This is a genomic window from Ruegeria arenilitoris (assembly GCF_013035425.1).
GTDB classification, from domain to species: Bacteria; Pseudomonadota; Alphaproteobacteria; order Rhodobacterales; family Rhodobacteraceae; genus Ruegeria; species Ruegeria arenilitoris_A.
Genome location: NZ_WQHX01000004.1, coordinates 1 through 57,671, shown reverse-complemented (window position 1 = coordinate 57,671; position 57,671 = coordinate 1). Strand labels below are relative to the sequence as shown.

Below are 57,671 nucleotides of genomic sequence, written 5' to 3'. Positions count from 1 at the left end.
TATCGCCGCAGAATATTGTGCCAGCTGATCAATGCTTTCGAACACCCGACGGCGGTTTATGTCCAGCTCGTCAAATGCACCCGCTCGGGCCAGCATCTCCAGTGGGCGCTTGCCAACTTTCTTAAGGTCGACGCGTCGAGCGAAATCGAAAAGGTTTACAAATGGTTTATCTCCTCTTCCATCGGTGACTAGGTTCATCGCCTCTACACCCACGTTTTTGAGTGCGCCCAGCGCATAAACCAAGTGACCATTCGCGACGTCAAAAGTAGATTGCGAGCGGTTTACGCATGGAGGCACGTAAGGCAGATCCAGCCCCTTGCGAACTTCTTCAAAATAAACCGCCAGTTTGTCGGTCAGGTGGATATCGCAGTTCATGACGCCCGCCATGAACTCGACTGGGTGGTTCGCCTTTAACCAGCCGGTTTGATAGCTGACCACAGCGTAGGCGGCAGCGTGGGATTTGTTGAAACCGTAGTTCGCGAATTTCTCGAGCAAATCGAAGACTTCGCTGGCCTTTTTGGCGTCCACGCCATTTTCGCCCGCGCCCTTTTCGAATTTCGGACGCTCGGCGTCCATCGCCTCTTTTATCTTCTTACCCATTGCCCTTCGCAACAGGTCTGCCCCTCCTAACGAGTACCCGGCCATAACCTGCGCGATCTGCATCACCTGCTCCTGATAAACAATGATGCCTTGCGTTTCCTCGAGTATGTTATCGATCAAAGGATGCACGGATTCGATCGGACGGAGCCCGTTCTTAACCTCACAATAAGTCGGAATGTTCTCCATCGGGCCGGGTCGGTAGAGCGCCACAAGGGCAACAATATCCTCGATGCAAGTGGGTTTCATGCGCTTTAGCGCATCCATCATTCCGGTAGATTCCACCTGGAAAACCGCAACCGTCCTGGCCGCTGAGTACAGCTTGTAAGTGGCCTCGTCATCCAGTGGAATAGCGTTGATCTGGTTCTCTGCGCCTTCGGCTGGTTCATACAGTCGAGTACCGTCTGCAGCTATATGAAGGTCCCGCCCGGATTTGAATATCAGCTCCATCGCATTCTGAATCACTGTCAGGGTCTTCAGCCCAAGAAAGTCGAACTTTACCAGCCCGGCTTGTTCAACCCATTTCATGTTGAATTGAGTTGCTGGCATATCCGACCTTGGATCTTGATAAAGCGGGACCAGAGCGTCCAATGGACGGTCTCCGATCACAACACCTGCGGCGTGCGTCGAAGCATTCCGCAAAAGCCCCTCGACCTGCTGGCCATAGTTGAGCAGTCGCTCTACGACCTCCTCACTTCGCGCCTCTTCGCGAAGGCGCGGCTCATCTTTCAATGCCTTTTCGATGGAAACTGGCTTAACGCCTTCAACCGGGATCATTTTTGATAATCGGTCCACCTGGCCATATGGCATCTGCAGGACTCGGCCGATGTCACGCACCGCGGCCTTGGATAGCAACGCACCAAATGTGATGATCTGTCCGACTTTGTCGCGTCCATATTTCTCTTGCACGTACCGGATCACCTCTTCGCGCCGGTCCATACAGAAATCGATATCGAAGTCGGGCATCGAAACCCGTTCAGGGTTCAGAAACCGTTCGAACAGCAGAGAATACCGTAGCGGATCCAAGTCCGTAATGGTCAGCGCATAAGCAACTAAAGAACCCGCGCCTGAGCCCCGTCCCGGCCCTACCGGAATGTCCTGATCCTTGGCCCATTGGATGAAGTCCGCAACAATCAGAAAATAACCCGGGAATCCCATGCCTTCAATGATGCCCAGTTCGAAATCCAGCCGCTCTTGGTATTCTTCGGGGGTCACGGCATGCGGAATCACGGCCAGCCGTTTTTGCAAGCCCTCATTGGCAATTCGGCGCAGCTCTGACACTTCGTCATCTGCGAATTTCGGCAGGATCGGGTCGCGGCGATATGCCATGAAAGCGCACCGTTTTGCGATCTCAACCGTGTTTTCGATGGCTTCTGGCAAATCTGCGAACAGAGTCACCATCTCTTGCGGGGACTTGAAATAATGTTGTGCAGTAAGGCGACGACGGCCATCCTGCTGATCGACATAAGCGCCTTCGGCGATGCAGATTAGCGCGTCATGCGCCTCGTACATATCCGAAGTCGGAAAATAAACGTCGTTAGTGGCGACAAGCGGCAGGTTTTTGGCATACGCCATCTCGACATGGCCGCGCTCGGTCAGGCGTTCTGCTTCGGGTTGTCCACCTTCTCCCGGATGGCGCTGAAGTTCGATATACAGACGGTCGGGAAACATTGCCGCCAACCGATCGATCAAAACCTCTGCTACAGCACGTTGACCTTGTTGCAACAGCTTCCCAACCGGGCCGTCGGGTCCACCTGACAAACAAATCAAACCTGCCGAATGCGCGGCAAGTTCATCTATGGTCACCTGCGGTAGTTGCCCGCCCTTGTCGACATAAAGACATGAGCTGAGCTTCATCAGGTTTTCATACCCGGCCTCTGATTGCGCCAACAAAATTAACGGCGCTGGTCCCTTTGGCTTTTCTCCCGGCTGAGCCTTAACGTATTCCAAGTCAACCTGGCATCCCATGATGGGCTGCACGCCTGCACCGCTGGCGGTGACCGAAAATTCCAGTGCTGAAAACATGCTGTTGGTGTCCGTCACTGCGACGGCTGGCATGTCCATCTGCTCGCAAAGGGCCGGCAGTTTTTTCAGGCGAACGGCACCTTCAAGCAGGGAATATTCGGTATGTACTCGAAGATGAATGAATCGGGGATTGCTGCTCATGACTGCCAAGCTATCGCAGCCGAGCCTTGGGCAAAAGCGAGAACAGAGGCATTTGAATGCCTAATAATGCGTCGACAATTCTTCGGCTTTTTCAGAAGGTGTTTCGATAATCAATCAGTGATCCCAGAAAAATTGTTTATTTTTAGACATTTAAATGAGTTTCGCTCGCCGATCAAATTTTTTGCTGCGCACAATGGTACACATATTAGGCAGTTTTTCTTGCAAGCTAATAGGTGCTGTTTCTAACATCTGACAGCATACTATACGCCCGCCGCTCTTTCTACGTCGCATCGAAGGAGGGCACCAATGGGCGCAACTGGGTAAGGCGACAGGTTTCACGTATGAATATCACGTTTCTTCTAAACGGGGAGACAGTGGCGTTGAAGGACGTTGATCCGACCGCGACCTTGTTGGACTGGCTGCGTGACGATTGCGGCCTTACCGGAACAAAAGAAGGCTGCAACGAAGGCGACTGCGGCGCATGTACCGTTATGGTTACTGACGAGGACGGCGCCAGGGCGTTGAATTCCTGTATCCTGTTCTTGCCGCAACTGCATGGCAAAGCGGTACGTACGGTCGAAGGCGCGACCGGACCAAATGGCGAGATGCATCCGGCACAGCAGGCGATGGTTGACTTTCACGGTTCGCAATGCGGTTTCTGTACGCCTGGCTTCGTGATGTCGATGGTGGCAAGCCATGCCAATGGCGCAACTGATCACGACACGCAGCTTGCCGGCAACTTATGCAGGTGTACCGGATACGCCCCTATCGTTCGTGCGGCAGAGTCCGTCGAAGATCAACCGGTTCCTGTCTGGGTAAGGGATGCACCGATTGCAACAGAGGCGGCGTCACCAAATTTACCTGAGTCATCGGATGAATTAGCCGCAATTTACGAAAGGCACCCTAGTGCCACACTGATTGCAGGTGCAACAGACGTTGGTCTTTGGGTAACTAAACAGCTACGTGAATTGGACCCAGTGATATTTCTGAACCGTTGCGATGACCTGAAAGAGATTCTCGTCACAGATGATGAGGTACACTTCGGCGCGATGGTCGACATGAATCGAATGAGCGAAGCGTTGACCGAGCTCCACCCGTCCTATGCCGAGATGATCCGCCGCTACGCCAGCGTTCAGGTTCGACACGCGGCAACGATCGGCGGCAATATCGCCAACGGCTCACCCATCGGGGACAATCCGCCCGCACTAATTGCGCTTGGCGCAACACTACACTTGCGGAAAGGCAATACACGCCGCTCTGTTGTGCTGGAGGATTTCTTTATCGACTACGGCAAACAGGATCGCGCACTTGGTGAATTTGTTGAAGCTGTCAGCTTTCCACGTCAGGCGGACCGATTGAAATGCTACAAACTCAGCAAGCGGTTTGATCAGGATATTTCTGCTGTTTGCGGGTGTTTCAACGTCGTTGTTGAAAATGGAACGGTCACGCAAGCACGCATAGCATTCGGTGGTATGGCGGGCATTCCGAAAAGAGCGGGAACGGTCGAAGCAGAATTGGTTGACCAACCATGGTCACAGAAAACGATCGAGAAAGCGAAGCTTGCTTTCGACAAGGATTTCACGCCAATGACCGACATGCGGGCCTCGGCGTCTTACCGACTGGACTCGGCCAAAGCGATGCTGGAAAGGTATTTTCGAGAAGATCATGGCGAATTGACCAACGTGTTGGAGGTTTCAGCATGAGTGTCGCAAGCCCTATGCCTCATGACGCCGCACCTCTGCATGTTACTGGTACCGCCCGGTATGTGGACGATATTCCAACACCTAAGGGAACGTTGCATTTGGCCTTTGGTCTTAGCTCGATTCCAAAGGGCAGGATCACATCTATGGATCTAACTGACGTGAAGGCAGCCGATGGGGTGGTCATGGTGTTGGCTGCCGACGATTTGCCATTTGCCAACGATGTCTCACCCTCAATCCATGATGAGCCGCTGCTGTCGGACGGTGTGATCAACTACATCGGACAGCCGATTTTTCTTGTAGTCGCATCTAGCCATCAGGCGGCGCGCAAGGCCGCACGTTTGGGCAATGTTCACTACGCTGAGGAAACGCCGATCCTTACTGTAGAAGAGGCCTTGGCGGCCGACAGCCGGTTTGAAGAAGGTCCGCGCATTTATGCTAAGGGTGATGCGGAAACAGCAATCGCAAATGCACACTGTTTGGTAGAAGACACTTTCGAAATTGGCGGTCAGGAGCATTTCTATCTGGAAGGTCAGGCCGCGTTGGCCTTACCCAACGAAGGCGACATGCTGGTGCATTCCTCAACCCAGCACCCCACAGAAATCCAGCATAAGGTCGCAGATGCTCTGGGCGTCCCGATGAATGCCGTCCGCGTAGAAACCCGCCGCATGGGCGGAGGGTTCGGAGGAAAGGAAAGTCAGGGAAACGCCTTGGCCGTAGCATGCGCCGTGGCGGCCAAGGCGACCGGCAAGGCCTGCAAGATGCGATATGACCGCGATGATGACATGATCATCACCGGCAAACGCCACGCTTTTCGCATTTCTTATCGTGCTGGATTTGATAAGGATGGACACATTCAGGGCGTCTTATTCCTGCATTACGCGATGTGCGGTTGGGCACAAGATCTGTCCCTGCCCGTCGCGGACCGTGCAATGCTTCATTCAGACAATGCTTATCTGTTGCCCCACGCACGGATCGAAAGCCATCGGTTGAAAACCAACACACAGTCCGCGACTGCCTTTCGCGGCTTCGGTGGTCCGCAAGGTATGGTCGGGATCGAGCGCGTAATGGATCACGCGGCATTTGAGTTGGGAATCGACCCGGTGGAACTGCGCCGTCGGAACTATTACGAGCCTGCGCACAGGACCGAAGATCGCGAACCTGACGAAGAACCTCTGAACCATCCGGACCCGCACGAGGATCTAACGAGTCGAGGTGCAGTTGAAACCGGTGCAAACCCTACGAGACCTTTACCCTCGGGCGGGAACACCACGCCTTATGGCATGGAAGTCAGTGACTTTGTTTTGCACGAGATGACTGATGCTCTGTTGAAGTCCAGCGACTATTTCGCCCGCAAAGCCGCCATAGCGAAATGGAATGCCGAAAACAACGTGATCAAAAAGGGTATCGCCTTTTCACCAGTCAAATTTGGGATTTCTTTTACACTGACTCACCTTAACCAGGCGGGTGCGCTGGTACATGTATATCAGGACGGCTCGGTTCACCTGAACCACGGCGGTACCGAAATGGGTCAGGGCTTGTTTCAAAAAGTGGCGCAGGTTGCGGCCTCACGCTTTGGAATCCCACTGGAAATGGTGAAGATTACGGCTACCGACACGGCGAAAGTGCCGAACACATCGGCGACCGCTGCATCCTCGGGCAGCGACCTGAATGGAATGGCGGTGAAGGCGGCTTGCGATACAATCCGCGATCGTATGGCGATTTATTTAGCCGAGCGCCATCAGGCCGATCCGACAAGTGTCATATTTGCAGATGGTCACGTAGAGATTGGTAAGAACCGTTACAGTTTCGCCGAAGCTGCGGCGATGGTTTATCAGGGGCGCGTTAGTCTTTCGGCAACGGGGTACTATAAAACGCCCAAGATTGAATGGGATCGGATCAAGGGCCAGGGCCGACCGTTTTACTACTTTGCTTACGGAGCAGCCGTCACCGAAGTGGCAATTGACACATTGACCGGAGAAAACCGCATATTGCGCACCGACATCTTGCATGATGCTGGCGCATCGCTGAACCCGGCGATTGATATCGGGCAAGTTGAAGGCGGTTATGTTCAGGGCGCAGGGTGGTTGACGACCGAGGAACTGGTCTGGGATGACAGGGGCAACTTGCGCACTCACGCACCGTCAACGTATAAGATCCCCGCCTGTTCTGATCGGCCTGACATATTCAATGTGGCCCTTTGGAACGGCAAAAACCGCGAGGAAACGATTTATCGCTCAAAAGCAGTAGGCGAACCACCCTTTATGTTGGGAATATCCGCGTGGCTTGCGCTGTCGAATGCAGTTGGAGCCTGTGGGGATAAATATCCTGCATTAAATGCCCCTGCTACGGCCGAAGAAGTCTGGCGCGGCATCAAATTTACAAGGGGCAACCCAGATGGGATTTGATCTGCAAGCTCTTGAACAGGCAGTAAAAGCACACGGAAAAGTGGTCCGTGTTGTTATCGCTGCAATCAAAGGATCCTCGCCACGTGACGTCGGCACAGCGATGCTCGTATGGGACGACGGACAATCCGGCACCATCGGAGGCGGAACACTGGAGTTTCAGGCGGCGCAGTCGGCCAGATTGCAAACCGTTCCTTCCCGCCTAACGCAACACGCGCTCGGACCTGATCTTGGCCAATGCTGCGGTGGCGCTGTGACGCTACTTAGCGAAGTATACGACTTAGCCACGCTTCGGACACTTGAAGACAATATTATCGCCCGGTCCACCAAGAGCGATGAAATGCCTATGTCTGTGAAGCGGTTAATGGCCACGGCACGAGGTCAAGGCGTAACGCCAGAACCGCAAATCGTCGATGGCTGGATGATCGAACCGGTGCACAATCCCACCCGCAATATCTGGATTTGGGGCGCAGGGCATGTGGGGCGTGCTCTTGTTGATGTCTTGTCGCCTATTCCTGAAATCGCAATTACCTGGGTAGACACAAATGTGGAGCGCTTTCCCGAAAATGTGCCCGAGAAAGTCACAGCCGTGACCGCATCGAAACCAGCAAATTTGGTGCGTCACGCTCCGCGCGATGCCGAGCATTTGGTGCTGACATATTCACATAACTTGGATTTCGAGTTGTGCAATCAGCTGTTGCTCAGTGGTTTTTGCTTTGCTGGCCTGATCGGCTCAGCTACGAAATGGGCGCGATTCCGTTCGCGGTTGGCGGCGCTGGGACACCCTCCTGAGCGGATCAGCCGGATCACCTGCCCAATTGGTGATCCGTCATTGGGTAAGCACCCTCAGATGATCGCCATTGGTGTAGCAGCCGATCTGCTGCGTCCGGCTCGGCAAAGCGCATTGAAAGAGGACCTGAGAGCATGACCATGCCTTTACTTAGCCTGCAGGATTTGACCAAAGCCTATCCTGGAGTCGTGGCCAATGATCATGTGACATTTAATATCGATGAGGGCGAGGTTCATGCCCTTCTGGGTGAAAATGGTGCCGGCAAATCGACTTTGGTTAAGATGATCTATGGGTTGGTTAAGCCGGACTCCGGCAAAATGATGCTGCGCGGACAACCCTTTATGCCACAAGAACCTCGTGCTGCGCGCGCTGACGGCATTGCGATGGTGTTCCAGCATTTCTCGTTGTTTGACGCGCTGAACGTGGCAGAAAATATTGCGTTGGGCATGGAAAACCCTCCGGCAATGAGTGATCTGGCATCACGTATTCGGGGCGTGTCCGAGACCTATGGCTTGCCGTTGGATCCTTACAGAACGGTTGGCGACCTTTCAGCAGGTGAACGGCAAAGGGTCGAGATCATCCGCTGCCTTTTGCAGGATCCCAAGTTGCTGATAATGGATGAACCGACCTCGGTTTTGACGCCACAAGAGGTCGAAATCTTGTTCGAAACGCTGAAGAAACTTCGATCGGAAGGAACCTCGATCTTGTACATCTCGCACAAACTCGAGGAAATTCGCGCGCTTTGTGACAATGCCACGATCCTTCGTTTGGGCAAGAATGTCGGTGAATGTGTGCCTGCTGAAACTTCTGCCAGGGAAATGGCCGAAATGATGGTTGGCGCGACGTTGCAAACGCCCCAACGAGCAGGGCGTGATTTCGGTGAGGTCGCACTGGATGTAAGCGGACTAACGGTTCCTTCGCCTTCAGATTTCGGAACGGCGCTGCAAAACGTCCATATGACGGTTCGCAAGGGCGAGATTTTGGGGATCGGCGGTGTTGCCGGCAATGGTCAGGACGAGTTGCTGGGCGTTTTGTCCGGCGAAATCCTTACAACCTCTGACGCGATCAAATTTAACGGACAGGCGATTGGCAAACTGGGGCCAACAGCGCGGCGCAAACTTGGTGTTTTGACTGCACCCGAGGAAAGATTGGGCCACGCGGCCGCGCCAGATATGAGCCTGATCGAAAACGCACTATTGACCGGATCCGTGCGCGAGAAGCTAGAAAATAATGGGTTTCTGAAGTGGACTGAGACCAAGGGCTTTGCCGAGAAAATAATCCAAGCCTTTGACGTTCGTACTCCCGGACCTGAGAACGCCGCCCGGTCGCTTTCTGGTGGGAACCTGCAGAAATTCGTTATAGGCCGCGAGGTCCTGCAGGATCCTGACGTCCTGGTCGTAAACCAGCCGACCTGGGGAGTGGACGCGGCGGCTGCCGCAGCCATCAGACAGGCAATTCTTGATCTGGCCGCCAAAGGCACCGCAGTGATTTGCATAAGCCAGGATTTGGACGAGTTGATGGAAATCGCCGACAGCTTTGCTGCACTAAACGAAGGACGGCTTAGCGCCCCGCGCCCCACTACAGGTCTGACGGTGGACGAGATTGGATTGATGATGGGTGGTGCTCATGGAATGGAGGTGGCCCATGTATGAAATATCGGTCCGCCTACGGCAGAGGCATCTAAAAAATAATAAGGACTATTGGGGGGTATATCTTTGATTGTTTTGGAGAAACGGCCACAGCCATCCAGGGCGTGGTCTTTTGCTACCCCCCTGGTCGCAGTTCTGGCTACGATGGTGTTTGGCGGTGTTCTGTTCGCGGTTCTGGGCAAGAATCCCGTTGAGGCTATCGGAACCATTTTTTGGGAACCTCTTTTCGGCGAGTTTGCGTTTTATTACCGCCCGCAACTTTTGGTAAAGGGCGCACCACTGGTCCTGATTGCCATTGGTTTGTCGCTGGGCTTTCGTGCTGGTATCTGGAACATCGGCGCCGAAGGCCAATACATCATGGGCGCAATCTTTGGCGCAGCCGCAGGATTGGCGTTTTACCCACTGGAAGCGTGGTACATCTTTCCGGTTATGGTCTTTGCAGGGGCCTTGGGCGGTTGGGTTTGGGCAATGATCCCAGCCATTTTGAAAGTGCGTTTTGGAACCAACGAAATTCTGGTCTCACTTATGCTCGTCTATGTTGCAGAACAAATTCTGGCATCTGTATCTCTGGGCCTGTTGAAGAACCCTGAGGGGTTCGGTTTTCCCGGTTCCCGCAACCTTCAATCCTATCCCAGCGCCTACAACTCGGAATTGATCACAGGTTCAGGTATGCACTGGGGTGTAGTAGCCGCCTTTGTCGCCGTGATATTCGCTTATGTTTTGCTTAACAGGCATCTACTTGGCTTTCATATCCGACTGACCGGAGAAGCCCCCCGCGCGGCCCGTTTTGCGGGTGTGAACCCCGCCCGTCTGATCCTTTTCTGCCTGGGAACTTCAGGAGTTCTTGCCGGGCTTGCGGGGATGTTCGAAGTTTCCGGCCCATCAGGCGTGGTCAGTATAGACTTTAACGTCGGATACGGCTTTACCGCGATCATCGTCGCCTTTTTGGGCCGCCTGCATCCACTGGGGATAATGCTGGCCGGGTTCTTGATGGCATTAACCTATATTGGTGGTGAAATCGCCCAGTCTCAACTCGGCCTCCCCGCCGCAGCAATTCAAGTATTTCAGGGGATGCTGCTGTTCTTCTTGTTGGCCTTCGATCTTTTGACCAACTACCGCATCCGTGCGGCCCGCAGCGAGGTGGCGTAAACCATGGACCTTGGAGAAATAAATCCCGTTCTTCTGGTTGCCTCGCTGATGGTCGCGGCGACCCCATTGCTGCTTGCCGCGATAGGAGAGCTTGTCGTTGAAAAGGCTGGCGTGTTGAACCTGGGCGTGGAGGGCATGATGATCGTTGGCGCGATCAGTGGTTTTGCCATCTCGGTCGAATCCGGTTCGCCATGGCTGGGTTTCATTGCGGCAGCTATCGGTGGTGCACTGCTTTCACTCTTGTTTGTTCTTCTGACGCAGATTGCATTGGCTAACCAGGTTGCAAGCGGTCTGGCGTTAACCCTTTTCGGGCTGGGCTTCAGCGCGCTTATGGGGCAGAGTTATGTTGGTGTTAAGCCGCCCGACATGAGCGAAATCCACATTCCAGTTATTAGCGATATTCCTGTAATCGGTCCGATATTGTTCCAGCATGATCCCATCCTGTATGTCGGCATAGCCTTAACAGCCGCAGTGTGGGCCACGCTGAAATACACTCGCGTCGGACTGGTCTTGCGTGCTGTTGGTGAAAACCATGATGCGGCGCATGCACTGGGCTATAAAGTTATCAAGATCCGCATTTTGGCTATTATGTTCGGCGGTGCTTGCGCCGGTTTGGGTGGCGCTTACATCAGTCTGATCCGGGTTCCGCAATGGACCGAAGGAATGACTGCGGGTGTCGGATGGATTGCGCTAGCCCTCGTAGTATTCGCCAGCTGGAAACCGTGGCGCGCGTTGCTGGGTGCCTATTTGTTCGGCGGTATCACCGTATTGCAGCTAAATTTGCAGGCAGCGGGCGTTGCCATACCTGTCGAGTATCTGGCAATGTCGCCCTATATCATCACAATCCTTGTGCTTGTAATCCTTTCGGCCGACAAGAGCAGCGCACCAGCTTCACTGGGCCGAACCTTCCATGCCTCACACTAGGGGCCAACTGAATCAACTTGGGGAGTAACCATATGAAATTCACTTCACTTTTGGCGAGCGCAGCCATTGCGCTGGGTCTTGCGACCAGCGCCTTTGCACAAGACAAAACCAAGGTTGGTTTTGTCTATGTCGGACCGGTCGGAGACGGCGGTTGGACATATGAACATGATAAGGGCCGCCAAGCGGTCGAACAGCACTTTGGCGACAAAGTCGAAACTGTTTTCGTTGAATCCGTTCCGGAAGGGCCGGATGCCGAGCGCGTAATGACGCAGATGGCGCTGGAAGGCGCGGATTTGATATTTACGACCTCGTTTGGCTACATGGACCCGACCATTAACGTGGCCAAGAAATTCCCGGACGTGAAATTCGAACACGCAACTGGATACAAAACTGCAGACAACGTATCAGTCTATTCAGCCCGGTTCTATGAGGGTCGCGCAGTACAGGGTCACATCGCCGGAAAGATGACCGAGTCGAACATCATTGGTTACATCGGCTCGTACCCGATCCCCGAAGTGATCCGCGGCATCAACTCTGCCTATGTTCACGCCAAGAAAGTTAATCCGGACGTCGAATTCAAAATCGTTTGGGCTTACACTTGGTTCGACCCGGCGAAAGAGGCGGATGCTGCCACTGTTCTTATTGAACAAGGCGCGGACGTGATCCTGCAACATACTGACTCGACCGCGCCGCAGGCAGCAGCGCAAGAGGCGGGCAACGTAATCACGTTTGGACAGGCTTCGGATATGAGTGAATACGCGCCTATGCCGCGCGTTTCCTCGATCATCGACAACTGGGCGCCATATTATATCGCGCGCACTCAGGCTGTAATGGATGGGTCCTGGTCCACTACGAACACCTGGGACGGTATCGGACCAGGCATGGTCGAGATCGGCGAGATTTCTGACGCTGTTCCGGCCGACGTAAAGGAAGAAGCCCTTGCGATGAAGGACGCGATTGCAGATGGCAGCTATCACCCATTCACTGGCCCGCTGAAAAAGCAGGACGGGAGCGATTGGCTGGCTGACGGCGAAACAGCTGATGATGGCACTCTTGCCGGGATGAACTTCTACGTCGAAGGCCTCGAAGGTGAAATCCCTCAATAAACCCGGTACGTTAACCTAAAGAAAAAGCCCGCATTTTCTATGCGGGCTTTTTTGCGGCCATCGCAATCTCCGCTTGGATACAAACAAATGCAGACAGAAGCTCCTGCCCTAACTCAGAGTGATAACGGTGCTTGTGAGTACCGCCACGAAAGTCAAACAAATACAAATTCTGCTCGTTTTTGGGTCAGGCAGGGTGATTGATTGTTTGGCAATCGGGAGCGAATCTGCAGAGCTCACCCTTAATATTCGTCCTTCAATTTTGTAGTGCTTGGGTGGGTTGAATTGCAAATTCAAGGCCGCTTAAATTCTGCGTATCGTTAGATCTGGTAGATGGATTTCCCAAATAAATAATGCTCAAATAGCGTCTGCTAATAAGAAGCTCTAACGGAACCCCTGAACATGATTGACTTTCTGGTTATTGGCGGTGGGATAGCTGGGTTGAGCGCGGGTGCGCGATTATCCGAGCATGGGGCTGTGGCGGTTCTCGAAGCGGAAGATGCACTTGGCTATCACGCTTCAGGGCGATCTGCCGCTATGTTCGAACAAAACTATGGGCCGCCTTCTGTGGTGGCTTTGAACATGGCCGGGGCGCGTTTTCTTGAGTCAGAAAATGGCGGCTATCTGACGCCGCGTGGCCTGATGCTGTTGGGTGGATCGGCTCAAGAGGATCAATTTTTGCTGGATAGGCAAGCCCTGGGCATGCAGACCATCTCAGTTTCTGAGGCGAATGCGAAAGTACCAATCATCGACCCGAACGCAGTGGCGTTTGCCGCCATAAGCACGAACGCTTTTGACATCGATACGGACCGCCTGCTTCAGGATTTTGCCAGAACTATTCGTGCCAATAATGGTTCGATTTTAACCCGCCGAAAAGTGACAGGGATTCGCAAAGCCGGTCATTGGATTGTCGAGGCAGGTGACCAGTTTGAAGCACGCGTGCTTGTAAACGCCGCTGGAGCTTGGGTGGATGAAATCGCCGCGTTGGCAGGTATCACCCCAATCGGTATTAACCCGCTGCGCAGATCGATGGCACGGTTACCCGCGCCGGGCGGGTATGATGTTACTGGATGGCCAATGCTGTTCGGAGCCGGAGAAAGTTGGTACGCCAAACCCGACGCCGGGAAGCTGCTAGTTTCTCCGTCCGAGGCTGATCCAATACCACCTCAGGATGCCTTTGCGGATGACATGGTGTTGGCAGAAGGTTTGGCGCGCTACGAAGCGATGGTTACCGAGCCAGTCACCAGGGTCGAGACAAACTGGGCTGGCTTGCGAAGCTTCGCCCCTGACGGCACTCTGGTTCTGGGGCCAGACCCATCAGATCCAAGCTTTGTTTGGTCGGCTGGTCAAGGTGGATACGGGTTCCAAACCTCCCCGGCCGCCTCGCAGTTGGTGGCGGATTTGACCGTCGGAAACCGCCCAGAGATGAACTCGACTGAAATCACCGCGTTGAAACCAGACAGGTTGCGGAATTTATGAAACGAACACTTCCATCAAACGCGAGTGTAGCGTTCAAATCCGACGGCGGACGCCTTGTTGCTCCAGCCGCCAGTCGTAATTCTGCAGTACTTTGCGAATTGCTTGAACGCGTCGCGCCTGCTTCGGGTCACGCGCTGGAACTGGCAAGCGGTACCGGGCAACATGCCGCGGCATTTGCCCAGCGCCTGCCTGATTTAGTTTGGCAACCCAGCGAAGTGGATCCCGAGCGCCGTATTAGCATCGACGCCTATACCAAGGGTTTGGCGAATGTGAACTTAGCCGTTGATCTGGACGCAACAGCGAAGGATTGGCACAAATCTTTTGGCGGTCAAGATCTTATTGTCTTGGTTAACCTTCTCCATTTAATCAGCTGGTGGGAAGTGAAAACGCTCGTATTTGAGGCAGCGCAAGCTTTGAACATTGATGGGCAGTTTGTTGTCTACGGCCCTTTCATGCGTGAAGGCCGCCTAACAAGCAAAGGGGACAAACAGTTTCACGAAGCACTTGTTCAGCAAGATCCAGAGATAGGTTACAAAAACGACATGGACATGCTGACCCTATTCCAAAGATGCCGCTTGGAAGTGACTGAAACCATAGAAATGCCTGCAAATAATCTGGCGTTTGTCACGAAAAAAGCCCGCCAAGGCGAGCTTTGATCGATTGGTGACGCAGTCAGTATTTTATCGCCCACCTAGCCATCTTTGCGGATAACTGCGTTCTTTGGGTCATAGGGGCTGTCGCAGGTAACAATCGCGTCCCACAGCTTGTCCTGCATTTTGACCTTTAGCTTTGTTCCTTCGACCGCGAGTTCGGGCGACACATAGCCCATCCCGATTGATTTTTCGAAGGCCACCGAATAACCGCCTGATGTAAGGCGGCCAACGCGCTCGCCTTCTGGGGTATAAAGCGCCTCGCGGCCCCACGGGTCTGCATCGTCTGGGCCGTCGATCAGCAGCGTGCAACATTTTACGCGTACGCCTGTTTCTTCCAATTTGACCTTACCGTGAAAGTCTTTGGACAGGTCAACAAAGCGTGGCAGATCAGCCTCCAAAGGCGTCGCGTCCCTGCCTAATTCGGTACCGAAAGCGCGATAGGATTTTTCCTGGCGCAACCAGTTTTGCGCGCGGGCACCGACAAGTTTCATTCCATGCTTCTCACCAGCTTGCTCCAGCAGATCAAACAGGTAGTTCTGCATCTCGATCGGGTGGTGCAGTTCCCAGCCCAATTCGCCTGTATAGGCCACGCGGATCGCGTTGACCGGACACATGCCCAGTTCGATCTGACGCGCCGACAGCCACGGGAAGCGCTTGTTGGACAACGCAGTTTCCGGATCGGCGTCTTTGATAACTTCTTTCAAAACGTCGCGTGACTTGGGTCCGGCGATTGCAAAGACACCCCATTGGCTTGTCACATCCTGGATTTCGATGTAGCCGAATTCGTCCAACTTGTCTTCGGCCGCCTTGCGTAAAAAGTCTGCATCGTACTCGGTCCATGCACCAGCGGAGACAATGTAGTAGTTGTTCTCGCCGTTACGGACGATCGTGTATTCGGTACGCGTAGTGCCATGTGCTGTCAGCGCGTAGGTCAAGTTTATACGACCGACCTTGGGCAACTTGTTGCAGGTGAACCAGTCCAGGAATTGGGTCGCTCCGGGGCCTTTCACGACATGCTTCGTGAAAGCAGTCGCGTCGATCAGCCCAACGCCATTACGTATCGCTTTGGCTTCTTCAACTGCGTACTGCCACCAACCACCACGGCGAAAGGAACGGCTTTCTTCGTCGAAATTTGACGGTGCGTTTAGTGGGCCAAAGTAGTTGGGGCGTTCCCATCCGTTGACCCAGCCGAACTGTGCACCGCGCGCTTTCTGTCGGTCATAGGCAGGTGCCGTCCGCAGGGGGCGGCAAGCCGGGCGTTCTTCGTCAGGGTGGTGCAAGATGTAGACGTGGTCGTAGCATTCTTCGTTCTTGCGGGCTGCGAATTCGGTAGTCATCCAATTGCTGGAATAACGCTTGGGATCCAACGAGGCCATGTCGATCTCGGCCTCACCGTCGACCATCATCTGCGCCAGATAGTAACCGGTGCCGCCCGCAGCAGTAATGCCAAAGCTGAATCCTTCAGCCAACCACATGTTTCGCAGACCCGGCGCAGGACCAACCAGTGGGTTGCCGTCCGGGGTGTAGCAAATTGGACCGTTGAAATCGTCTTTCAGACCGCTTTCTTCGCAAGATGGAATACGATGGATCATGGCCATGTACTGGCTTTCGATCCTCTCCAGATCAAGCGGGAACAGGTCAGCGCGGAAGCTGTCCGGCACGCCATATTCAAAGCAAGCTGGCGCATTCTTTTCGTAAACACCCAAAATCCATCCACCGCGTTCTTCGCGCACATAGGATTGAGCATCTGCGTCGCGAACAACAGGATGCTCTGCCCCGCCGCTGGCACGGTAATCCACCAAAGCAGGGTCTTTGTCCATTACGATGAACTGGTGTTCAACAGGGATTGCCGGGATTTTGATACCCAGCATCCTTGCAGTACGTTGGGCATGGTTACCCGACGCAGTTACGACATGTTCGGCAGTTATTACCACTTGCTCGTCACCGGGTACAAGATTTCCGCCTTGTTCGATCATCTTAGTGCAAGTGACTTCCCAATGGGCGCCGGTCCAGTGGAAAGCATCTGCCTGCATCTTTCGTACAATCTCGACACCACGCTGGCGTGCGCCCTTGGCCATTGCCTGCGTAACATCGGCCGGGTTAATGTACCCATCTGTGTTGTGATACAAAGCGCCCTTGAGATCCTCGGTACGGATTAACGGCCAACGCGCCTTGATTTCGTCGGGGGTCAGCCATTCATAAGGAACACCGCAGGTCTCAGCAGTCGAGGCATAAAGCATGTATTCGTCCATGCGCTCGTCCGTCTGGGCCATACGAAGATTTCCCACAACGGCAAAGCCAGCATTCAGGCCGGTTTCTTCTTCGAGCGTTTTGTAAAAATCGACTGAATACTTGTGAATATGAGTTGTCGCGTATGACATGTTAAAAAGCGGCAACAGACCGGCGGCGTGCCAGGTAGAGCCCGAGGTCAACTCGTCACGCTCAATCAGCATAACGTCATCCCAACCGGCCTTGGCCAGATGATAGGCGATCGAGGTTCCGATGGCGCCACCGCCAACGACCAGTGCTTTGACTTGGGTTTTCATTAGCCCGCTCTCCGGATTAAATCTGTTTGGCAAGGTTTATGCCGAACAGAACGCCGAACCGCCAAGTCCATCCGACGCTATTGCGCACAAAACCGACTTTCTGGGAATCGTTCGCATAGCAGTGCCAACGCTCAGCTTGTTCCGGCGACCTCAAATGATCTTACCGGGATTCATAATGTTGTCTGGGTCCAACGCGGTTTTGATCGCTGACATGAAGTCTATTGCCGGGCCAAGTTCTTTGACAAGATAGGGTTTCTTTCCCTGCCCTATCCCATGCTCTCCGGTACATGTACCGTCCATCGATATTGCGAGATCATTTAACCACCCGACAAACTCTTCGGCTTTTGTAACTTCGTTGTCGTTTTCCATGTCGAGCAAAACCAGCGTATGGAAGTTTCCATCGCCAACATGTCCTACTATTGGCGCCATCAAGCCAAGCTGCGCTGCCTTGCGCTGAGTTTCAGTCACGCATTCAGCCAGACGAGATATCGGCACGCAGACATCCGTAGATATCCCCCTTGCGCCAGGCCGTAACTGCAGGCTTGCCCAATACATATCATGTCGGGCTTGCCAGAGCTTGTTGCGTTCTTCGGTAGTCGATGTTGCTGCAAAATCGGTTCCACCGAATTCTTCGGCTATTTGGCCAAAGGTTTCGGCTTGCTCTGCTGCTCCGCTGTCAGATCCGTGGAATTCCAGCAGAAGCAGTGGCGTTTCAGGCAAGGTCAACCCGGAATAGGCATTTGCCGCGCGTACTGACATGTCATCAAGAAGCTCGATCCGCGCAACCGGGATTCCATATTGAATAGTCATTATCACCGCCTGACAGGCCGCATCAACCGATGGAAAGGAACACCTGGCTGAAGTTATGGCCTCAGGAATACCCTGCAATCGAAGTGTGAGTTCGGTGATAATGCCCAGCGTACCCTCGGCTCCAATCAAGAGACGAGTCAGATCATATCCCGCCGACGACTTTTTCGCGCGATGGCCCGTCCGAATGATCTGGCCGTTTGGCATAACTGCTTCAATGCTAAGGACATTATCCTTCATCGTGCCATAGCGTACCGCGTTGGTACCTGACGCCCGGGTCGCAGCCATTCCGCCCAACGACGCATTGGCGCCCGGATCAATTGGAAAGAACAATCCCTGGTCCCGCAACTGCATATTCAAGTCTTCTCGGGTGACGCCCGGCTGCACAACACAGTCGAGATCACCTGCATTAACCGACAAAACCTTGTCCATCTGGCCCAAGTCTACCGATATTCCACCTGCCGGAGCATTCACGTGACCTTCCAGCGAAGTTCCCGTTCCAAACGCGATAACCGGCACCTTATGCGCAGCGCAAGTTTTGACAATTTCCGAAACTTCCTCTGTCGAATGCGGGTAAACCACAGCATCCGGGCTTTGGTTGTCGATCCAGGTTGTGGTGTGACCGTGCTGTTCGCGGATTGCTGCGCCGGTTTGCAGCCGATCTGCGAAACGCTGTTTAAGTATGCCAATGACAGTTTCTATACCGGTTTCGTTGCGCGGAAGCGCTCGGGCGTGCACCATCCTGTTCCTCCCCAGATTACAAGTCGGCGTTACAGCATTGCGGGAACGACCTGATCCGGCGGGCGGTGGCCATCCTCGAAAGTTTTGATATTGATGATCACCTTTTCGCCCATCTCGATCCGGCCTTCCAGCGTAGCCGATCCCATGTGAGGCAAAAGAACCACGTTTGGCAGCTGTCGGAGTCGCGGGTTCACATCGGTGCCATGTTCATAGACATCCAAGCCAGCACCAGCGATCTCATTTGCACGTATCATGCGGGTAAGAGCGTTTTCGTCGATAACCTCCCCGCGTGAAGTGTTCACGATCACCGCTGAAGGCTTCATCAGCTTCAGGCGCCTTGCGTTCATCAAATGGAATGTTGACGGAGTTGAAGGACAATGGATCGAAATAACATCCATCCGCGCCACCATTTGATCAAGGCTATCCCAATACGTTGCCTCCAGCGCTTCTTCGATTTCAGCCCGAAGCCTTCGACGGTTGTGATAATGCACCTGCATACCAAACGCGCTGGCCCGCTTTGCGACGGCCTGCCCGATTCTGCCCATCCCCAGTATTCCCAAGCGGCGACCGCCAACCCGACCGCCCAACAAAGCAGTTGGCGCCCAGCCTGCCCAATCACCCTTTTGCATTACGCTCTGTCCCTCGGGGATCCGACGGGTGACGGCGAGGATCAAAGCCATGGTCATATCCGCGGTGTCGTCGGTCAAAACACCCGGCGTGTTGGACACAAGAATGCCGCGCTGACGGGCAGTCGATACGTCGATATTATCAACACCCGCGCCGTAATTGGCGATCAGGCGCAACTTTTCTCCAGCCTGCCCCAGAATACCTGCGTCGATCGTGTCAGTAATTGTCGGAACAAGCACATCTGCTTCTTTGACAGCAGCAATAAGTTCTTCACGCGTCATTGGCGCATCAGTGTCCCGCAACTGAACATCGAACAGCTCACTTAATCTTGTTTCAACTGCCTCAGGCAACCGTCGCGTTACAACAACACTCAGACGTTCTCTTGGCACCTCGGATCTCCTACCGCTTTGCAATCAGTTGCGCGCCATGGCATCGTGGCGCAGGATCACACGGGGCACAAGAACCCCATGTCCTTAGATGCGACCTTTTTTCGAAGCACCACAAACAGGCTTAAGAGCAGGCAGGCAGTGATTGCTAATTTTTCGATTAAACGCCTCGTTCCGGCGGTTATTTGTATATTGATTGTCGCGTTGAGCGTATCTGCCGCCAACGCACAGGACAGGCGCGGCCAAGTAACCAATTTACCACTGCCGCGCTACGTCTCGATGAAAGCAGCCGAGGGCAACGTGCGCCGCGGTCCATCACTGACACATCGAATCGACTGGGTATTCAAACGTCGCGGGATGCCACTGCAGATAACAGCGGAGTATGGCAACTGGCGTAAGGTTCAGGATCGTGACGGCGCTGGGGGCTGGGTGCATTATGCGCTGCTTTCAGGAGTGCGAACCGTATTGATCGAACCGGACTTGCTGCCGATTTACGCCACGCCAGACCCTAATTCACAGGTCAACGCGCATTTTGAGTCAGGAGTGGTGGCAAGGCTAGGCTCTTGCACGATTGATTGGTGCCGCATCTCCGCCGGGGGATATCGGGGCTGGACACTCAAAGCCAATCTTTGGGGTGTGGAACAATCCGAAGTTAGGGAATAGTGGGTATTTCTTAGAAACCGCGTTCAATTCCAATCCGTATCCCGTGATTTATTCGATATCATCAAACCGAAGGTCTTAAGTTTCGACATACGCAATAGTTGCCGTCAGAAAACGCCTACCATACGGCTCGCTCGATCCTTTGCGTGGAAATTTGAAGACTGACACCTTGCCCGTATCTGATGAAAGGTTGAGGGCTTGAAAATATTTCTTTAGCGGTATCGATTTTTACTGAAAACCTCTTGAACCTGATAAACATCAGTCGTAGATAGCCGCTCACCGTTGGGGTGTAGCCAAGTGGTAAGGCAGCGGTTTTTGGTACCGTGTATCGTAGGTTCGAATCCTACCACCCCAGCCACCACCTCCTAAGTTATTGATATAATGCAGATTTCTGCTTTTCAGCCCGTAGTTTCGGGTAGCTTCAGAGGTATAAAAATACCCCAGACCGACAGAACTACGATATCGTGCCCGTTTCCCCGAAAAGTCTGGAATCGCCATTTCCGCGGTAGCAGTTTGGGCAAATGTGATGGAGATAGCATCGCCCCTTATCGGGTAACAAATGCGACACGGGGCGGCTCAACGCACAAGTATCCGTTGGCCGGATACTGATTAGGATAACTGATTGATTATGGGAAGTATTACAGCGCCTCGAAGACTTGTCGCTGCTCTGTCCAGATCGGAGAGAAGGCATATCGTTTGAGCCAGTCGGATGTCATACCAACGGGCTGCCGGCCTTCACGAACTGCTCTGATCACGTCCGGCGCCAGAAACGCCAGCTCGATCAGTTGCTGAACGCGGCGTTTCGAGACACCTTCGGCCTCGGCGATCTCAGCAAAGGTTTTCCCCGATCGGACCAGATCGAAGTACCGATGCGCGCGGGCAATGTTGCGTAGCAGGGTTGCATCGATTTCCGGCTGCGTATCGCCGATGATAAGTTTGGTTTCCACGCCGCGCTTGCGATGTTGGAACGCTGAGGTGACGGTCAGCAGATCTCCCACGATGCGCGTCGCATTTACATCAAGACAATGTGCGAGATGTTCGCCTGACAAGGTGATGCGAATGTCGCCGGGCGCGATATCGATGCGGGCGACCAAATCAAGGCAGTGGCGCATCGTATCTTTGTCTGCGGCGGCGTCGCCCCTAAAAAATTCGGACAGGTGGGCTCCAATCCCGACAGTTTCTTCGGCGGTCGCGTCGCACAAGATATTCGCGAGGACCTCTGGTTGACTGAGGTGTCGCCGGATCAGATCAGCGACCTTGTCTTCCAATTCCGGTGCTGGCAACCGCCACCCCGATGGATCACGTGGCGCCGTACCCCGTACCAGCCGATGTGAGACGTAGTATCTGAGTTTGCGACCTTTGGCGGTTTTCGAATGGCTGGGCGTCAGGCGATCCCCAGTCTGATCGTAGATCCTGCCGGCCAGCGGCGATGCCGATGCTTTGGCGCCCTTGCGGTTCCGTTTCGAGAATGTCCGATCCTTCAACGCATCGGATCTGAGTTGATCCTGGATGCTGTCCCAGACCTCGGGTTCGATCAGCGGTGGGTGCTGGCCGGGATAGACTTTCGCGTGGTGCCGGATGCGACCGGCATAGACCGGGTTGGTCAGGATATAGTGTATATGGCCATAGCTAAATTGCGCGCCCCCTTTCACCCTACCCGAGATAAGTTTGCGCACCGGTGTCTTGAGACCGAGGGCATCAACCGCTTCCTTGACGACACGCGTGTTCCGATTCTCGAGATACAGATCATAGATCGTGCGGATCACCTCGGCGTCCTTCTCGGCAATCTTCAGCGATCGTCCATCAGCGGCGTAGCCCAGCGGCACCGTCGCACCCATCCACAACCCTTTTTTCTTAGAAGCTGCGATCTTGTCGCGGATGCGCTCGGCCGTCACTTCGCGTTCAAACTGGGCAAAGGACAGCAGCATGTTTAGCGTCAGCCGCCCCATGCTGGTGGCAGTATTGAAGGACTGCGTAACCGAGACAAAAGACGTGCCCGCCGCATCCAGCCGCTCGACCATCTTGGCAAAATCCGCCAGCGAGCGCGTGAGACGGTCGATCTTGTAGACGAGGATCTGATCCACAGCACCACGGTCGATATCGGTCAGCAGGCGCTGCAAACCCGGGCGCTCCATACTGCCGCCGGAAAGACCGCCGTCATCATAACGCTCCGGCGACAGCACCCAACCTTCCGCCTTCTGGCTGGCGATATAGGCGGCACAGGCTTCGTACTGCGCATCGAGAGAATTGAACTCCTGCTCCAAGCCATCCTCTGAGCTCTTGCGGGTATATATGGCACAGCGGATCTTATTCATGTGTTAGCCCCTGCCCTGCCGTTGAGGCCAAAGAACCGGGGGCCCGACCAGCTTGTCCCGGTAATCTGAAGCGCGATGGCCGACAGGGATTTGAAGTGGTCGCCGTTCATCACGAACCCGTCTTCACTTACCTCGACCTGATACCGCCTGCCGTTCCACTCCCGCACAAGCTGCGTGCCGGGTTTGATGACGGGTGTCGGAGTTCTGACCTGCTTGCCGCCTGCAGCGGATTTCAAAGCGCGCTTCACCTCTGTCGTCAGGCCCCCGAAGGCGTGGCATTGCGCGTGCCAGATCAGCGCCTTGCGCATGAAGATCGTCGACAGGAAGTGTGGCGGGGCGTCGCCAAACGCCTCCGCCCAGGCCACGCGCAGGGCCGCCCGGTCCATTTGACCAAGTTCTCCCCAGCGCGCGGCGATGTGATCATTGCCCGTCATCAGGCGGCATCCGCCGGCTGTGCCGTGATGCGGTAACAGGATGCTTTCCCATTCGCAGGTTTTTCCGCAACGATCTCGAACCCTGCCTTGCGCAGGCCCGTCAGCGCCGCTCGCGTCGTATGCGACTGCCAGCCGAGTTTTTCGCTGATCGTGGCAACATCCGCCCCGGCTTTGCGGGTCAGCATCTGGATGAGCCGCGCTTTCTTGGTTTTTGGTTTCGGTGATTTTGTCATAGGTCTTCTCCATATTGTTCAGACAGGTCGGAAATGATCCTGCTACTGACCAGAGCCCGGAGGCCCGGGCGGAGAAGGCGGCACACAGCGCCAGGTGCGTCGCGACACAGACAGTACCGCTCTATTTGGCGCACAAGTCCAGTGGAATTACGGCCGCTTAGCGCAGAAAAGCCGTCATCTGACAAAAATCGTCAAATGACCGCGTCGAGCCCGTTGCGGACTGTTGTTGCCGAAAGCATTAGAACAGGTTTTGGCCTTCTCATTCTTTCCTTGACGGACATCTATAAAACTAACCAATTGGAAACCTAAATCTGGTCTTCCATTGATAATCATGGCTAGTACATGAGATGAAAATTCGTCTACACATCGGCGTCGCGACGGTATTCACGCTACTTACATTGTGCGTAACCACGATGCTTGTAGCCATTCTGTATTTCGGTAACAAGCAACTTGCCGTTCATACGGCACAAAAACAGATGGCAGCGGCCAGAGCGCGGTCAGTTGAAGATATGCTGACTGTCATTCGCGGTGCCGGAAATGTCGTGTCTTCCGCGTCCGTATTTCTGTCGAATTTTCCTGAACAAGCAAACTCGCTTGTTGGTTTGGATGTTCTATACTCGCAGATCCAAGGTAAGGAGCACTATTACGGATTGTATTTTGCGGAAGAGCAATCTGGAGACTTCTATCAGAATATCAATATTCCGAGTGACTGGCGCGTTTTCGGCCCTGATCAAAGGCCGGTGCCCGAGGGTGTCAACCGCGTGCAGCGCATTATTTCGGACCAAGCGGACACTCGTTTGGAGACATATTACTGGTCAGAGAAACACGAACCCCCAAAACCATTTCTCAGCCGAGGCACCAAATATGACCCACGTTCGCGTCCTTGGTATCGCGGGGCGATAGAGCATTCCGAAATATACATAACGCCGCTCTACCTGTTTGAAAGTACAGGCAATGCGGGCGTTACCTTCTCTAAGAGCGTGTTTGACAACACAGGCAAACTGATGGGCGTGGTTGCGCTCGACATGACAATGTCGGCTCTTTCGCAAATTCTAAACGATATTCGGATTGGAGATCACGGCCTCGCCTTCATGATGGACCGAGAGGGCCGGCTACTCGCCTATACAAGCACACGTTCCGACGATGGGATGGCGCGTTTTGTGAGTGCCAATCCAAATGAGCAAATCGAAATGGACAACAGGGTTGTTGCCAGTGCTGTGAGCCAATGGCAGGCCAACCAACAAGAATTCTTCAACTTCGTTTCCCCCTCAGATGCGCGTAAGCACATAGCCTCTGTTGCGCCTATTCCAGAGATTTTCGGGGCCCAGCCGACGCTTGGGTTAACAGTGCCAGAGGAAGAGCTTGTTGGGGGCATACAACGAACGACAACGCGTGCTTTGCAATTCGGCGGGCTGGCAATGGTAGTGGCGGTAGCTTTCACTTTCTTTGTGGCTCGTGTTCTAAGCAAGAGCCTGGGTAGAGTTACAACAGAAGCTCGAAAGGTCAGCAATTTCGAACTAGGCGATGATCTGAACTTAAAGTCGAATATTCAGGAGGTTGCAGAGCTGGAAGCCGCGATTGCGAGCATGAAGGCCGGTCTGTCCAGTTTTGGCGCTTACGTCCCGAAAGAGTTGGTTCGTTCCATCGTTTCAAAAGCGGAGAGAATTGGGGTCGGGGGTAACTCGCAGGAAGTGACGCTCATGTTCACTGATCTTCAGGGATTCACCTCTCAAACAGAAGGGCTTGAACCGGAAATCCTTATGCCCGCGTTATCTGAATATTTCGAGGCTATGGAGGAAGAAATTTCTTCAAATTTTGGTACCGTCGATAAGTACATCGGAGACGCCATCATGGCGCTTTGGAATGCTCCAATTGATGACCCTGATCATCCAAATCATGCGTGCCGGGCGGCGCTGGCTTGTTTGCGCGCCGAAGAGCACCTCAACTCTGAACAAGGAACCTCACCTTTGCGTCCGCTCCATACGCGTTTCGGACTGCATACTGGTCCTGTGGTCGTTGGAAACGTTGGCTCACAATCAAGGCTGCAATATACGGCGCTGGGGGCAGCCGTGAACTTTGCTTCGAGGTTGGAAGGCTTAAATAAAGTCTATGGAACCAGAATACTTGTCTCGGAAGCCGTTGCTTGTCATGTCGAGAGCGAGTTCTTGTTGCGTGAAATTGACATTGTCATACCTTTGGGAACCAGCAACCCCAGCCGCATCTATGAACTCGTATGTGAAAACGGGGCCAATGTGAGTGACGCGCTGAAACGCGAAGTTGACAGTTGGGAGACGTGTTATTCTTTGTACCGGTCGGCAGCTTGGCAAGATGCATTGAACGCATTTGAAAAGCATAGACAGTTGGAAAAAAACGAGCTTCTCGTCGACACATTTATTGATCGATGCAATGGCTTCATCTCGCAACCTCCGGACTCAGACTGGGACGGCGTGTACAGATTTCAAAGTAAATGAACGAACGATTTGAAAACTTTTTGATTATTTCGGATCTGTTGCTCCATTGACCGACCGATTTATCCGCGAAGCGGTCGTTCATGCAGGTCAAAGGTGCTGCGGTGCGGCTAACGGCGGCTTCGTCCGCAACTCGGTCATTCCGTTAGTTGTCGCGAGTGTCTGCTCTCAATAGAAACAGCCTTTTCGGGACGCATTTTGTTCGACGGATCGCAGCAAAGCACTCTACTGTGGTTGTCGCGCCCAACAATCAATAAGACCACTCCATGCCTTTCCCCGAACATGTTTTTCAGCATACTCCTGCGCTTCGCGGTTTAATTACTCCTCCAGACTGCTCTGAGATGCGTTTCGGCCTTGAACGCTTCGCTGAACTGGACCAGCAAGCCGAGGAAGAGGGATGGCCTGCAGGATGGCGCATGGATCACGACGACAGGGAAGCCAATAGGCAAGCTGTGCTAGCTGGTCGATGGGATCAAGACCTTTGGGTTTTCGCCTATGGCTCTTTGATATGGGACCCAGCCGTTTATGTCGAAGAATACAGGCGCGGTGTTTTGTCCGGCTGGCGTCGCAGTTTTTGCATGCTTCTGGAAGGCGGACGCGGCAGCCACGATTGACCCGGGCTTATGGCTGCTCTTGATGAAGGTGGACACTGTGACGGCGTCGTCTTCAGGATCCGTGAAGGTCATCTGCGCTTGTTGGAAATCCATCAGAGAGATGTAGGTATCCGGGTCGAGCGCATCGCCGCAAATCAGACGGTGATCCCCAATAGCCCAAACGTCGCCAGCGCGGCTTGTCGCCGGGCGGTCATGTTCTGGTGCCGGAACCGTTTCGCCACCTTCTACGTCGCCGATCCCGAGGTGGATGTCGATTTCACCGGTATCAAAACCGGTGAGTTCAAGATCAAAATTGACGTCCAGATCAAGGATGCCGTTCAACTCGATCGTCAGCAGGTCTGCATCCCATGTGGCGTTCTCAGCGATCTTGTTGTCCGCGAGGCGATAAGCCCGCACTTGCGCTTCGGTCAAATGCTTCACGCGAGTGACAGGCACCGCTTTCAACCCAAGTTTTTTTGCTGCCCTATACCGTCCGTGTCCGGCAATTATGACGTTTTTGTCGTCAACGACGATGGGGACAATGAAACCATTAGCCTCAATGCTCGACGCTATTTGTCGGATCTGCTGTTTGCTGTGCCTTTTCGGATTGCGGCTGTAGGGCCGCAGATCGGATATCGGCAGCGGCTCTACCTTCAGGAGTTCGGGCTCAACTGCTAGAGTTTTTTCGACAGAAGCTGACTGGCAGTCAGTTCCCTGTTTCAGCCTATCTTTCATGGGACCTCCCAAGAAGAATTAAATTTACAGGCGCCTTCACAGCGCCCAAACTTTTTTCTCCTTGATCAGTGAAACACAACATACAGTGTTCATTAGTATTTTCAAATACTATATTTTCCAAATGCTGAGCCAGCTTACGCGGAATGAATTGGGTGTTTTTGGATTGCTCCCTGCTCAGCCAGCAAAATTCCCTGATTGCAGTTTTTTATTCCCTGCTAGACCGGAAAAATTCCCTGTTTTTGCCTTTAGGGAATTTTGTTCTTACGCATTGATATTATTGACCGAATTCACGGCCTCATATCGAAATTGCGCCGAAAACTTAACATTTTCCCTGTTAATTCCCTGTTAGCAGGGAAAATTGGCGAGACTGGATAGCTCAGGACTGCAAGCACAGCCATGATTTTTCCTAAAACCACGCACTGAATAATTGACCGCCGATTGTGGCTAATTTTCAGCAGCTTAGATTTTAGCGCTTTGAGCTGAGACCCGAACGTGAGCGCAACTATGGTCGATTTCCGGCCGCAGTCTCAGCTCGCGATTCCGACGGTACGAGTTTGGTGGCTCTGGAAGAGTCTGTAGATCAGATAGCAGAGAATTGCTTGTGCTGATCTGACCAGATCGCCGGGAATCCCGACTTGATCAAGTAGTCCGTTGTCAGGCCATCAGGTTGCTCGCCCGCAGCGACGGCATCCAGAATATCAGGCGCCAGCATTGCCAGATCGACTACATCCTGCACCCGGCGTTTGGAGGTGCCTTCCGTTTCAGCGATTTCAGAGAACGTTCTGCCATCCACAATCATCGCCAACCAATGACGCGCCTTGATGATGTTACGCGCTAATGTTTGATCGATCTCAGGCGGTGCATCGCCAAGATGCAGTTTCAGCTCCACACCTCTACGGCGCATCCGGAATGGCGCTTCGATCGATAGCTCCATTGCATCGACCTGATCCGCCCTGCAATCGACCATTCGGGCCAGTGCCAGGAGATCCAGTTGCATGGTCAGAGACCCCTGTCGTATGTCTGCCCGCGCAATCAGGCCCAGGCAATTCCCGACAGACCGATTATCTCCGAGATGCTCCGCTGCTGAAGCAATATCGGCCGCTGACATGCCCCGTGCCATTGATGCCACGGCGTCTGGTTGGCTCAAATGTTGTCTAACTACTTCGGCCAGAAGGTATTCGAGCTGGTCTGCTGGCAACCGCCACGCATCCGGATGCTTCTGGCTGCGGTCAGTCACCAGGCGTCTGGAGATGTAGTAACGCAGACGTTTACCATTCTTTCGGCTATGACTGGGTGTCAACCGATCTCCAGTCTCATCAAAGAGCTTTCCTGCCAGCAATGATCGCTTCGCCTTCTGCTTAGTGCCCCTCTCCTTGGCCGCCCCATCCATCAAAAGTTGTTGTACGCGGCTCCAGGTTTCCGGGTCAATGATTGCAGGATGCTGCCCCTCGTAGGTCTGAGCCTTATGTCGGATGCGACCAGCATAGATTGGATTACTGAGCAGGTGATGGATGTGACCGCGGTCAAAAAACGTACCGCCCGTCACACGCCCGCCCGGGCTTTCCCGGTGGCGTGAACGGAGCCCAAGTGCCTCGGCCTGTTCTTTCACATCACGAATGGATTGATGTTCCAGATAGAGATCGTAGAGCGCCCTGATGACCTCAGCTTCTTCATTATCGATTTTCAACGTTCGCCCATCTGCCTGATACCCAAGCGGAACATTCCCGCCCATCCACAGGCCTTTGCGTTTTGAGGCTGCGATCTTGTCCCGGATACGTTCAGCAGTGACTTCGCGTTCGAACTGAGCGAAGCTGAGCAAAACGTTGAGTGTAAGGCGCCCCATACTGGTAGACGTATTGAAGGACTGAGTAACGGACACGAAAGACGCGTCCGCCGCATCAAGGCGCTCGACCAGTTTGGCGAAGTCCGCCAGTGAACGCGTGAGCCGGTCGATCTTGTAGACAACAATCTGATCCACGTGTTTCTCGTCGACGGCCCTCATCAGCCGCTGCAACGCCGGGCGGTCAAGATGACCACCCGAGATGCCGCCATCATCAAAGTGATCCGGCAGAAGCTCCCAACCCTCGTGCTTCTGGCTGGTGACATAAGCTTCGCAGGCTTCCCGCTGGGCATCGAGTGAGTTGAAATCCTGTTCCAACCCCTCCTCCGAACTCTTACGAGTGTAAATGGCGCAGCGGATACGACGCATCACTGAACCCCGAAGAAGCGCGGGCCTGACCAGTGCGCTCCGGTAATGTGCTTTGCGATGGCTGACAGGGAGCGCCACATCTTACCGTCCATAAGGAAACCACCATCGACCACTTCAACCTGATAGGTACGCCCATTCCACTCCCGCACCAGATGTGATCCCGGTTTCAGAGCAGTTGGTGGTGCTTTTCCCAACGCGATGTTCTGCAGTCGACGTTCTGTCCTCACAGACAACCCACCCAGTTCCCGGTTCTGATGCTCCCAGATCAGTACCCGTTTCATAAATTGTGGGGACACGTATTTTGGCGGAGGTCGACCAAACACTTCCCGCCACTGATCAAGGCAGCCGGGGCGGTCCAGATGTTCAATGTCACAAAATACCTTCGCAAGGTCACTCTCCGCGTGCGTAGCATCCATGGCGATCACACCCTCTTCACGATCTGGTAGACCGTATTTTTGGCAGATCCTGATCGCTCGACAATATGTCCCGCCTTGCGCATCATCGAAATCGCTGCGCGCGCAGAATGCGGTTGCCAGCCAAAGGCGTTCTGAATCTGCGCAATCGTGGCACCAGACTTGCGGGAAAGCAGTTTCTGCAGCTGTTGATGACGCGTCAAATTGTTGCCGGACGGTTTGGTTGATGGCGATTCGATTCCTGATTCAGATGAAGTCGTCATAGATGTCTCCACTTAACGGACACAGGCTGTTCCTGCGCCCTGTACTGAGTGGAGCCCGGCTATTCCGGGCGAATCTTGACCGTCGTCAGTACCGCTTCCGAACAGCCCAAAGTCCAGTTGTTTACGGTAAAATGGACATATTTCGTTGAAAAACTCTGGTTTGATCGAGTTGTAAGTCGCTGATTCAATGCTGCCAACAAAGGGGAGGGTCAGACATTATGAGTAGATTCAACATAGTTTACCTTGCGGCTCTAAATCGCTCACAAGTTCATTCTGAATCCTGTTCGAAAACTATTCAACAGGAATAAACTTCAGATTACGCATGCCCATCAATTAGACCCGAAAGTTTGCGATACAAACCCTTCGTAGATATCCAATAATTAGCCATCGAACTTAAGAACGGCACGTGCGACGAGGCTGTAGTTGGAAACCACTATCGCTGCACCATCATAGAAAGAAACATCACTAAGCCGTTCTTGAGCGTTTAGCTCACCTTCGATCCAAAACGCGTCAAAAATTGATCTGAACTCGACACCCTTAGAATAAGCGACATGAATGATCTGATTTGGCGGCGGTGACGGCGTGTGAACGCAAGATCCGGCAACCGGCACCAGAAGAAACTCGGTAACCATACCGCCTTCGAGCGTGAGCGGAACAATGTAACCTGGGATCAGTATCGTCTTGCCCAGAATATGATGGTTTGGGCCACGACCACTTGTATTGTTTTGGGCAATGATCTTTCGGCGCTCTCGCATGAGGTTTTCCACATCAATCTTGTGTTTTGCGAGAAGGGCGGTTGCTGCATCGTGTTCCGCAATAAAGCTCTCATCTGAGCGCTTATGTGCGCTGGACGTCTTCCAGCGCACATGTGTTCGCATAGCTTCCAATTGTGGTGCAGACAGTGATGCAAACGGAGTTTCAAGCGATGTAAGCGGAGGCAAAAGTTCTTTCCAACTTACGACCAAGTGTTTCTGATTAGTCCCCCTTAAGCCGGAAACACCCGAGAATGCCGAGGCATCAATTGCGCGTGCGTCAAGATTGATCCTTGGTGCCCCTGAAGGGGCGCGTCCAACTGAAGATTCAGGCGTATTCTGAACAGCATCCGCAAAGCTGGTATGAGGGCATGTAATGATCGAAAGGCATGCAAACAGGGCAAGTACATTGCGTGTCATATCAGCGTTCCGGTTACATCCAGTCATTGTAGCTTCACCATGCTTTGATTGCGAGTCGGCCCTGCATATTTTCAAGCACACCACACATTGCAGCTTTTTCCGCTTCATCGCTTTGGAATCTGATCCGTTTTTAAATCCAGTGTTTTGTTGCCAATCAGAAAAAGAATGAGAGGCCAATTTTAACTTGTCTGTCAGGACCGCCTTCAGGTCTACGCTCTAAGAAATAGTACCCCAGGCTCACATCCATGGCAATTCCCTTGGCCTCGTTGATGATTGACGTCTTGCCCGCGGTCAAACCCAGCGGAACGGCCCACGCCTCGTCATTTCCCGGGGAATTCCAGTTGTAGGAGATGACGTTATTGTACCCAATGTACCAACCCTCGCCCAGCCCATAGTTCAGAATGGGCTGAAGGATACTTACGCTGAAATCGTCTTCGCCCCACATGTGGGCTACAACTGCACCCCATGAAAGTTCGCCTGCCTGCCCGAATACCACGAACGCGGGTCCCGCACCCCAGCCTGCACCTGCCAGTGCGTCATCCGTGTGGGTCGGCATGGACACCTGCACCCCATATCCCAATGCAATCCCGCTTGCACCGGGCGTCGGCGCATAAAATGCCTGTACCGTTGAATCGCCAATGCCCCAGGTCAGATCGTCGTCGGGAGATGGATCGACTATACCGGGCGGTAGCACCGCACCTGGTTGAACGCCCTGAATGGGAATGATCCCGCGCAGCACCAACGAGGCATTCTCTAGTGGAACCGAATATACCGGCTGCAGCTGAAAGTTATAACTGTCATCGTCATTTGTGCCGGTCCTGAATGCGATTGTGTTGTCCGTTATCAGCGCCTTTGTATCCGCAAGCGGATTTGCTGCCTTACGGGCTGCCTGACATGCTGCGTCACAGGCGAATACATGATCCGGATGCGTAAGCAGAACTCCGGTCAGGAACGCGGCGACGATGAAAACCCGATTTGTCATGAGCTATCCCTTTTGGTTTATCTTGGCGTTTGACTGATCTAGGTGCTTAAGCTTCGGGCTATTGGAGGCGGTCCTGGGCAACCCCTGCAATTGGTTGGCCAATCTCTGCGCCGATGCTTTCAAAGAGAGCTTGATGGTCACTGGAAAGCTGTGAAAGGGTGATGATTTGTTCAAACTGCGCCAGTTCGATCAGCTTAGGTAAATACGGCTCAATAAGTGTCTCGTGCCGTGCGTGGGCCGCGGCATCAATGTAGCGCTCATAGCCATAAACCGTCTCGCCAACCCGGGCGAACTCATAAACCAAAAGCCCGTCATCTGTGGCAGACGCCGCGACCATTTCCTTGGCAAGGGTATCGAAGGCCTGTGTGTTTTCATCAGGCACCTTAAGGATCGCAATAATGGCTACTTCTTCTGCGTTCGTAGCAGTTGCTGCCGCCAGAGCTACGACCATTCCCAAAGCAGTAATGTGGGGTCTTAAGTTCAATGCGGCCTCCATTCAATAGCAGCTGTTGTTCCCGATGAGTTGAATTCCGCACGGCGCACCCTGAGACCTCAGGATTGCGCTAAAGCAACTATCGGATTCCAATTCGGAAACCCGGTGGAGAGGTCAGCGCTACAATGACACGCTGACCACCATCACTTTGTCAGATCCCATCGCGATGAGTGAACCGACCGTCCATCAGCGTGCCCAGCACCTTGATGTTCGAGATTTCACGCGGTTCGACGGTGGTAATGTCCTGATCGAGAACGACGAGGTCAGCATACTTGCCCACTTCGATGGACCCTATCTTGTCCTCCATTGCTTGCTGCGCGGCAGGGTAGATCGTGACCGCTTTCAAAGACTCTTCCAATGAGGCCGGTTTGCGCGACAATGGGAACGGTTTGCTGTCCGGATTTAGTGGGTCCTGCAACGTCATCGCGATCTCAACATTTAGCAGCGGGCCAATCAGATCAATCGGCGCGGATGGCACATCCGAGGAGATTGATACGTTGTGTCCAAGCGCCATCAGCGAGGAATAGCGGGCAAAAATTGCTTCGACCTTTGCGCGCCCCAATAGGTCCAACGCGTTAACGTCCTGTGCTTCCCAGTCAACGTGGAAAAGCGGGGTCGTGTTCACCATGATTTCGTTTTCGATAACGGTCTCGTGGTCCTGATCGGATACCCAGAAATAGTGGTGCAAAAGGTTGTTCGGAACATCGTACCCCGCGCCGCGTGCCGTCATAATTGCGTCCACCGTGTTGCGCACTGTTTGTGATCCATCGACGTGAGTGCCTACCGGAAGTCCGTTCTGATTGGCCTGCAGGTAGACCGAAGTTATCATTGGGCCTTCAATGGCAGCCGCACCGCGCGTTGCAGACCCATCGGCGTAATCGTCCAGCATCCAGGCGGTTTTTGAACTCCAGTTCCCTTCCGGATGGATTTTAATGCCCCAGATGCGCAGCATGTCGCTGTTGTATTGCTCTCGTAATTCGAGTGTGTGTTCCACGATTTCGTCAGCAGTGGCGGTCGGGTCCTTGAACCCCGTCGCAACAAAGGTGCGGATCGTTAGCTCACCGTTCTTTTCCAGTTCGTGTAGGTGGGCCAGCGCGAGTTTCTCGTCATCTTTCACGAGGGACAGATCGGTAACTGTCGGCATAGCCATCAGAGGCACGTGAACGGCTGTAATTCCGGTTTTGACAGCCTGATCGTAGAGGTTTTTCTGGATGTCAGGAATTTCACCTGCCGGGTCCCAAGCACCTGCATTCCGAAAGGCCGCAGCCCACTGGAACTCAATGCCGATTCCCGTCTGATTTCCTTCAGCGTCACGCTGCCAGAACATAACGCCCGGCACCTGATCCTCTTCGTCAGGGCTGACTTGACCCGCTTCAAAGGCTTTGGAGTTCATCCAAACATCGTGGATTGTGAAGTCGAGGATAAAGGCCGGACGGTCAGAAACCACCGAATCCAGATCTTCTTTTGTGGGCCACCCGCCATAAGCCACTTGATTGAACCCATAGCCAAGGATCAACTCTTCGTCGGGGTTTGCATCGGCATACTCCTTGATGGCCGCCAAGGCCTCTTCAAGCGTTTCAATTCCAAACAGACTGACACCGCGCGATGTCCATCCTGACGCAACGATGTGATCGTGTCCCGACACAAACCCCGGCAACAGGGTATCCCCGCCCAAGTCGAGAACTTCGGTGTTATCACCTATCAGCGCCTCCGCCCCTGCGGCATCGCCAACGTAGCTTATCTGGTTCCCCGTGACCGCAACGGCCTGCGCGGTCGGCGCATCGTCGTTCATGGTAAGAACAGAGGCATTGGTAAAGACCAGATCGGCGGCCTGCGCATAGAGAGACGTTGATGATACCAATAGCGCAGCAAGGGAAAGTGTTAGCTTCTTCATGAGGCACTCCGAGGACATTGACAGGTTTCTGTGTTCGAGATCGATAGTGTAACCTGAGTTTAGGACTGGCTATCCGATTTGTGCAAACTATTATGAATAATAGAATTCATCTCGCAGGAATGGGATGAACACTCAGGGGTGTCATGTACCAGAAGGCCGAGATCCGCTCGATTGAAGAGTTGCCCGTCTATAATGACGTGGAGTTCAACGCGACCGCGCTTTGCCCCGCGGGACCACGAATGACCTGGCAAAGCGCAATGTTTGCAGAAGTGGGCATACATATTGAGACTATTTTCACACGCATGCGGTACCAAGAAATTCAGTACCGCGGCACAATCTACTATGGTCTTGTTCTCCCGCACGGTGATCCAGTCCGTTTTCAGGGGCTTTTGTACCAAACCCCATTTATTGTTTGCTGGCAGGGCCTGAGGCCAACAGAATTTGATTACGTGGTCGAGGCTGGGACGCAAATCTATGTGTTGGAGGTACCTCGGGCAGTTGCCGAACACCGAGGGTGGACAGAATTTGGTGCGCCCATTCGGCTGACAAAATCTGACGCCCTGAACAGCTATATACGCTCTTTGGAAACTTGCTTGATCCTGGGTCAGTCGAAATCCGCAACCAATCCAAATCCTGTGTTCAATGCACTTGCCCAAGAGCTTGAACGCCTGATGGGCGATGCCCTTTTCTGTTCGGGTCGTGAAGAGGTTTTCAGCAAATCGGATCATGGCCATTGGAAAATCGTCACTGCCGCGGAAGCGCTTCTGATGGACGATAACAATGCCGGAATAACTATTCAGGAACTTTGTCGCTTGCTTGGGGTGCCCAGGCGGTCGCTATACGCTGCGTTCGAAAAACAGATAGGGCTTGGTCCGGGTAAATTTCAGACACTTATTCGATTGCATCGCCTCAGATCGCTGCTTCTAAATACGCCATATGAGAAAGGTGTCGTGTCTAAACTTGTTGGGGAAGCAGGCTTCAATCACTTTGGTCGAACATCTGTTGCCTATCGTCGGTTCTTTGGAGAGTCGCCGATTGACACAGTTAAGCGATCCTGACTCGCAGAAAAAAGAAAGATCATAGTTATCAAACTATTAGCGTCTCTTCAAACTGTTATAATACCGTAAATTACCTGCTAATTGCTCCACTCTGTACCGATATCTGAATTGCAGAAACGAAGAGTGGAGCAATCAGATGTCCAACTACAAGAAACTTGTTACGCTGCGGGCTCTCTATCCCTCAACAACCGCAGCAGCTCAAAATCTGGTTATGCGGGCCGCAGAATTGAAGCGGGCGCGCGAATATCAAATCCGTATCGAACTTAACGGTACTTTTACTGCGCAAGTCGCCTTCGAAAACGCAATGAAGGAAACCCTGCTTTGGGCTGCGCGTGAATCCCGCGAACTCAGCTCTGAGCGACTGTTCAAGTTTACGATGAGTATTTTCGCACAATTCTCGTTGGAATACCCCAGCTGGTACAAGGTGCTCCCGGAAATATCGGATTATCTACTGGACCTCACCAGTTCAGAACCCTCGAAACTTGATGACACGGTGGAGCAGGTAAAAAGAGAACATTCGTCGAAAAAGCGGAAGTTGGAAGCATCGAAGGATCAGCATCTTGTCTTTCCTTTGTACGCAAACTCGCCTTCTTCCCCTTTCAACCATGCTGTTCAGTGAGGCAAACCGATGTCCGCAAAATACAATCATAAACACCGCATACCAGCTGCAATTCTGACAATTATTCTTGCAGCATTCACCGCGCCGGCCATGGCCGCCGATTGGAACAACAGCTACTTCGGCATGAAGTTCGGCTATGGAGAGCTTGAAAATGGCTTAAGCCATGACAATGGTCTTATCGGATTTCAACTCGGGCGAGATTGGGAAGCCTCAAACTGGGTGGGGGGCATCGCAATCGACGCCAACCATCTAAACTTCGCCTGTGATTGCGGCGATCCAGACACACTCACGCGTATCAGGCTGCGTGGAGGATATGCCTTTGGCAACACCTTGGCCTACGTGGCCGCCGGGCCCTCATATGTCTGGGGCGGAGACGTTAGTGACCGTTGGGGTTCTTCAATTGGTGCCGGGCTGGAACACCGCATATCTGACGACGTTTCGATATTTGGTGAGGTCACACAAGAAAGGTTTGACAGTTCCGATGGTCAGTACGACCTGGAAACTACTACTGCTACGTTTGGGGTCAACTACCGCTTCTGATACTCATTCCAGCACAACCTGACCCCGGCAATTCGCAATATGGAGTTTAGCCGGGGTGTAACAATCGAAAAACGTCTAAAGTGGCGCTCGAATTGCCGCGCACAAACAATCGAGTATGATCCCGCATCAGAACCGCTGCGCACTTTAAGGGGAATGCTCATGGGCGTCGATAACGCATGGCTACGGCATTTTGCCCAGATGCTCGAGGAACGGCTGTCAGATGCCCGTGCCTTTAAAAAAATATTACAGGACACCGGTTTGACGCGCAGCGATCTGAATGAGCCTTCGAAACTCATCGATCCTTACAAAGAAGGTCAGTTTGTCCGCCTGGCTTGCGATCACTTGAATATGCCAGTCTTTGCCACGATCGCCGGATTGGGTTTCAATTCTCCGCGTGACATCGTTTGGTACATTTTAAAGTATTCACAAGATCTAAGAGAAGCAATTGAAAACGCTTCACATTACGGCGCTCTGATTGACGACACTATTGACTATTCGCTGGTTGTATCGGGAAATCATGCCTCACTTCAGCTGCAAATTGTTGACGGTGGTCTCACTAAATTTCACCGGAGGACAGAATTCCTTATCTTCTCGGCGATTTCGCTGATGCGCGTTGTCGCGAACACCCAATTCTACCCATTGGAGGTTCGGTTTCAGCATGTGGTAAAGTCCGCAGGTATCGAAATTCAAAAAGCCGCTGGCTGCGCCATTTCCTTTGGTTCTGAAAGAACCGAAGTTATCCTGCCGCTTTCTTCTCTGGACCTACCCATTCCAAGCTATGACCCGGCTCTTAAAAAGCACCTGACCGATTACGGGGACAACTTGTTGAAAGACAGGGTCAGTCCAAAATCAGGAATCCGCAACAGGGTCGAGGCCCTATTATTGAACGAACTGCCGGGAAGGATCCCCAATCTACAACAGGTAGCATCCGATCTGAGGCTCAGCTCGCGATCACTATCGCGGCGTCTAAGCGAGCAAGGTTTGAAATTTCGCCAAATTGTCGATGACATCCGGTGCGATCTTGCCCAAACATATCTGAAAGACGGTTTCACCATAGGTGAGGTTGCGTTTTATCTGGACTTTGCGGGACAGGCGGCTTTCTCAACTGCTTTCAAGCGTTGGACGGGTTTAACGCCACGGCAGTTTCAACTGCAAAAAGGCTGAAAGACCAACCGTATTGCCTTCCTCATTAATTGGCGGGGCACGTCTGGGACGCGCCCCTGACAAGTTAGTGAATCGACGGAACCGGGGTGATCGCACAGTCTGAAATCTGCGGCGCTTTCCACAAAACAAATTCGTTCTGGTCGCAATCATCGATGACCAGAGCCACTGCATGTTTTGGAATTTTTGTTTCGAGAATGACCGGAGTTTTGTTTGTAAGACAACCAAACCTGGTCGCATAATCCAATGCAGCGTCAAAGCTGGTTGTCCAAGATAGTCCAACTTCTTTTCCAAGACTTTGCCCGCGAAATATCGAAATTTCCCTGGGAAGCAGACGCCACCCAGCTGTTGGCGTCCAACTTGATTTACGTTTTTCTGCTCCCATAGCGTGAACAAACATAGTGTGGTCTATTTTTTCAAACCCACCCCACAAAATTTGCAGCAAGGGCCAAAAGTCCCAGCTGGAGATTTCATTTTCAAGAAGCATTTCGACAACGGCATCTGCGCGTTGGTCGGCTTCATAATGTCTGTTCAAATGCATGCTGATTACTTCAACGGCACTGATCGCTTCGGTCTTCATGACTGACGCTCCGACTTTGTATCTGCAATTGGCAACGCACCTTAATAGGTACAGTAATCCAATATTGGAGGTAGCAATCCTGTTCCTCATTCGAAAATGAGCCAAAATTTTCGTTTTATCTGCCAAGCTGAGGTAAATCGCAAAAATTAACAAGATTTATAGATTTGGACTCCATCAGGGAAACTCACGTCCGAACATTGTCTTTAACTCAAAGTTGAGCGCGACGCTAAAACCTGAGGCCCAAGCCTATGGAAAATCCGTCAAAATCCTCGGCGATTACACCATTCAGCATGATCCGCCCGGCTTGTACCGATGGAATACCAACTCGGCTTGTGTCAAACTCGATGCCGACGCCGGCAGTTGCCAACCAATCAGTGTCCAGAACCTTTGCGGCATCCCCATGATAATACACCAGCCCAGCGTCCAGAACGAGGAGAGTGGCCAAGTTGAAGAACCTGACATCTTTCAAAGGATAGCGATGGCGAGAAAATAGCGTCGTTTGGTTGGAGTTGGCCTTGGCCCCACCGGCTTGTGGTTCGTCAATTGGGTGAAACTCCAGAAACGTTTGGCGCAATCGGTATTCTGCCTGCCAAAGGCCAATTTGTGCTTCCTTAAATACGGCGACAGATGCCCCTAGTCCCAGTGCATTCAGGTTTCCGTCAACTGAATCCGCCGACCCCGAATTGACTGGAAGCAACGGGAAGTCGATAATTGAAGCATCAGCCGTAACGTGGCCGAGTGATACATGCCCGACCGGACGAATGCGCCAGTCATTTTTCAAAGGAAATTCCCAACCGACGCCAATGGTTGCCGCTACGCTTGCCCAGGTTACGTCTACATCGACACCAGGTGCAATTTCTGGAAAGAAAAGCACCGGGTTGTATTTCTGATAAGCCACAAGCCCTTCAAGATATAGGCCATTTTCGAGTGGGTGATAGCCGCCTCTAAGCTGGGTTGACCTAAGGCTTTTTGTATCGCCAGTCGCCCTTAGAAAAGAAAAAGAAGACATTGTTTCGTTTGGTGTGGCAGCAATACTCAAAACTGACAATGCTGCGCGTGCCGCTGCTTCTGAAGCATCCGGATCAGTACTTTGCGCCGTCGCAGCACAGCCTACACCCATAGCCAAAATCGCCGCGCAGGCACGATCTTTTCTCATTTTGCCTTTGAAGGCAAACGTTTCACCGAATGATCCCATGCTCACCGGTTAAAATGCGTAGGCAAGCGACAGCAGGGTCGCGAAGCCTTCCGTCGTGTTTCGGTTGTCAAACTCCTTCCCCATGCGCAAGGCGATCTGAGCACCTGGAAGATCTTTGGGCTTCCAGACACCTTCTGCTCCAACCAAATTGATCTCATATTTTGAGGGATTACCTCCGGGTGTCCCGCTTTGCTTTGAAACCTGGAATGACTTTGCTGCCAAAAGCCCCAGATTGAAGCCCTGGACGACTTCTTTTCCGAAAGCAAACTCCAATGACAGGACGTCACCTGGGCGAATATCGGTGGTTTTCTGGCGTCCGAACGTTTCGTAACGTGCCTGAAACGTTGCCGCCCAAGGCAGGCTTGCATCCTGCTTCCATGTTGATCCTACGAACAGCATGTGGCTCCACAGACCCTTGCCGGTGTTGGTGCTTCCACCCGCTTCAAATTCTCCGGTTGGGACCCAAAAGGTGTAGGACGTTTGAAAGTGCCAGTTATTGTGATGCCACCCCAGCGCGAGCGGTGTGATAACTGTGTCTCCCAGATGATAATCTGTCCCTGATCCAGGTTCAGGCCGCAATACCTGATCTCTGTATGTCAGGACGACGCCTGCCCCATAATCGCCACCCAGTATTCTGACGTCCCGAAAAACATATCTGAAGGTCAACCGGGCCGCGTTGACTGTTGGCGTCGGTGCACCGATGTCATTTCCGTTCTCATCAACATATCGTTGGATGTCGTAGTTGATCCACCCATTTTCGATCACCCTAGTTCCCTGAGGAGGCAAAACAGCCGAAGATTGTCCCAGTCCGGCCCCTAGCCCGTAATTTCCTGCAATTGGAAATTGAGCCGCCGCCGTGCCGCCGATTATCGAAACTGCAATGAATGCCAAAACGCCAAGAACTGCTGAAACCTGTGTCGATACAGGGAAAAATGTATATGCTGATTTTGCAGGTGTGAAAACTTTCCAAAACCGCCTCATAAAGGAACACCCCGTCGCCCATCTAAGGCGATCATAATCAAATTTGCTTATTTGTTAACAGGCCGTGACTTGCTCCCAACGGTCATTAACTGCTTTCGTTAGAAACAGTTGGGCGGCACCGGCGACGGCCCCAACCATTTCACAGCGACATATGCGTATAAAAGGTCTAGGTTGTCATGCAAGGATTCACCTCCCCTGCCTGTCTGTTGGCCTCGCGCATGCGTTTTATTGTATGATCTAACAAGTATTTTGATACGATTGCCCTGTATCTGCGAAAAAACCGAACCACGGAGCCGCTTCCGTTCGCTCCCATTACAATCCCTCTCGATTTGGACCGATTGAATGACAGTCGCAAAACCAAAAAATAAAGCACCACGACGGGCAGCAACTTTGGTAATGGCCGTGATTGGGGCAAGCTTATTCCTGCTCTTCCTTTCTCGTGACCTTCCCGGCGGGTTGGGTGACGATTGGGCAAAACAGAACTTCGGGCTGGTGATACGCTATGTAACCGCAATGACCTTAGGTGGGGCATTAATGGGGTTTCTGCTTGCTCCGATGTTTGGTCGTTCAGGCGTTGGAGGATGGATAATTGCATTGGTTGGCGGACTATTGTCAACATTGATTGCAGGCGCATTCGGCAGCTTTTTTGGATTGTTGCCCGACCTGCTTTCCGATGGCTGGCAGGCAAGTGATCTCGTTTCAATACTATTTGGGTTTGCGGTATTGCCACTTGCCGCAGCCGAAAATCTAAGTTCGTCTTTGATATGGTTGGTAATGGTGATTGCAGCACATATTCTTTCCTTCCTTGAGCGAAGGAGAAGTGCGGCGTACCTTTGACGCTCGCTGATTCTTCAATGCTCAACGCATACCGTGCGTGAGTTCCCAGCAAATGAGCCGACTCATTCAAGGATTCCGGCCAGCAGTATTCAGCCAAGTGCCAGACTGATATTATTGCCGGGCGAATACTCTTGGAAGTTCTTAGGCAAGGCTGGAGATTTAGAACCCATCAGCGCCAAAACGGTTAATGCGGTTAAGTACGCCATGCTCTAAGCGCAAAGGCTGCTCACTTTGAACCCGCTCAATAGCATAATTCAGCAGGGGCCTGTTTTTGGTGCCCGTATTTTGCAGATAGTCGGTGATCTCTGGGAGGACATTCTTCCAATTTGGGCATGCCTGCGAAAATTGAACCAGAAAATTCTCGATAAAAACCAACAATTCTTCGGCGTTACGTACGCGCGTATCATATGCGGCACTCAGCAATGCTTCATGGAGCGCTTGTTCGAATGCTTGCTGCGCCCAGTTAGCACCATTCAGCTCAACCCAGGTATGGTCCCTCCTCGCCAGTTTCAGCTCCGTGGCTCGCATGACGAGATTGTGGACCGACGCTGTCGTCGAAGGATAGTTCTTTCTCAGTATTTTCAAATGGTTGAACAGTGGTATGTTTCACACCTCTCACTCTTGTTCACAACAGAAGTGGGAATGGCCACGCTCGTAATGCAGGTAAATTACAGTAGGAAAACAGTTACCGGCTTTAGCCTCCAACGGGATCCCGGGAAGACACTTAAAGCGAACACGCTAAGAGTTTTTGAGTATTTGTAGAGAAGCGTTGGGCAGAAGGGAGTTGACGCTGAAGTACTCGCAATGCCTTTATGGCATGGCCCTCATAGGCATTGGAAAATCTTACTCGAGGATCTTGGCCTTTGAGCAAATCTTGGGGTCTCTCCGGTTTCTCAACTTTGGGATAAGTCTCGGACCGTCGTCTGAAATTTTTTACGACGCTGCTGCGATAAAACCATAAGGCGTTAGCGGATGAATGATGTTTGGATCGTTGCAATACCTATATTGCTTGTTGACGTGGTCAGCCCAATCCTCTTGGCGGCGACCGCTATCGCGTTAACCGGCACGAAGCCGATTGCAAGCAGTCTTGCACTGATACTAGGGCATACGGCTGCATATTTTTTGGTTGGAGTTTTGATAGTTTACGGGTTGGCAGAGTTCATTGCTCCGGTGGTAGACTTTGTCATTGATACATTCGTGAATCCGATACCAATTTACTTTGTAATTGGGTTTCTACTGGGAATAGTCTTTCTTACACTTGCATTTACGTTAAGCATAAATGCTTCAATGAAGAAGCAATCGGGCAAGTCTGAAGCCATCCGGCAGAAAGATGGAGTTCTGCCGTCATTCGTCATGGGCGCAAGCATCTGCTTGGTTGGGATACCGTTCGCGGTTCCTTACTTTGGTTTCATCAATGAAATGTATCGTTTTAACGTTCAGTCCAAGCTAGTAGGATTGCTGATCTACAATATCGCCTTCGCCATACCATTTCTGTTGGTTCCGCTGGCTTACAAACTAATGGGGACTCAATCGTTGATAGTCTAAAGTCATTCAACCGATTCATCAGCACTACCGCATCTTGGCTTATACCCCTTTTGTTTGGAGTTTTAGGGTGTGCTTATATCGTTGATGCAATTAAGTATTTTTTGACCGGTTCCGGGCTGGTGTAAAATCGGGCACGAGAAACTCATAATTGGTTTCGCTCAATCAGCAGACGAAGTCTCATCTCCGGTGTGTATATGCACGTCCATCTGCGGATAAGCGATAAAGATTCCTTTGTTTTGTAAGCGTGTTTTTCCAATCTCTGTCAGATCCCAAAGAACATCCCAGTAATCATCAGTTCGCACCCACGGTCTGCAAAAAACGCTCACGGATGAAGGCCCCAGTTCACCGACAAACACCCGCGTTTCTGGGCTTTTCAGACAACGCTTGTCTTCTTCCACCATTTCGTAAAGGGTCGCCTTCGCGCTTTCGATGTCATCTTTGTATCCAATCCCAAATACAAGATCGACGCGCCGCACACGGTACTTGGTAAGGTTTTCCATAGACCCCTGCCAGATGGACTGATTTGGGATCTGAACAAGGCGATTGTCAAAAGTTCTGAGCTTTGTCGAAATCACATTCACGTCGATAACTGTTCCCACGATCTGATTGATCGAAATAACGTCGCCTTTTGAATAGGGATTAGTCGCTTGAAGCAAAAAGCCACCAATCACACTTTGAAAAAGATTCTGCATCATGAAGGCTATCAGAAATCCAAAACCACCGATAACGGCAGTTGTGACACCGATATTTACGCCGAGCCCCCACAGGGCTAAGAGAAATCCGAGTAGTAGAATGCCCCAGCGCACAACATTCGGCACGACGACTGCCGCAATTTCATTTTCTTCATCTCGATTTCGGAGCCATCTGCTAGAAACTCTTTTTAGAATGCTCCCGAGAATGAAAGCTGCGATAAGAACTGCAATCGCTTGAAATAGGCCGCTTAGCGCCCTAAGCCCCCCCTTACCAGATCGCACCCAGTCCCACGATAGATGTGCGATTGTGGCCCATTGGTACGACAGCATAAGCTCGCCTATGAAGCCTCTGATGAAGTCCTCGTGCTTTTTCACCTCCTCTTCCGGCCCACCTTTACGGGCCAAAGCGTAAACCACGATCATGTAATTTTGAAAGTAACCTATATTCTCTTGGTTTACCTCTTTGATTTCTGCAACAAGTTCAGGAGCTTGATCATCTGCCACGGTTTCCAATCGTGTTACGCCCTCGGCTATTCTAGCCAGATTAGTTTGGACGCGGCGCTGCCAAATGTCGGCAATTTCTGTAAGATCTTCTACGCCCAACGCAACCAAATGCCGAGCGAGGACTTTGTCGTGTACGCTTGGGTCACTCGAAATAGAAATTGAGTTCTGATACGGATCTGTGTGATCCAGCTGTTGTGCTCGTGCCACTCCCAAAAACAACGAGGAAAGCAGCGCAAAGGACAATACCGTTGCTACTATTAATGCCGTCGTTCTGACGGTATTCATGGAATTGAATTGCGTCATGTATTCGCTCACACGGGTTCAGTCCCTCTTCGCAATCAATGGCAGGCCTACTGCAGGATTTCCTGTCGCGTTGACTGGTTCATTGGCTAAGGTGCGAAGTGCATCGACCTATCAATACCTTACAATGAAAGAATACTTCCACAAATCTATTGTATAGAGTTAGCCCAAACCAACGATTTCCTTTGATTGATTGTCGGTGATGAAACCCGGTTTGAAAGGTCTGAATGAGCGACGGTGACAAGCTGCACTCGTCGTAAATGGATTGAAAACAATGTATTTTTTTGTGGACATCAATGTGGGTTACGGAGGACCTGGGATAACACCTTCCTCTTGTAGTACGTGCAGTATTCCTAGGATAGTATAAGTGCTGGTATCAATGGATCCTTTAAGATAGGCCCCTAAACCGCCATCTCCTATTTCACGTGGACCGCCGGATTCATAAACCGGGTCCAAAGGCTCGAACTCCTCGGGAAAAGCCGGGCAAAAAGGTCGTTCGCTTAAAAAGCGCCCAGCGACTTCCAATAAAATAGCTCGCAGCGCCTCGACATCTTCGACGAACCCCTCAATATCCCGCAATTGCTCAAGGGGTTGAACAACTGCGTCTACAAGCTCGTATGTGACACACTTGTCGCTAAACCGAGCTGTAGCTGAAGCCGAAAAACCAAAAATCCACCTATCTGTCGGATCGCCACGCGCAAAAATATTCTCTCTTGTCTTGGTGCATTCAAAGAACTGAGTATCAAGTTTCCCACTGAGGGAGACAACTTCATCTTGTGCCTCAACTACAAACCCACTGAGATCGATTCGGCTTCCGCAAGAGTCCAGGATCGACTCTTCAGCAAGCAGGTCGGGCAATCGGGCCTGTAAGTCGCTAAAATCAAGCACAGCTTCGACGCCAACACGTGTTGGCGAAACCGCCGTCATAATCAGGCTGAGACCATAATTAATCTCTGTTGCGCCGACGACCAGAGTGTCCTCAATGTCAAACTCTGCCTGCTGTGCCGCGGAAGGGGAAGCAAGGCTGATGCTGCAAAACAGAAACACTGCCAACTGTGCGTGTCTCATTGCTGCCCCTCGATAATATCGCTCAGTTCCATTACGCTGAGCAGGTTGACAAGTGTAGATGCGTCTGTGTCGATCGACCCTTGAATTTCGGCACCAATGCCACCTTCGCCAATTTCAATCGCTCGGACGAGTGTGGCTTTCGGTGAAACTGGCTTCAGTTCCTTCGGCACTGTCAGACAAATTGGATTGGCATCAAAATAGTTCTCGGCTTGTTCGAGAATTTCTGTGCGTGCTCCTTCGATAACACCAAAAAAATTAGCGATAGCGCCAGTAAATCCCCGAGGATTCAAGTCCAGTTCAACTACCGAAAAGCGTACACATTGTTCTTCGACATAAGCCTCCACCTTGGCACTGGCGTCGATTTCTTGCGTCAGCCAAAGACCGCCACGCAATTCGCCTGAAGCTTTCTGTTTACAGGAATAAAATCGAACAAACATTGATCCACGCAATTCGACGTGATTTTCGATCGCCTCAGTCTCTAGAATCTGAACCGACACTTCTCGGGCGCAACTATCGTCATAAATCCCTGAAGCCAGTTCCGGGAACCGTGCCTGGATTGCTCTCAGGTCAGCCATGGCATTCACTCGAAGACGAGTTTCGGTCGCTGGGCTCAACCCTGCATAAAATGCAACATTGAATATCTCATCGCCAATAGGGACTTCACTGGGCAGATGAAATTCGATGTCGCCTTTGTATTTAGAAGGATCTATTCCTTCTCCATTCTTTGCGGCGGCCAACAATACATGAGGGTTCAGTTCGCTTGATGGTTTCGGTCTTTCACGCTCACATGCGGCAAGTATGCTGAGCAGAAAAAGTACTAAAAATAGAACAGGTGTTGTTCGCTTCACTTTGTCGACAATGACCAAGTTAAACAACCGTCGTGATCCTGCCTGAAGTGAAAACCATTTTACAAGAAATAGTTGATAGACATTGGCCAGTCGAGAAAAATCGGCGAAACGCCTGAACCTTGAGCTTGCCACGACAAAGCAACAGCCCTCAAATCAGAGCAATTCCCAAAGCCCAAATCCACCCGTGAATGGGCGGCCTGAAGCGCCAGGTATTCCCGAACTGAGGAGGCATCCGTTTCCACCGCCCACATTCTCAGATGAGGGCACGCCACTCCAGTCCAGACGCCCACCATTCTTTTGGCTTGATACTATTGAAGCGTCTCAGACGTTCTGCCGTAGCCCAAACCACATCCGTGACCGCAACGATTGACATGTCGATGTCCCTGCCTATTCTCGTAACCCGACTTATCCCAAGGGATCAAGTTGATGGGCGCAGAACATTAATCTGGGGTGCTATTTGAAGAACGCGGAAGACACCTTGAGTTTGCAACCAGACTTACTTTCCGCCAACCATCCGGGCCTGATTTCTTCGAATCTAAAAGGTCAGTTCAACACCGTCAAGTTCGCGCCGCAGCTGCCACCGCCCAACAGGTATTACGTATGAGGGTCACACTAAAACTACTCCTTGGATGTTGTCTGCTGATAACCATTGGAAGTTGTACTTATGTTCCGTTCGATACACCAAGGGAGAGTTCCCGCGCTCTCCCGGCAGCCGGAACCCGAGCTCAGCAAGTTGTGACTGACCTAACTGGCCCGGACAGCCAATTAATGGCAATGGCTCCTTTGTTCGACGGCAATGATGCGCTCGGAGCGCGATTGCGAATGATCGAAACAGCGGAAAGTTCAATTGACTTACAAACTTTTCTGATCAAGCCCGATTTGGCCGGTTCACTTATGTGGCTTGCCCTGTATTCCGCGGCAGAACGTGGGGTGAAAATCAGACTGCTGTTCGACGATGTTTTCACGACGGCGCGTGATGATCAGATTGCATCCTTGAACGCACATCCAAATGTGGAAATTCGCGTTTTCAATCCACTGTCCCGGAACAGTACCGCGGCTGTTAATTTCCGGTTGGATTTTACCAGAGTGAACCGCCGAATGCACAACAAGGTGACGATCACCGACGGCAGTTTCGCGATTATCGGCGGCAGAAACATTGCAGACGAATATTTCAGCATAGGAACGCGATACGACTTTGCGGACTTCGATCTCTTTGTCGCTGGCTATCCTGTTCAAAAATTGTCCGAGACTTTTGACACTTATTGGAACGACACCTGGTCCTTGCCATTTACAATCGTCCACGATGGTGATGTCGCTCCTCTGAACGAAGCATATGAACAGTTTCAAGCACGCGCTCTTGACCAAGAAGTTTCTATTTATGAACGGGCGCTGGGTTCTGAATATATTAGACAGCTCGAGAATGGTCAGGTGCCCGTCCACTTTGGTCGCGCGCGTATCGTGGCCGATGATCCCAAGAAACTTCGTACGCCTTCTGGCATCGGGCCTTTTGCGGTAGGGGATGCCTTTTATAACAGCCTGAGGCGTGCGAAAAGTAGCGTCACGGTAGTGACCCCTTACTTTATTCCCGAGGAGTACGGCACGGAGTTCTTGGAGAAGCTGGTCAGAAAGGGCATTGATGTTTCGATAGTGACAAATTCTCTTGCCTCAACCAATCACCCCTACACCCATGGCCATTATGCAAGGTATCGCAAACGCCTGTTGCTGGCCGGAGTAAACTTCTTTGAAGTGCGCGCCAATACATCGCGTTCGAATGAGGGCGCGAAAATACCGCTAACCCTTCACACAAAAATTGCTTTGATAGATGGGGCTTATGTTTTTGTGGGTTCTGAAAATGTTGATCCAAGGTCCATTCGGCAGAACTCGGAAGTCGGAATGTTGATCCGCAGCCCTGGCCTTGCCGAAGAAATCCAAAAACAACTAGATGCGGCTCTATCGATCTACACCTACAAGGTGTCGTTAAGTGATGCCGGAAAACTTCAATGGGAAGAAACAGCGTCAATGAGCAGCAAGCTATTGCTCCAAGAACCGTCGGCAGGGATCTGGCGTAAACTGGTTGCTAAAGTGTCCGGTTGGCTTCCGATCGAAAGCCAGCTTTGATATCGGTTTCCAATAATCTTCCAGCTCAGACAGGTTCCAAAACCCTTCCCTGCTGGGATACGACCACGATAATATCCAGTGAATCGAAAATGGCCGAAAGGTCCGCTTGGAGTTGCAACGTAAGCTGGTCAATCTGCGCGGCCAGGCACGGATGCTGCGGATCATAATAGACCATGATGGTATAACCACGCCCCAGTTTCGATACGGACAGATCAACTAGTGTGCCGCCGTCATCACGTAATGTGCCACGCACGGTCCTGCGCGCCGCTGCAATTTGCTGAGGTGCCGCAGTCGCACCTGCAAGCTCTTGCACGCCTGACATAAAGTCCTTGATATATTGCACGATGACGGTTGCACAGAGAACAAGCACTATGATTGAGTCTCCTACGGGCGCAATAGGCGCCAGAAAACCATCTTTGAGGAAATGAATGCCCAAAAGTCCAACTGCAGCAGCAAAGGTGATGATGCCGTCAAATGCGGCCGCTTTCTTTTCCAGCCGCAGAACGTCACTTTGCTTTCCTGTCTTCAGCCACGACCGGGTGTGAAACCCCCAAAGCATCAGACAGGTAAGACCAACAACAACAAAGTACCCAACCATCGGAGCAAACACCAACTCCGGTTGGGCTTCTCCGTTCAGGTATCCCGCAATGCTCAGGGCGGCGTTGGAGATCGCAAAAACCACCAATCCTAGCAAAGACAGCGACCTAAACGTGGTAAACAGCGCTTCATCGCCAGCATAACCATAGGGGCGAAATTTGTCCGGTTTCTTTTGCGCACTGCGTGCCACCCGTTTTCCGAACACAGCAGCTGTAAAGCCGATAAGCGAAAACAGCCCGTCCACCAGAATGGCCTGAGAATGGGAATAATACGCGGCAACAATCCCAGCAGCAGCCATGAACAAATTTCCCGCCATTCCCACATTCATGGCGCGGCTTTCCAACTCGTGCCGATCTTCAACCGTCGAAGAATTCATAACCCGATCCTAAGTTCCCAGGCGCTGGACATCGTGCGACATCCGCACGTCAATGGTCCGGCCCTTGTGTCGATTCCGCCAGTATCACATCTCATCCGAAGCCAAATGCCTTGTGCCTCTCCGCAACAAATCCACAACGCCGGACGCATAAGGGAGATCGCTGAGATATTCGTCGAGCGTAAATTGATCGGTTGGAAAGTTCGACAGCGCATCGTCTGCCAACTCAGCCTCGCCTGCCAGTCCGTGAATAGCAGCAATCAACAGCCAATCACCTGCATGTTCACGTGCATCAATCAGGCGCACTTTTTCTGAGGCCGATGCGTAATCTCCATTTTCGACATCCTCGAGGCACAAGGTGATATTCGTCCAGATTGGCAACAGTGGATTAATGTCCAAAGCCTGCCGTACCATTTGGCAGCCCAACTTTATGTCGCTCACAAGCGCCAACCATGCACCTGCTAATGCGATCAACAAGGCACCGTTGGGATTGGCCTGTATCGCGGCGCCGATCAAGCGCTCAAACCGTGGACTGTCCCCACCCATCTGCGCGTAAATAGCCGCAGCAAACAAGGCTTCCTGACATTGTGGTTCAAGCGCAACGGCCTTTTCTGCATGGGCTTGCCCCTGCCCCAGAACCGCACTCAGGCGTTTTTGGCCGAGCGCAACTTCCTCCACGTATCCCAGCGCAATCAAGGCATGGGCCAATCCTCCAGAGTCATTGTTTTGGGTGGCATTCCGCGCAAGCTTCATCATTTGCTGTAAGCTGCCCGATCTGGATGTACGCAGGTGAGCATGGAAGGCCAATAAAGCCTGATATGCTCTTTGCCCGGATGTTGCGCGACTTGTGAAACGATCTGCCGCATCCGTGGCGACAACTCCGTAAGCGTCGGCAATTTTTACCGCGCATTTCTTTGCTACCTGTTCCTGGAATTTGAAGCTGTCGGCGTTGTCCGGATCGAAATCGCGGCGTTCGGACCACAAAATAGAGCCGTCCTCCGCCCTTTTGAGTTGCACAATCAGACGCAGGCTGGATTGGGCGTCCCTCACTGTACCATCCAGAACATAATCACAACGCGGTATGAATTGCGCTGAGGTTTCGTTCGAAGGCGTGTCATCGTACCCCGTTAGAACACGGATATGGGCAAATCGTGCAAGCTCAAGCCCCAGTTCCTCGGGAAATCCCTCACGAAAAAACTGGGCACGTATCGTATCTGATCCGGAAAAGGCACAGATGCCCAAAACTGGCCACCCAGCACCGTGTGCCAACGATTGCTCCTGCGGTTTTTCTTTAGCAGAATTTGCTTCAAACTGCGGGCGATATTGCCCCTTGGGAACGGCTATAGAAACCGGGTCATTGGCCCCCGAGGTCAGATAAAAATAGTCCAGCGCTTTGCGTAGTTTGACAGCCTCGATACGGACAATCGGATCCACATTGGGATCAAAGTCAGCACCTCGCCCAAAAACATCCATAGCCAGGGCGGTTCCCCTTAATTCATCGCCGCGCCCTTCAAGCTCACGGTGAACAAGGTGCTCAAGAAACGATTTTGTCCTCGCGCTGCCTTCAAAATCTTTGGATGTTACAATGCGATCCAGCTGTTTCAGGATATCCGCTTTGTCAAATTTTTCTGGCACGGCAATTCTCCTGCATTGTCACGTCATCAAGTTTGCCAATGTAAATTACTGTATTGCAACATGTTACTTCCTCCCACCAATCCCATCACGTTCCTAACTAAAAGCCATCTTGGAAAACGGGTAAGACCGAAGGAGGCTTTTGATGACGCACAGATGGACAATTCCGGTGATAGTCACCCTTGCGGTGTTGGTAACGGCTGTTTCAAGCGCACATTCCACAGACATGTGGCAAGACAATCCGGTTCAAACACACTATGGAAGACCAATCAAATCCGAGCGCACCAATCATTTCCCACCCGCAAGTGGCACTACTTCAGTGAGGTCCAGACTTCATTCAGCGGAATTTCAGAGTACGTCCGAGGGCCAGGTGCCTGATTTCAGAATTTTATGGCTACACCGACTGAGTAACCTTCAATATTGTCGCCTTTCGCAATACGAGCCATAAGGCGCAGCTCTTCGACCCAGGCAGAGTCGTTTTTGGACAGGTCCAGCTCAATCCCGGCGCCCAACTGGGCAAGCCACTCACTGTCCAAAACGATTCCCTGATCACCCGGGATATAAGAGGCCGAAACTTCGCCAACCCAACGCGTAGGCTGGGAGAACACCCGAACACCCGTTGGCACTCTGACCCGGGACCAGGCAACGGTTGATATCGCTTCGGCCTGACCAACAAGATCGGTGTCCAGCGGTTCCAGAATGATGTGCGTATGTCTAAATCGCAGATCGAGTTCATAGTCATTCGCCCAACGACGATTAAATTCGGCAACCAAGGATCCACCATATCCCAGCGCCGTTATGCCCCCGTCACTCAGAAAATCCAAATCGGCATCCAGGAGACTGCTGATAACCTGGGCTGCAATGGAACTGTCACTCTGAACCCGGCCAATTGAAAAATTGACCATGGGGCGAATTTTCCAGTTCTCGTTTACGTCAAATTGCCAACCTACTCCGCCGGTTGCGGCTACACTTGTCCAATGGGACAATATGCTTGTGCCGGTACTAGCCCCGGACAACAAAAACTCCGGGTCGTAATTGGTGAACCCAATATATCCTTCCAGGTAAACCGGAATGTCTTCTGAAACCCTGAAACCGCCCCCTAATTGGCCACCTCGAAGGTCATAGTCATCGCCGTTTTGAACATTTTTGTCCAAAAAAAGGACGCTAGCCGACTCATTTGGTGCAGCCGATATTCCCAGAATTGCAAGAGCTCCCTTGATGTTGTCGCGCACATCATATCCGCTTCCGTCATCGAGTGATTGACCCATCGAAGAGTTGGCTGCGACGCTGCAAACCAAAATTAGTACCGATAACCTAGCTATTGCCATGCAATCTTGCCCGCCAACACTTAGTAACCTACCCACTCCTTAAATTTGAGCTGACGAGAGATTGCGGCGATATTGCCGCGTGATTTCCGCGGCTTGGCATGAGCAATTTCTGACAGAGACACAGGATGCAGAGCAAAAAGGGCCGATTTCGGCCCTCAGTCTCTGTTTGCCATTTCGGCGGTACGAGTTTGGTAGATTGCAGGGAGGCTTTGCTCAGAGCTTCGCGAACTGTTCGCGTTGCCCGGACCACGAAGCCGGAACGCCGGTTTTAATGAGATAATCAGATGTCAGGCCATCCGACTGTTCACCCGATGCGATGGCGTCGAGGATATCTGGGGCAAGCATCGCCAGATCAACCACATCCTGGACACGGCGTTTGGATGTGCCTTCCGCCTCCGCGATTTCCGTAAAGGTCTGTCCACTCAGGATCATAGACATCCATCGCTGCGCTTTGACGATGTTCTGAACCAGAGTGAGATCCACCTCCGAGGGTGCGTCTCCCAGATGCAACTTCAGCTCGACTCCGCGCCGGCGCATCCGGAACGGAGCTTCGATACATAGAGCGGATGGGTCTAGCCGATCTTGGTTGCATTCAAGTAGCGCGGCGATTTCCCTCTGACCAAGAAGAACAGCGAGCTGTCCCGGCTTGAGATCCGTTCGCGCGACAAGAGCAAGGCACTGTTTCGCGCTTTGGACGGATTTCAATTTGGTGGTGATGCCAGGAATCTCTGCGGCAGTTACGTCCGGCATAAGGGCTGCAACAAAATCAGGACGGCTCAGGTTCTTTCGAATGACATCAGCGATCAACACCTCAAGCTCGTCCGCAGGCAACCGCCAGGCATCCGGATACCTCCGGCTGCGGTCTTTCACCAGTCGGTGCGAGATGTAGTACCGCAATCGCTTTCCATTCTTCCTGCTGTGGCTGGGTGTCAGCCGGTCGCCGGTTTCATCGAAGAACTTGCCGGCCAAAAGGGATCGTTGAGTTTTGCGTTTGGCACCTCGAGGCTTTGTTGCCCCATCTTCCAGCATGCGCTGAACCCGGTCCCATAGGTCAGGCGCGATGATGGCAGGATGCTGTCCGTCGTACACCTGGCCTTTGTGGCGGATCCGTCCGGCATAAATCGGGTTGGTCAGTATGTGATGGATGTGCACGCGCTCAAAACGGATACCGCCAGACACCCGCCCTTCCCCACGAACACGCCGTCGCGATCTGAGATCCATCCGATCTGCGTACTCTTTCACAACGCGGATGAGGCCATGCTCGAGATAGAGATCATAGAGACCTTCGACAGTCGCCGATTCCTCCGGGTCGATCTTCAGCGTCCGGCCATCTGCCTGATAACCAAGCGGAACGTTGCCCCCCATCCAAAGTCCCTTGCGCTTTGAGGCCGCGATCTTGTCGCGAATGCGTTCCGCCGTCACTTCGCGTTCAAACTGGGCAAAACTGAGCAAAACATTCAGTGTGAGCCGCCCCATGCTGGTGGCTGTGTTGAAGCTTTGTGTGACCGACACAAACGACGCTTCAGCCTCATCCAACCGTTCCACCAGCTTGGCAAAGTCTGCCAGTGATCGCGTCAACCGGTCGATCTTATAGACCACGATCTGATCGACGTGTTTGTCATCTACAGCTTGCATCAACCGCCGCAAAGCAGGCCTATCCAGGTGTCCGCCGGAGATGCCGCCGTCGTCATACCGGTCGGGCAGCAATTCCCAACCTTCATGCTTCTGGCTAGCGATGTAGGCTTCGCAAGCCTCTCGCTGTGCGTCGAGAGAATTGAAGTCCTGTTCCAGCCCCTCTTCCGAGCTCTTGCGGGTATAGATGGCACAGCGGATCCGGCGCATCACTGTACCCCGAAGAAACGCGGACCGGACCAATGCGCGCCCGTGATATGCTTCGCAATGGCTGACAAGGACCTCCAGGATCTGCCATCCATGACGTACCCACCCTCAACGACCTCGACCTGATAGGTCCGTCCGTTCCACTCGCGGACCAGATGAGACCCAGGCCTGGCGGTCGTGGGCAACACTTTCCCAGCCGCAATCTGCTTCAGGCGTCGGGTAGTTTTCGCTGACACACTGCCCAGCGCTTTGTTTTGCATATCCCAGATCAGCACCCGCTTCATAAACTGTGGTGACAGATACTTTGGTGGCGAGCGTCCGAAGGTCTTGTGCCAGTACTCGAGACAGACGGCGCGATCGAAAGTTTCGATCTCTGATATCAGGATCGACATTTCTTCGGTTTGCTTCGTTTTCATTGGGTGCCCTGCTCTTCAACAATTCGGTAAACCGATCCCTTGTCGGTCTCCAGTCTGTCGACCACACATCCCGCTTTGCGTTGCGCGGATATCGCGGCCCGTGCCGTGTGCGGTTGCCAGCCGAAGGTCTTTTGAAGCTGCGCGATTGTGACGCCGGATTTCCGCGTGAGCATTCTGTGAAGTTGCTTATGATGGGTCAGCTCTTTGGCAAACTTTGTGGTTCTGGCCGAACTTTGCGCTACCGCATTTGGTTTTGTCATCGTGTTTCTCCACTCTTGGGGCAAAGGTCCATCCCTCGCACCGTACTGAGTGGAGCCCGGTGATCCCGGGCGAATGCGACAAAGACAGTACCGCTCTGAACCGCCAGGAAGTCCAGTCCATTTAGGGGGAAAACCCGAATTTATTAGATCAGTGGTTATGGCTTCCGTGTCCGCTTTCCGACCACAAGCGGTCATCTGACAGAAAGACTCAGATGACTGCATCGAGCCCAAAACTGACGCTAATTAGGCTTGTGATCGCAGCTCCGCAACGAATGATTGCCTTGAGCCCATGATATTAGGTTTGGCAGCATTTAGCTAAAACGCTGGCTCTTAATGGTGCGGTTCTCCTAGAGTGTTCGAATTAGGATGAAACGAGGGAGGAAAATTATGCTCGATACGACATTGACGGGTCAAACACAGGCATTTCTCGATTCTTTTGGTACAGCCCTAAAGAACGAAGACATTGAAGCCGCTACTCAGATGTTTCAGGATGATTGCTATTGGCGTGATCTAGTCTCCTTTACTTGGAACATCAAAACCGTCGAAGGAAAAGATCAGGTGGCCGATATGTTGCGCCACCAACTGGCAACCATAAAGCCGACGGGTTGGAAGGTAGCCGAAGGCGAGACGCCGACTGAAGCCGATGGCGTAACGACCGCCTGGATAGAATTCGAAACTGAAATGGCCCGAGGCTATGGCCTATTGCGTCTCAAGGACGGTCTGATCTGGACACTCCTAACCACGATGGTCGAGCTCAAGGGACACGAAGAGCCAAAGGGATTTCAGCGCCCACTCGGAGCGAAACATGGCGCCGGCAAGCACCGCACCACATGGAAAGAAGAGCGAGAGAAAGAGGAGGCCGAGCTTGGCCATGAAACCCAACCTTATTGCCTGATTATCGGCGGCGGTCAGGGCGGGATAGCATTGGGTGCCAGACTGCGCCAACTAGGCGTGCCCACAATTATTGTCGAGCGTAACGATCGCCCGGGGGACAGCTGGCGCAAACGCTACAAGTCGCTCTGCCTGCACGATCCAGTTTGGTATGACCATCTACCTTACATAAAGTTCCCGGAAAATTGGCCAATCTTTTCGCCCAAAGACAAAATCGGTGATTGGCTGGAAATGTACACCAAGGTGATGGAACTGAACTATTGGACACGCACGACCGCCAAATCTGCCAGCTTTGATGAGAAAACCAAAGAGTGGACAGTCGTGGTGGACCGTGGTGGCAAAGAACTGGTGCTAAAACCCAAGCAGCTTATTATGGCGACTGGCATGTCCGGAAAAGCCAATATGCCTGACTTTCCCGGGATGGATAAGTTCAAGGGCGATCAGCATCACTCCTCACAGCATCCAGGTCCGGACAAGTACAAAGGCAAAAGGGCAGTTATAGTGGGTTCGAACAACTCCGCGCACGATATCGCCGCCGCCATGTGGGAGAACGATGTTGATGTCACCATGGTTCAAAGGTCTTCCACACATATTGTGCGTTCCGATACTTTGATGGAAATCGGACTTGGCGATCTCTATTCTGAACGGGCCGTAGAGGCTGGTGTCACAACAGAAAAAGCCGATCTGATCTTCGCGTCACTGCCCTATGCGATACTGCATGAATTCCAGATTCCGGCGTATGCCGCGATGAAAGAACAGGACAAGGAGTTCTACGACGGGTTGGAAAAGGCTGGTTTCTGGCTCGATTGGGGGGACGATAACTCTGGTCTATTCATGAAATATCTGAGGCGCGGATCTGGCTATTACATAGATATCGGCGCCAGTCAGCTGATTATCGATGGCGAGATCAAGATAAAGCGGGGACAGGTCGTTAAGGTCGACGAAACTGGTGTAATCTTAGATGACGGAACGCATCTCGACGCAGATGTCATTGTCTATGCCACTGGCTATAACTCGATGAATGGCTGGATCGCGGATCTGGCGGGTCAGGAGATGGCTGATAAAGTCGGCAAGGTTTGGGGATTAGGATCGGATACCACGAAGGACCCCGGTCCTTGGGAAGGAGAACAGCGCAACATGTGGAAACCCACACAACAGGAAGCTCTTTGGTTCCACGGCGGTAACTTACATCAGTCTCGCCATTACTCACAGTTCCTGTCGTTGCAGATCAAGGCAAGGATGGAGGGTATCGAAACCCCCGTATACGGGTTGCAGGAGGTGCACCACCTTTCGTAGGGATTGAGCCGGCCGAGGGCCGGATCCGCCCTTTACAGCATTTAAAAATCAATGTCTGTTTTGTTACGGAGCAGACATTCAGGTAACCTTTGGGTGCCGCATTGCCGCAAATGGCAGGTTAGTCCGCAAGGCAGTCATTCCCTATATCCGCTTCGAACGACCGTTCCGAGCCCAAAGCGGACCCATCGTTTTTTATTCTAGTGTGTTTTTGTAGATCACACCGTCCTTCATAATCAGGTCCATGGTGGAAATTTCACCAGCACCGCGATCCGGTGCGCCGTATTGATCTGAATTAGCTCCAAGGACGGCAATGTCTTCAAGTGGGTTGCCTTCGACCAGCAATATGTCCGCATATCTCGCTAGCCCGTATCAGTTTGTACCCGGGACGACCAAAGTGATGCTCGGAA

Annotated in this window: 48 protein-coding genes, 1 tRNA gene and 1 pseudogene (1 of these 50 running past the window's edge); 21 read left to right on the top strand and 29 right to left on the bottom strand. The window is 52.4% G+C overall.

Features of this window, described 5'->3' with window-relative positions:
• Positions 1 to 2,763 carry the 5' portion of a DNA polymerase III subunit alpha gene (dnaE, locus tag GOV45_RS12705; RefSeq protein WP_170478288.1) on the bottom strand. 738 nt of this gene lie to the left of the window's left edge, so 2,763 of the gene's 3,501 nt are visible here — the first part of the coding sequence; its start codon is at positions 2,761 to 2,763; the stop codon falls past the left edge of the window.
• Between the two features lie 341 nt (positions 2,764 to 3,104).
• Here dnaE and xdhA point away from each other — a divergent pair, with 341 nt between their 5' ends.
• The 9 genes from xdhA (at position 3,105) to GOV45_RS12660 (ending at position 14,618) form a co-directional block, all read left to right on the top strand.
• Positions 3,105 to 4,466 (top strand): xanthine dehydrogenase small subunit, encoded by a 1,362-nt coding sequence (gene xdhA, locus GOV45_RS12700; RefSeq protein WP_170479029.1) that lies wholly within the window; start codon positions 3,105 to 3,107, stop codon positions 4,464 to 4,466.
• Entirely contained in the window at positions 4,463 to 6,871 is a 2,409-nt protein-coding gene (gene xdhB, locus GOV45_RS12695; RefSeq protein WP_170478286.1) for a xanthine dehydrogenase molybdopterin binding subunit, read from the top strand. Before xdhA ends, xdhB begins: the two co-directional genes overlap by 4 nt.
• Positions 6,861 to 7,796, top strand: coding sequence for a xanthine dehydrogenase accessory protein XdhC (gene xdhC, locus GOV45_RS12690; protein ID WP_170478284.1), 936 nt, complete (start codon positions 6,861 to 6,863; stop codon positions 7,794 to 7,796). The genes xdhB and xdhC overlap by 11 nt, the downstream gene beginning before the upstream one ends.
• On the top strand, positions 7,793 to 9,310 hold the full coding sequence (locus GOV45_RS12685) for an ABC transporter ATP-binding protein (protein ID WP_170478281.1): 1,518 nt from the start codon (positions 7,793 to 7,795) through the stop codon (positions 9,308 to 9,310). Before xdhC ends, GOV45_RS12685 begins: the two co-directional genes overlap by 4 nt.
• Before the next feature lie 63 nt (positions 9,311 to 9,373).
• Positions 9,374 to 10,456 (top strand): ABC transporter permease, encoded by a 1,083-nt coding sequence (locus GOV45_RS12680; RefSeq protein ID WP_170478279.1) that lies wholly within the window; start codon positions 9,374 to 9,376, stop codon positions 10,454 to 10,456.
• A 3-nt stretch (positions 10,457 to 10,459) separates the two neighbouring features.
• Positions 10,460 to 11,380 (top strand): ABC transporter permease, encoded by a 921-nt coding sequence (locus tag GOV45_RS12675; RefSeq protein ID WP_170478277.1) that lies wholly within the window; start codon positions 10,460 to 10,462, stop codon positions 11,378 to 11,380.
• Between the two features lie 32 nt (positions 11,381 to 11,412).
• Entirely contained in the window at positions 11,413 to 12,486 is a 1,074-nt protein-coding gene (locus tag GOV45_RS12670) for a BMP family ABC transporter substrate-binding protein (RefSeq protein WP_170478274.1), read from the top strand.
• Positions 12,487 to 12,885: 399 nt separating this feature from the next.
• Positions 12,886 to 13,962 carry an NAD(P)/FAD-dependent oxidoreductase gene (locus tag GOV45_RS12665; protein ID WP_170478271.1) on the top strand — a complete coding sequence of 359 codons (1,077 nt, stop codon included), beginning with the start codon at positions 12,886 to 12,888 and terminating at the stop codon, positions 13,960 to 13,962.
• Positions 13,959 to 14,618 carry a DUF938 domain-containing protein gene (locus tag GOV45_RS12660; protein WP_170478267.1) on the top strand — a complete coding sequence of 220 codons (660 nt, stop codon included), beginning with the start codon at positions 13,959 to 13,961 and terminating at the stop codon, positions 14,616 to 14,618. The genes GOV45_RS12665 and GOV45_RS12660 overlap by 4 nt, the downstream gene beginning before the upstream one ends.
• Positions 14,619 to 14,653: 35 nt before the next feature.
• Here the strand turns inward: GOV45_RS12660 and GOV45_RS12655 are convergent, their stop codons facing one another.
• The 3 genes from GOV45_RS12655 to GOV45_RS12645 form a co-directional block, all read right to left on the bottom strand.
• Positions 14,654 to 17,161 carry a GcvT family protein gene (locus GOV45_RS12655; RefSeq protein WP_170478265.1) on the bottom strand — a complete coding sequence of 836 codons (2,508 nt, stop codon included), beginning with the start codon at positions 17,159 to 17,161 and terminating at the stop codon, positions 14,654 to 14,656.
• Between the two features lie 150 nt (positions 17,162 to 17,311).
• Positions 17,312 to 18,709, bottom strand: coding sequence for an FAD-binding oxidoreductase (locus GOV45_RS12650; RefSeq protein WP_170478262.1), 1,398 nt, complete (start codon positions 18,707 to 18,709; stop codon positions 17,312 to 17,314).
• Positions 18,710 to 18,738: 29 nt separating this feature from the next.
• Complete coding sequence (locus GOV45_RS12645) at positions 18,739 to 19,725, bottom strand: 2-hydroxyacid dehydrogenase (RefSeq protein WP_170478260.1); 987 nt, start codon at positions 19,723 to 19,725, stop codon at positions 18,739 to 18,741.
• Positions 19,726 to 19,866: 141 nt separating this feature from the next.
• Here GOV45_RS12645 and GOV45_RS12640 point away from each other — a divergent pair, with 141 nt between their 5' ends.
• Positions 19,867 to 20,385 (top strand): SH3 domain-containing protein, encoded by a 519-nt coding sequence (locus GOV45_RS12640; RefSeq protein WP_437436525.1) that lies wholly within the window; start codon positions 19,867 to 19,869, stop codon positions 20,383 to 20,385.
• Between the two features lie 280 nt (positions 20,386 to 20,665).
• Positions 20,666 to 20,740 (top strand) — tRNA-Gln (locus tag GOV45_RS12635).
• A gap of 280 nt (positions 20,741 to 21,020) precedes the next feature.
• Here the strand turns inward: GOV45_RS12635 and GOV45_RS12630 are convergent.
• The 3 genes from GOV45_RS12630 to GOV45_RS12620 are packed head-to-tail and all read right to left on the bottom strand — an operon-like array spanning position 21,021 to position 23,364.
• Positions 21,021 to 22,697: a recombinase family protein gene (locus GOV45_RS12630; RefSeq protein WP_170478255.1), complete on the bottom strand. Its 1,677-nt coding sequence runs from the start codon at positions 22,695 to 22,697 to the stop codon at positions 21,021 to 21,023.
• Positions 22,694 to 23,131 carry a DUF2924 domain-containing protein gene (locus tag GOV45_RS12625; RefSeq protein ID WP_170478254.1) on the bottom strand — a complete coding sequence of 146 codons (438 nt, stop codon included), beginning with the start codon at positions 23,129 to 23,131 and terminating at the stop codon, positions 22,694 to 22,696. Before GOV45_RS12625 ends, GOV45_RS12630 begins: the two co-directional genes overlap by 4 nt.
• A complete protein-coding gene (locus GOV45_RS12620; RefSeq protein ID WP_170478251.1) occupies positions 23,131 to 23,364 on the bottom strand; it encodes a DUF3489 domain-containing protein in 234 nt (77 codons plus the stop codon). The genes GOV45_RS12625 and GOV45_RS12620 overlap by 1 nt, the downstream gene beginning before the upstream one ends.
• Positions 23,365 to 23,711: 347 nt before the next feature.
• On the opposite strand from GOV45_RS12620, the gene GOV45_RS12615 reads away from it, so the two are divergent.
• Together GOV45_RS12615 and GOV45_RS12610 are read left to right on the top strand one after the other, a co-directional pair.
• Positions 23,712 to 25,835 (top strand): adenylate/guanylate cyclase domain-containing protein, encoded by a 2,124-nt coding sequence (locus GOV45_RS12615; protein ID WP_170478248.1) that lies wholly within the window; start codon positions 23,712 to 23,714, stop codon positions 25,833 to 25,835.
• Between the two features lie 263 nt (positions 25,836 to 26,098).
• Positions 26,099 to 26,446, top strand: a complete 348-nt coding sequence (locus GOV45_RS12610; protein ID WP_170478245.1) for a gamma-glutamylcyclotransferase — start codon at positions 26,099 to 26,101, stop codon at positions 26,444 to 26,446.
• A 438-nt stretch (positions 26,447 to 26,884) separates the two neighbouring features.
• On the opposite strand, the pseudogene GOV45_RS23625 reads toward GOV45_RS12610, so the two are convergent.
• From GOV45_RS23625 to GOV45_RS12570, 8 genes and pseudogenes are all read right to left on the bottom strand, one after another.
• Positions 26,885 to 27,160: pseudogene (locus GOV45_RS23625) on the bottom strand (ParB/Srx family N-terminal domain-containing protein); the annotation flags it as partial.
• A gap of 580 nt (positions 27,161 to 27,740) precedes the next feature.
• The gene (locus GOV45_RS12600) at positions 27,741 to 29,369 is read right to left on the bottom strand and encodes a recombinase family protein (protein WP_170478242.1); all 1,629 of its coding nucleotides are present in this window, start codon (positions 29,367 to 29,369) and stop codon (positions 27,741 to 27,743) included.
• Complete coding sequence (locus GOV45_RS12595; RefSeq protein WP_170478241.1) at positions 29,369 to 29,785, bottom strand: DUF2924 domain-containing protein; 417 nt, start codon at positions 29,783 to 29,785, stop codon at positions 29,369 to 29,371. Before GOV45_RS12595 ends, GOV45_RS12600 begins: the two co-directional genes overlap by 1 nt.
• Positions 29,786 to 29,790: 5 nt before the next feature.
• Positions 29,791 to 30,045, bottom strand: a complete 255-nt coding sequence (locus tag GOV45_RS12590; protein ID WP_170478238.1) for a DUF3489 domain-containing protein — start codon at positions 30,043 to 30,045, stop codon at positions 29,791 to 29,793.
• 380 nt (positions 30,046 to 30,425) lie between these two features.
• On the bottom strand, positions 30,426 to 31,217 hold the full coding sequence (locus GOV45_RS12585; protein ID WP_170478236.1) for a DUF3299 domain-containing protein: 792 nt from the start codon (positions 31,215 to 31,217) through the stop codon (positions 30,426 to 30,428).
• A 154-nt stretch (positions 31,218 to 31,371) separates the two neighbouring features.
• Positions 31,372 to 32,199: a hypothetical protein gene (locus tag GOV45_RS12580; protein ID WP_170478234.1), complete on the bottom strand. Its 828-nt coding sequence runs from the start codon at positions 32,197 to 32,199 to the stop codon at positions 31,372 to 31,374.
• Positions 32,200 to 32,257: 58 nt separating this feature from the next.
• The gene (locus GOV45_RS12575) at positions 32,258 to 32,683 is read right to left on the bottom strand and encodes a putative quinol monooxygenase (RefSeq protein WP_170478232.1); all 426 of its coding nucleotides are present in this window, start codon (positions 32,681 to 32,683) and stop codon (positions 32,258 to 32,260) included.
• A 160-nt stretch (positions 32,684 to 32,843) separates the two neighbouring features.
• Complete coding sequence (locus tag GOV45_RS12570) at positions 32,844 to 34,586, bottom strand: amidohydrolase (RefSeq protein WP_170478229.1); 1,743 nt, start codon at positions 34,584 to 34,586, stop codon at positions 32,844 to 32,846.
• A 143-nt stretch (positions 34,587 to 34,729) separates the two neighbouring features.
• Here GOV45_RS12570 and GOV45_RS12565 point away from each other — a divergent pair, with 143 nt between their 5' ends.
• The 4 genes from GOV45_RS12565 (at position 34,730) to GOV45_RS12550 (ending at position 37,967) form a co-directional block, all read left to right on the top strand.
• The gene (locus GOV45_RS12565; protein ID WP_170478228.1) at positions 34,730 to 35,644 is read left to right on the top strand and encodes a helix-turn-helix domain-containing protein; all 915 of its coding nucleotides are present in this window, start codon (positions 34,730 to 34,732) and stop codon (positions 35,642 to 35,644) included.
• A 136-nt stretch (positions 35,645 to 35,780) separates the two neighbouring features.
• Entirely contained in the window at positions 35,781 to 36,263 is a 483-nt protein-coding gene (locus tag GOV45_RS12560) for a hypothetical protein (RefSeq protein ID WP_170478225.1), read from the top strand.
• 9 nt (positions 36,264 to 36,272) lie between these two features.
• The gene (locus tag GOV45_RS12555; RefSeq protein ID WP_170478223.1) at positions 36,273 to 36,803 is read left to right on the top strand and encodes an outer membrane protein; all 531 of its coding nucleotides are present in this window, start codon (positions 36,273 to 36,275) and stop codon (positions 36,801 to 36,803) included.
• Positions 36,804 to 36,962: 159 nt separating this feature from the next.
• On the top strand, positions 36,963 to 37,967 hold the full coding sequence (locus tag GOV45_RS12550) for an AraC family transcriptional regulator (protein WP_170478220.1): 1,005 nt from the start codon (positions 36,963 to 36,965) through the stop codon (positions 37,965 to 37,967).
• A gap of 64 nt (positions 37,968 to 38,031) precedes the next feature.
• Here GOV45_RS12550 and GOV45_RS12545 read toward each other — a convergent pair whose 3' ends face one another.
• The 3 genes from GOV45_RS12545 to GOV45_RS12535 all read right to left on the bottom strand — a co-directional run bounded on the left by GOV45_RS12545 (position 38,032) and on the right by GOV45_RS12535 (position 40,720).
• On the bottom strand, positions 38,032 to 38,544 hold the full coding sequence (locus GOV45_RS12545; RefSeq protein ID WP_170478217.1) for a hypothetical protein: 513 nt from the start codon (positions 38,542 to 38,544) through the stop codon (positions 38,032 to 38,034).
• Between the two features lie 226 nt (positions 38,545 to 38,770).
• Positions 38,771 to 39,700, bottom strand: coding sequence for an autotransporter domain-containing protein (locus tag GOV45_RS12540; RefSeq protein ID WP_170478213.1), 930 nt, complete (start codon positions 39,698 to 39,700; stop codon positions 38,771 to 38,773).
• Positions 39,701 to 39,748: 48 nt separating this feature from the next.
• On the bottom strand, positions 39,749 to 40,720 hold the full coding sequence (locus GOV45_RS12535; RefSeq protein ID WP_170478210.1) for a SphA family protein: 972 nt from the start codon (positions 40,718 to 40,720) through the stop codon (positions 39,749 to 39,751).
• A 342-nt stretch (positions 40,721 to 41,062) separates the two neighbouring features.
• Here GOV45_RS12535 and GOV45_RS12530 point away from each other — a divergent pair, with 342 nt between their 5' ends.
• Positions 41,063 to 41,557, top strand: coding sequence for a hypothetical protein (locus GOV45_RS12530; RefSeq protein ID WP_170478207.1), 495 nt, complete (start codon positions 41,063 to 41,065; stop codon positions 41,555 to 41,557).
• A 159-nt stretch (positions 41,558 to 41,716) separates the two neighbouring features.
• On the opposite strand, the gene GOV45_RS12525 is transcribed toward GOV45_RS12530, so the two are convergent.
• Positions 41,717 to 42,085: a hypothetical protein gene (locus tag GOV45_RS12525; protein ID WP_170478204.1), complete on the bottom strand. Its 369-nt coding sequence runs from the start codon at positions 42,083 to 42,085 to the stop codon at positions 41,717 to 41,719.
• 444 nt (positions 42,086 to 42,529) lie between these two features.
• On the opposite strand from GOV45_RS12525, the gene GOV45_RS12520 reads away from it, so the two are divergent.
• Positions 42,530 to 43,102: a hypothetical protein gene (locus tag GOV45_RS12520; RefSeq protein ID WP_170478201.1), complete on the top strand. Its 573-nt coding sequence runs from the start codon at positions 42,530 to 42,532 to the stop codon at positions 43,100 to 43,102.
• 158 nt (positions 43,103 to 43,260) lie between these two features.
• Here the strand turns inward: GOV45_RS12520 and GOV45_RS12515 are convergent, their stop codons facing one another.
• The 3 genes from GOV45_RS12515 to GOV45_RS12505 all read right to left on the bottom strand — a co-directional run bounded on the left by GOV45_RS12515 (position 43,261) and on the right by GOV45_RS12505 (position 46,541).
• Positions 43,261 to 44,601, bottom strand: coding sequence for a mechanosensitive ion channel family protein (locus tag GOV45_RS12515; protein ID WP_170478197.1), 1,341 nt, complete (start codon positions 44,599 to 44,601; stop codon positions 43,261 to 43,263).
• A gap of 300 nt (positions 44,602 to 44,901) precedes the next feature.
• Positions 44,902 to 45,666, bottom strand: coding sequence for a hypothetical protein (locus GOV45_RS12510; protein ID WP_170478194.1), 765 nt, complete (start codon positions 45,664 to 45,666; stop codon positions 44,902 to 44,904).
• On the bottom strand, positions 45,663 to 46,541 hold the full coding sequence (locus GOV45_RS12505) for a hypothetical protein (protein WP_170478191.1): 879 nt from the start codon (positions 46,539 to 46,541) through the stop codon (positions 45,663 to 45,665). The genes GOV45_RS12510 and GOV45_RS12505 overlap by 4 nt, the downstream gene beginning before the upstream one ends.
• A gap of 708 nt (positions 46,542 to 47,249) precedes the next feature.
• On the opposite strand from GOV45_RS12505, the gene GOV45_RS12500 reads away from it, so the two are divergent.
• Positions 47,250 to 48,632, top strand: a complete 1,383-nt coding sequence (locus GOV45_RS12500) for a phospholipase D family protein (RefSeq protein WP_170478189.1) — start codon at positions 47,250 to 47,252, stop codon at positions 48,630 to 48,632.
• 25 nt (positions 48,633 to 48,657) lie between these two features.
• On the opposite strand, the gene GOV45_RS12495 is transcribed toward GOV45_RS12500, so the two are convergent.
• The 6 genes from GOV45_RS12495 to GOV45_RS12470 all read right to left on the bottom strand — a co-directional run bounded on the left by GOV45_RS12495 (position 48,658) and on the right by GOV45_RS12470 (position 55,077).
• Positions 48,658 to 49,605 (bottom strand): cation transporter, encoded by a 948-nt coding sequence (locus GOV45_RS12495; protein WP_170478186.1) that lies wholly within the window; start codon positions 49,603 to 49,605, stop codon positions 48,658 to 48,660.
• A gap of 84 nt (positions 49,606 to 49,689) precedes the next feature.
• On the bottom strand, positions 49,690 to 51,237 hold the full coding sequence (locus GOV45_RS12490; RefSeq protein ID WP_170478184.1) for a hypothetical protein: 1,548 nt from the start codon (positions 51,235 to 51,237) through the stop codon (positions 49,690 to 49,692).
• A 377-nt stretch (positions 51,238 to 51,614) separates the two neighbouring features.
• Positions 51,615 to 52,502, bottom strand: coding sequence for an autotransporter domain-containing protein (locus tag GOV45_RS12485; protein ID WP_170478181.1), 888 nt, complete (start codon positions 52,500 to 52,502; stop codon positions 51,615 to 51,617).
• Between the two features lie 273 nt (positions 52,503 to 52,775).
• A complete protein-coding gene (locus tag GOV45_RS12480; RefSeq protein ID WP_170478179.1) occupies positions 52,776 to 54,404 on the bottom strand; it encodes a recombinase family protein in 1,629 nt (542 codons plus the stop codon).
• On the bottom strand, positions 54,404 to 54,817 hold the full coding sequence (locus tag GOV45_RS12475; RefSeq protein WP_254448002.1) for a DUF2924 domain-containing protein: 414 nt from the start codon (positions 54,815 to 54,817) through the stop codon (positions 54,404 to 54,406). The genes GOV45_RS12480 and GOV45_RS12475 overlap by 1 nt, the downstream gene beginning before the upstream one ends.
• On the bottom strand, positions 54,814 to 55,077 hold the full coding sequence (locus GOV45_RS12470) for a DUF3489 domain-containing protein (RefSeq protein WP_170478177.1): 264 nt from the start codon (positions 55,075 to 55,077) through the stop codon (positions 54,814 to 54,816). The genes GOV45_RS12475 and GOV45_RS12470 overlap by 4 nt, the downstream gene beginning before the upstream one ends.
• A 387-nt stretch (positions 55,078 to 55,464) precedes the next feature.
• Between GOV45_RS12470 and GOV45_RS12465 the strand changes: the two genes are divergently transcribed.
• On the top strand, positions 55,465 to 57,264 hold the full coding sequence (locus GOV45_RS12465) for an NAD(P)/FAD-dependent oxidoreductase (protein ID WP_170478174.1): 1,800 nt from the start codon (positions 55,465 to 55,467) through the stop codon (positions 57,262 to 57,264).
• A gap of 192 nt (positions 57,265 to 57,456) precedes the next feature.
• On the opposite strand, the gene GOV45_RS12460 is transcribed toward GOV45_RS12465, so the two are convergent.
• A complete protein-coding gene (locus tag GOV45_RS12460) occupies positions 57,457 to 57,606 on the bottom strand; it encodes a hypothetical protein (protein WP_170478171.1) in 150 nt (49 codons plus the stop codon).
• Positions 57,607 to 57,671: the final 65 nt, after the last annotated feature.

Bases quoted from the DNA above. Each gene is read 5' to 3' on its own strand.
- GOV45_RS12685 (WP_170478281.1), top strand. From the start codon at position 7,793: ATGACCATGCCTTTACTTAGCCTGCAGGATTTGACCAAAGCCTATCCT.
- GOV45_RS12520 (WP_170478201.1), top strand. From the start codon at position 42,530: ATGAATGATGTTTGGATCGTTGCAATACCTATATTGCTTGTTGACGTG.
- GOV45_RS12600 (WP_170478242.1), bottom strand. From the start codon at position 29,369: ATGCGTCGTATCCGCTGCGCCATTTACACTCGTAAGAGTTCGGAGGAG.
- xdhC (WP_170478284.1), top strand. From the start codon at position 6,861: ATGGGATTTGATCTGCAAGCTCTTGAACAGGCAGTAAAAGCACACGGA.
- GOV45_RS12580 (WP_170478234.1), bottom strand. From the start codon at position 32,199: ATGACAAATCGGGTTTTCATCGTCGCCGCGTTCCTGACCGGAGTTCTG.
- GOV45_RS12555 (WP_170478223.1), top strand. From the start codon at position 36,273: ATGTCCGCAAAATACAATCATAAACACCGCATACCAGCTGCAATTCTG.
- GOV45_RS12545 (WP_170478217.1), bottom strand. From the start codon at position 38,544: ATGAAGACCGAAGCGATCAGTGCCGTTGAAGTAATCAGCATGCATTTG.
- GOV45_RS12485 (WP_170478181.1), bottom strand. From the start codon at position 52,502: ATGGGTCAATCACTCGATGACGGAAGCGGATATGATGTGCGCGACAAC.
- GOV45_RS12675 (WP_170478277.1), top strand. From the start codon at position 10,460: ATGGACCTTGGAGAAATAAATCCCGTTCTTCTGGTTGCCTCGCTGATG.
- GOV45_RS12590 (WP_170478238.1), bottom strand. From the start codon at position 30,045: ATGACGACTTCATCTGAATCAGGAATCGAATCGCCATCAACCAAACCG.
- GOV45_RS12650 (WP_170478262.1), bottom strand. From the start codon at position 18,709: ATGGTGCACGCCCGAGCGCTTCCGCGCAACGAAACCGGTATAGAAACT.
- xdhB (WP_170478286.1), top strand. From the start codon at position 4,463: ATGAGTGTCGCAAGCCCTATGCCTCATGACGCCGCACCTCTGCATGTT.
- GOV45_RS12610 (WP_170478245.1), top strand. From the start codon at position 26,099: ATGCCTTTCCCCGAACATGTTTTTCAGCATACTCCTGCGCTTCGCGGT.
- GOV45_RS12525 (WP_170478204.1), bottom strand. From the start codon at position 42,085: ATGCGAGCCACGGAGCTGAAACTGGCGAGGAGGGACCATACCTGGGTT.
- GOV45_RS12565 (WP_170478228.1), top strand. From the start codon at position 34,730: ATGTACCAGAAGGCCGAGATCCGCTCGATTGAAGAGTTGCCCGTCTAT.
- GOV45_RS12560 (WP_170478225.1), top strand. From the start codon at position 35,781: ATGTCCAACTACAAGAAACTTGTTACGCTGCGGGCTCTCTATCCCTCA.
- GOV45_RS12630 (WP_170478255.1), bottom strand. From the start codon at position 22,697: ATGAATAAGATCCGCTGTGCCATATATACCCGCAAGAGCTCAGAGGAT.
- GOV45_RS12495 (WP_170478186.1), bottom strand. From the start codon at position 49,605: ATGAATTCTTCGACGGTTGAAGATCGGCACGAGTTGGAAAGCCGCGCC.
- GOV45_RS12570 (WP_170478229.1), bottom strand. From the start codon at position 34,586: ATGAAGAAGCTAACACTTTCCCTTGCTGCGCTATTGGTATCATCAACG.
- GOV45_RS12660 (WP_170478267.1), top strand. From the start codon at position 13,959: ATGAAACGAACACTTCCATCAAACGCGAGTGTAGCGTTCAAATCCGAC.
- GOV45_RS12615 (WP_170478248.1), top strand. From the start codon at position 23,712: ATGAAAATTCGTCTACACATCGGCGTCGCGACGGTATTCACGCTACTT.
- GOV45_RS12465 (WP_170478174.1), top strand. From the start codon at position 55,465: ATGCTCGATACGACATTGACGGGTCAAACACAGGCATTTCTCGATTCT.
- GOV45_RS12530 (WP_170478207.1), top strand. From the start codon at position 41,063: ATGACAGTCGCAAAACCAAAAAATAAAGCACCACGACGGGCAGCAACT.
- GOV45_RS12550 (WP_170478220.1), top strand. From the start codon at position 36,963: ATGGGCGTCGATAACGCATGGCTACGGCATTTTGCCCAGATGCTCGAG.
- GOV45_RS12535 (WP_170478210.1), bottom strand. From the start codon at position 40,720: ATGAGGCGGTTTTGGAAAGTTTTCACACCTGCAAAATCAGCATATACA.
- GOV45_RS12665 (WP_170478271.1), top strand. From the start codon at position 12,886: ATGATTGACTTTCTGGTTATTGGCGGTGGGATAGCTGGGTTGAGCGCG.
- GOV45_RS12620 (WP_170478251.1), bottom strand. From the start codon at position 23,364: ATGACAAAATCACCGAAACCAAAAACCAAGAAAGCGCGGCTCATCCAG.
- GOV45_RS12475 (WP_254448002.1), bottom strand. From the start codon at position 54,817: ATGAAAACGAAGCAAACCGAAGAAATGTCGATCCTGATATCAGAGATC.
- GOV45_RS12480 (WP_170478179.1), bottom strand. From the start codon at position 54,404: ATGCGCCGGATCCGCTGTGCCATCTATACCCGCAAGAGCTCGGAAGAG.
- GOV45_RS12510 (WP_170478194.1), bottom strand. From the start codon at position 45,666: ATGAGACACGCACAGTTGGCAGTGTTTCTGTTTTGCAGCATCAGCCTT.
- GOV45_RS12625 (WP_170478254.1), bottom strand. From the start codon at position 23,131: ATGACGGGCAATGATCACATCGCCGCGCGCTGGGGAGAACTTGGTCAA.
- GOV45_RS12540 (WP_170478213.1), bottom strand. From the start codon at position 39,700: ATGAGAAAAGATCGTGCCTGCGCGGCGATTTTGGCTATGGGTGTAGGC.
- GOV45_RS12655 (WP_170478265.1), bottom strand. From the start codon at position 17,161: ATGAAAACCCAAGTCAAAGCACTGGTCGTTGGCGGTGGCGCCATCGGA.
- xdhA (WP_170479029.1), top strand. From the start codon at position 3,105: ATGAATATCACGTTTCTTCTAAACGGGGAGACAGTGGCGTTGAAGGAC.
- GOV45_RS12470 (WP_170478177.1), bottom strand. From the start codon at position 55,077: ATGACAAAACCAAATGCGGTAGCGCAAAGTTCGGCCAGAACCACAAAG.
- GOV45_RS12515 (WP_170478197.1), bottom strand. From the start codon at position 44,601: ATGACGCAATTCAATTCCATGAATACCGTCAGAACGACGGCATTAATA.
- GOV45_RS12595 (WP_170478241.1), bottom strand. From the start codon at position 29,785: ATGGATGCTACGCACGCGGAGAGTGACCTTGCGAAGGTATTTTGTGAC.
- GOV45_RS12670 (WP_170478274.1), top strand. From the start codon at position 11,413: ATGAAATTCACTTCACTTTTGGCGAGCGCAGCCATTGCGCTGGGTCTT.
- GOV45_RS12585 (WP_170478236.1), bottom strand. From the start codon at position 31,217: ATGACACGCAATGTACTTGCCCTGTTTGCATGCCTTTCGATCATTACA.